This is a genomic window from Microbacterium sp. A8/3-1, from assembly GCF_040267695.1.
Lineage (GTDB): Bacteria > Actinomycetota > Actinomycetes > Actinomycetales > Microbacteriaceae > Microbacterium > Microbacterium luteolum.
Genome location: NZ_CP158357.1, coordinates 566,122 through 621,087, shown reverse-complemented (window position 1 = coordinate 621,087; position 54,966 = coordinate 566,122). Strand labels below are relative to the sequence as shown.

The 54,966-nt window shown below is 68.6% G+C and carries 60 protein-coding genes and 1 tRNA gene (2 of these 61 cut by a window edge); 27 read left to right on the top strand and 34 right to left on the bottom strand.

Features of this window, described 5'->3' with window-relative positions; all coding sequences use genetic code 11:
* Both ABS642_RS03100 and ABS642_RS03095 read right to left on the bottom strand, forming a co-directional pair.
* A protein-coding gene (locus ABS642_RS03100; RefSeq protein ID WP_350352213.1) for a C4-type zinc ribbon domain-containing protein crosses the window boundary here: on the bottom strand, positions 1–428 show its 5' portion. Its footprint begins 307 nt before the window's first position; 428 of the gene's 735 nt are visible here — the first part of the coding sequence; it begins with the start codon at positions 426–428; the stop codon falls past the left edge of the window.
* A gap of 36 nt (positions 429–464) precedes the next feature.
* A complete protein-coding gene (locus ABS642_RS03095; protein ID WP_350352212.1) occupies positions 465–848 on the bottom strand; it encodes a YchJ family metal-binding protein in 384 nt (127 codons plus the stop codon).
* 61 nt (positions 849–909) lie between these two features.
* On the opposite strand from ABS642_RS03095, the gene ABS642_RS03090 reads away from it, so the two are divergent.
* Positions 910–1,749: an aldo/keto reductase gene (locus ABS642_RS03090; protein WP_282217004.1), complete on the top strand. Its 840-nt coding sequence runs from the start codon at positions 910–912 to the stop codon at positions 1,747–1,749.
* A 7-nt stretch (positions 1,750–1,756) separates the two neighbouring features.
* On the opposite strand, the gene ABS642_RS03085 is transcribed toward ABS642_RS03090, so the two are convergent.
* On the bottom strand, positions 1,757–2,593 hold the full coding sequence (locus ABS642_RS03085; RefSeq protein WP_350352211.1) for a helix-turn-helix domain-containing protein: 837 nt from the start codon (positions 2,591–2,593) through the stop codon (positions 1,757–1,759).
* Positions 2,594–2,693: 100 nt separating this feature from the next.
* On the opposite strand from ABS642_RS03085, the gene ABS642_RS03080 reads away from it, so the two are divergent.
* Entirely contained in the window at positions 2,694–3,458 is a 765-nt protein-coding gene (locus tag ABS642_RS03080) for an SDR family NAD(P)-dependent oxidoreductase (protein ID WP_350352210.1), read from the top strand.
* Between the two features lie 13 nt (positions 3,459–3,471).
* Here ABS642_RS03080 and ABS642_RS03075 read toward each other — a convergent pair whose 3' ends face one another.
* From ABS642_RS03075 to ABS642_RS03035, 9 genes are all read right to left on the bottom strand, one after another.
* Positions 3,472–4,425, bottom strand: a complete 954-nt coding sequence (locus ABS642_RS03075; RefSeq protein WP_350352209.1) for an L-lactate dehydrogenase — start codon at positions 4,423–4,425, stop codon at positions 3,472–3,474.
* Between the two features lie 29 nt (positions 4,426–4,454).
* A complete protein-coding gene (locus tag ABS642_RS03070) occupies positions 4,455–5,345 on the bottom strand; it encodes a TIGR01777 family oxidoreductase (protein ID WP_350352208.1) in 891 nt (296 codons plus the stop codon).
* Positions 5,346–5,435: 90 nt separating this feature from the next.
* Positions 5,436–5,786 (bottom strand): nuclear transport factor 2 family protein, encoded by a 351-nt coding sequence (locus tag ABS642_RS03065; protein ID WP_350352207.1) that lies wholly within the window; start codon positions 5,784–5,786, stop codon positions 5,436–5,438.
* Positions 5,787–5,820: 34 nt separating this feature from the next.
* Entirely contained in the window at positions 5,821–6,255 is a 435-nt protein-coding gene (locus ABS642_RS03060; protein ID WP_350352206.1) for an SRPBCC domain-containing protein, read from the bottom strand.
* Entirely contained in the window at positions 6,248–6,583 is a 336-nt protein-coding gene (locus ABS642_RS03055; RefSeq protein WP_282216997.1) for a metalloregulator ArsR/SmtB family transcription factor, read from the bottom strand. Before ABS642_RS03055 ends, ABS642_RS03060 begins: the two co-directional genes overlap by 8 nt.
* Positions 6,584–6,679: 96 nt before the next feature.
* Entirely contained in the window at positions 6,680–8,710 is a 2,031-nt protein-coding gene (locus ABS642_RS03050; protein ID WP_350352205.1) for an MMPL family transporter, read from the bottom strand.
* A 198-nt stretch (positions 8,711–8,908) separates the two neighbouring features.
* Positions 8,909–8,981 (bottom strand) — tRNA-Val (locus ABS642_RS03045).
* Positions 8,982–9,022: 41 nt separating this feature from the next.
* Positions 9,023–9,916 (bottom strand): RNA polymerase sigma-70 factor, encoded by an 894-nt coding sequence (locus ABS642_RS03040; protein ID WP_350352204.1) that lies wholly within the window; start codon positions 9,914–9,916, stop codon positions 9,023–9,025.
* A gap of 10 nt (positions 9,917–9,926) precedes the next feature.
* The gene (locus ABS642_RS03035; protein WP_350352203.1) at positions 9,927–10,532 is read right to left on the bottom strand and encodes a carboxymuconolactone decarboxylase family protein; all 606 of its coding nucleotides are present in this window, start codon (positions 10,530–10,532) and stop codon (positions 9,927–9,929) included.
* Positions 10,533–10,787: 255 nt separating this feature from the next.
* Here ABS642_RS03035 and aceE point away from each other — a divergent pair, with 255 nt between their 5' ends.
* From aceE to ABS642_RS03005, 6 genes are all read left to right on the top strand, one after another.
* Positions 10,788–13,514, top strand: a complete 2,727-nt coding sequence (aceE, locus tag ABS642_RS03030; protein ID WP_350352202.1) for a pyruvate dehydrogenase (acetyl-transferring), homodimeric type — start codon at positions 10,788–10,790, stop codon at positions 13,512–13,514.
* 31 nt (positions 13,515–13,545) lie between these two features.
* A complete protein-coding gene (locus tag ABS642_RS03025) occupies positions 13,546–14,748 on the top strand; it encodes a helix-turn-helix domain-containing protein (protein ID WP_282216992.1) in 1,203 nt (400 codons plus the stop codon).
* Between the two features lie 100 nt (positions 14,749–14,848).
* Positions 14,849–15,769 (top strand): ACP S-malonyltransferase, encoded by a 921-nt coding sequence (locus tag ABS642_RS03020; RefSeq protein WP_350352201.1) that lies wholly within the window; start codon positions 14,849–14,851, stop codon positions 15,767–15,769.
* Positions 15,766–16,767: a beta-ketoacyl-ACP synthase III gene (locus ABS642_RS03015; RefSeq protein ID WP_282216990.1), complete on the top strand. Its 1,002-nt coding sequence runs from the start codon at positions 15,766–15,768 to the stop codon at positions 16,765–16,767. The genes ABS642_RS03020 and ABS642_RS03015 overlap by 4 nt, the downstream gene beginning before the upstream one ends.
* 67 nt (positions 16,768–16,834) lie before the next feature.
* Positions 16,835–17,083, top strand: a complete 249-nt coding sequence (locus ABS642_RS03010) for an acyl carrier protein (RefSeq protein WP_017830435.1) — start codon at positions 16,835–16,837, stop codon at positions 17,081–17,083.
* 92 nt (positions 17,084–17,175) lie between these two features.
* On the top strand, positions 17,176–18,417 hold the full coding sequence (locus ABS642_RS03005) for a beta-ketoacyl-[acyl-carrier-protein] synthase family protein (RefSeq protein ID WP_350352200.1): 1,242 nt from the start codon (positions 17,176–17,178) through the stop codon (positions 18,415–18,417).
* Between the two features lie 69 nt (positions 18,418–18,486).
* On the opposite strand, the gene ABS642_RS03000 is transcribed toward ABS642_RS03005, so the two are convergent.
* Complete coding sequence (locus ABS642_RS03000; protein WP_282216988.1) at positions 18,487–19,152, bottom strand: hypothetical protein; 666 nt, start codon at positions 19,150–19,152, stop codon at positions 18,487–18,489.
* Positions 19,153–19,247: 95 nt separating this feature from the next.
* Here ABS642_RS03000 and ABS642_RS02995 point away from each other — a divergent pair, with 95 nt between their 5' ends.
* Positions 19,248–20,651, top strand: a complete 1,404-nt coding sequence (locus ABS642_RS02995) for a PLP-dependent aminotransferase family protein (protein ID WP_282216987.1) — start codon at positions 19,248–19,250, stop codon at positions 20,649–20,651.
* A gap of 146 nt (positions 20,652–20,797) precedes the next feature.
* Here the strand turns inward: ABS642_RS02995 and ABS642_RS02990 are convergent, their stop codons facing one another.
* Both ABS642_RS02990 and ABS642_RS02985 read right to left on the bottom strand, forming a co-directional pair.
* Positions 20,798–21,301 (bottom strand): DUF3145 domain-containing protein, encoded by a 504-nt coding sequence (locus ABS642_RS02990; RefSeq protein ID WP_116634819.1) that lies wholly within the window; start codon positions 21,299–21,301, stop codon positions 20,798–20,800.
* A 242-nt stretch (positions 21,302–21,543) separates the two neighbouring features.
* Positions 21,544–22,317, bottom strand: a complete 774-nt coding sequence (locus ABS642_RS02985) for a hypothetical protein (RefSeq protein WP_282216986.1) — start codon at positions 22,315–22,317, stop codon at positions 21,544–21,546.
* Positions 22,318–22,493: 176 nt separating this feature from the next.
* On the opposite strand from ABS642_RS02985, the gene ABS642_RS02980 reads away from it, so the two are divergent.
* From ABS642_RS02980 to ABS642_RS02970, 3 genes are read left to right on the top strand one after another with little or no spacing between them, the layout of a single operon-like run.
* On the top strand, positions 22,494–24,497 hold the full coding sequence (locus ABS642_RS02980; RefSeq protein WP_350352199.1) for a DUF262 domain-containing protein: 2,004 nt from the start codon (positions 22,494–22,496) through the stop codon (positions 24,495–24,497).
* 46 nt (positions 24,498–24,543) lie between these two features.
* Complete coding sequence (locus tag ABS642_RS02975; protein WP_350352198.1) at positions 24,544–25,791, top strand: alpha/beta fold hydrolase; 1,248 nt, start codon at positions 24,544–24,546, stop codon at positions 25,789–25,791.
* 56 nt (positions 25,792–25,847) lie between these two features.
* Positions 25,848–26,132, top strand: a complete 285-nt coding sequence (locus ABS642_RS02970; RefSeq protein WP_282216983.1) for a hypothetical protein — start codon at positions 25,848–25,850, stop codon at positions 26,130–26,132.
* Positions 26,133–26,201: 69 nt separating this feature from the next.
* Here ABS642_RS02970 and ABS642_RS02965 read toward each other — a convergent pair whose 3' ends face one another.
* The 3 genes from ABS642_RS02965 to glgA all read right to left on the bottom strand — a co-directional run bounded on the left by ABS642_RS02965 (position 26,202) and on the right by glgA (position 28,558).
* Positions 26,202–26,459: a type B 50S ribosomal protein L31 gene (locus ABS642_RS02965; protein WP_282216982.1), complete on the bottom strand. Its 258-nt coding sequence runs from the start codon at positions 26,457–26,459 to the stop codon at positions 26,202–26,204.
* Between the two features lie 111 nt (positions 26,460–26,570).
* Entirely contained in the window at positions 26,571–27,356 is a 786-nt protein-coding gene (locus ABS642_RS02960; RefSeq protein ID WP_350352197.1) for an ABC transporter ATP-binding protein, read from the bottom strand.
* 17 nt (positions 27,357–27,373) lie between these two features.
* Positions 27,374–28,558, bottom strand: coding sequence for a glycogen synthase (glgA, locus tag ABS642_RS02955; RefSeq protein WP_350352196.1), 1,185 nt, complete (start codon positions 28,556–28,558; stop codon positions 27,374–27,376).
* Positions 28,559–28,628: 70 nt separating this feature from the next.
* Here glgA and ABS642_RS02950 point away from each other — a divergent pair, with 70 nt between their 5' ends.
* The 3 genes from ABS642_RS02950 to ABS642_RS02940 are packed head-to-tail and all read left to right on the top strand — an operon-like array spanning position 28,629 to position 31,295.
* Positions 28,629–29,870, top strand: a complete 1,242-nt coding sequence (locus ABS642_RS02950; protein ID WP_350352195.1) for a glucose-1-phosphate adenylyltransferase — start codon at positions 28,629–28,631, stop codon at positions 29,868–29,870.
* A gap of 50 nt (positions 29,871–29,920) precedes the next feature.
* On the top strand, positions 29,921–30,556 hold the full coding sequence (gene serB, locus ABS642_RS02945) for a phosphoserine phosphatase SerB (RefSeq protein WP_350352194.1): 636 nt from the start codon (positions 29,921–29,923) through the stop codon (positions 30,554–30,556).
* A gap of 43 nt (positions 30,557–30,599) precedes the next feature.
* Positions 30,600–31,295: an alpha/beta hydrolase gene (locus ABS642_RS02940; RefSeq protein ID WP_350352193.1), complete on the top strand. Its 696-nt coding sequence runs from the start codon at positions 30,600–30,602 to the stop codon at positions 31,293–31,295.
* Positions 31,296–31,319: 24 nt separating this feature from the next.
* Here the strand turns inward: ABS642_RS02940 and ABS642_RS02935 are convergent, their stop codons facing one another.
* On the bottom strand, positions 31,320–32,030 hold the full coding sequence (locus tag ABS642_RS02935; RefSeq protein WP_045280106.1) for a beta-ketoacyl-ACP reductase: 711 nt from the start codon (positions 32,028–32,030) through the stop codon (positions 31,320–31,322).
* A gap of 124 nt (positions 32,031–32,154) precedes the next feature.
* On the opposite strand from ABS642_RS02935, the gene ABS642_RS02930 reads away from it, so the two are divergent.
* The 4 genes from ABS642_RS02930 to ABS642_RS02915 are packed head-to-tail and all read left to right on the top strand — an operon-like array spanning position 32,155 to position 34,189.
* Positions 32,155–32,787, top strand: a complete 633-nt coding sequence (locus ABS642_RS02930) for a DUF4190 domain-containing protein (RefSeq protein WP_350352192.1) — start codon at positions 32,155–32,157, stop codon at positions 32,785–32,787.
* Between the two features lie 51 nt (positions 32,788–32,838).
* Positions 32,839–33,189, top strand: a complete 351-nt coding sequence (locus ABS642_RS02925; RefSeq protein ID WP_350352191.1) for a DUF3099 domain-containing protein — start codon at positions 32,839–32,841, stop codon at positions 33,187–33,189.
* A complete protein-coding gene (locus ABS642_RS02920; protein ID WP_282216974.1) occupies positions 33,186–33,380 on the top strand; it encodes a hypothetical protein in 195 nt (64 codons plus the stop codon). The genes ABS642_RS02925 and ABS642_RS02920 overlap by 4 nt, the downstream gene beginning before the upstream one ends.
* Complete coding sequence (locus tag ABS642_RS02915) at positions 33,377–34,189, top strand: SURF1 family protein (RefSeq protein WP_350352190.1); 813 nt, start codon at positions 33,377–33,379, stop codon at positions 34,187–34,189. The genes ABS642_RS02920 and ABS642_RS02915 overlap by 4 nt, the downstream gene beginning before the upstream one ends.
* Positions 34,190–34,195: 6 nt before the next feature.
* Here the strand turns inward: ABS642_RS02915 and ABS642_RS02910 are convergent, their stop codons facing one another.
* From ABS642_RS02910 to ABS642_RS02890, 5 genes are read right to left on the bottom strand one after another with little or no spacing between them, the layout of a single operon-like run.
* Positions 34,196–34,963 (bottom strand): hypothetical protein, encoded by a 768-nt coding sequence (locus tag ABS642_RS02910; protein WP_350352189.1) that lies wholly within the window; start codon positions 34,961–34,963, stop codon positions 34,196–34,198.
* A 3-nt stretch (positions 34,964–34,966) separates the two neighbouring features.
* A complete protein-coding gene (locus ABS642_RS02905) occupies positions 34,967–35,401 on the bottom strand; it encodes a cupin domain-containing protein (RefSeq protein ID WP_350352188.1) in 435 nt (144 codons plus the stop codon).
* Between the two features lie 36 nt (positions 35,402–35,437).
* The gene (locus ABS642_RS02900) at positions 35,438–36,124 is read right to left on the bottom strand and encodes an HAD hydrolase-like protein (RefSeq protein ID WP_350352187.1); all 687 of its coding nucleotides are present in this window, start codon (positions 36,122–36,124) and stop codon (positions 35,438–35,440) included.
* 49 nt (positions 36,125–36,173) lie between these two features.
* Positions 36,174–36,731 (bottom strand): pyridoxamine 5'-phosphate oxidase family protein, encoded by a 558-nt coding sequence (locus tag ABS642_RS02895; protein WP_350352186.1) that lies wholly within the window; start codon positions 36,729–36,731, stop codon positions 36,174–36,176.
* Between the two features lie 57 nt (positions 36,732–36,788).
* Positions 36,789–38,387: an ABC-F family ATP-binding cassette domain-containing protein gene (locus ABS642_RS02890; protein ID WP_350353387.1), complete on the bottom strand. Its 1,599-nt coding sequence runs from the start codon at positions 38,385–38,387 to the stop codon at positions 36,789–36,791.
* Between the two features lie 164 nt (positions 38,388–38,551).
* Here ABS642_RS02890 and ABS642_RS02885 point away from each other — a divergent pair, with 164 nt between their 5' ends.
* From ABS642_RS02885 to ABS642_RS02870, 4 genes are all read left to right on the top strand, one after another.
* Positions 38,552–39,169 (top strand): VTT domain-containing protein, encoded by a 618-nt coding sequence (locus ABS642_RS02885; RefSeq protein ID WP_282216968.1) that lies wholly within the window; start codon positions 38,552–38,554, stop codon positions 39,167–39,169.
* Positions 39,170–39,174: 5 nt separating this feature from the next.
* A complete protein-coding gene (locus tag ABS642_RS02880) occupies positions 39,175–40,419 on the top strand; it encodes a sensor histidine kinase (RefSeq protein WP_350352185.1) in 1,245 nt (414 codons plus the stop codon).
* Entirely contained in the window at positions 40,416–41,087 is a 672-nt protein-coding gene (locus ABS642_RS02875; RefSeq protein ID WP_350352184.1) for a response regulator transcription factor, read from the top strand. Before ABS642_RS02880 ends, ABS642_RS02875 begins: the two co-directional genes overlap by 4 nt.
* 97 nt (positions 41,088–41,184) lie before the next feature.
* The gene (locus ABS642_RS02870; RefSeq protein WP_350352183.1) at positions 41,185–42,495 is read left to right on the top strand and encodes an acyltransferase; all 1,311 of its coding nucleotides are present in this window, start codon (positions 41,185–41,187) and stop codon (positions 42,493–42,495) included.
* A gap of 3 nt (positions 42,496–42,498) precedes the next feature.
* On the opposite strand, the gene ABS642_RS02865 is transcribed toward ABS642_RS02870, so the two are convergent.
* Both ABS642_RS02865 and ABS642_RS02860 read right to left on the bottom strand, forming a co-directional pair.
* Positions 42,499–43,092 carry an energy-coupling factor transporter transmembrane protein EcfT gene (locus ABS642_RS02865; protein ID WP_350352182.1) on the bottom strand — a complete coding sequence of 198 codons (594 nt, stop codon included), beginning with the start codon at positions 43,090–43,092 and terminating at the stop codon, positions 42,499–42,501.
* Positions 43,089–43,787, bottom strand: a complete 699-nt coding sequence (locus tag ABS642_RS02860) for an ABC transporter ATP-binding protein (protein ID WP_350352181.1) — start codon at positions 43,785–43,787, stop codon at positions 43,089–43,091. The genes ABS642_RS02865 and ABS642_RS02860 overlap by 4 nt, the downstream gene beginning before the upstream one ends.
* A gap of 90 nt (positions 43,788–43,877) precedes the next feature.
* Here ABS642_RS02860 and ABS642_RS02855 point away from each other — a divergent pair, with 90 nt between their 5' ends.
* The gene (locus tag ABS642_RS02855) at positions 43,878–44,462 is read left to right on the top strand and encodes a TetR family transcriptional regulator (protein WP_350352180.1); all 585 of its coding nucleotides are present in this window, start codon (positions 43,878–43,880) and stop codon (positions 44,460–44,462) included.
* On the opposite strand, the gene ABS642_RS02850 is transcribed toward ABS642_RS02855, so the two are convergent.
* Genes ABS642_RS02850 through sufB form a run of 7 tightly spaced genes read right to left on the bottom strand, consistent with a single transcriptional unit; the run spans position 44,425 to position 51,006 of the window.
* Positions 44,425–45,795, bottom strand: coding sequence for an MFS transporter (locus tag ABS642_RS02850; RefSeq protein WP_350352179.1), 1,371 nt, complete (start codon positions 45,793–45,795; stop codon positions 44,425–44,427). The genes ABS642_RS02855 and ABS642_RS02850 overlap by 38 nt on opposite strands.
* Positions 45,792–46,946: an aminotransferase class I/II-fold pyridoxal phosphate-dependent enzyme gene (locus tag ABS642_RS02845; RefSeq protein WP_350352178.1), complete on the bottom strand. Its 1,155-nt coding sequence runs from the start codon at positions 46,944–46,946 to the stop codon at positions 45,792–45,794. The genes ABS642_RS02850 and ABS642_RS02845 overlap by 4 nt, the downstream gene beginning before the upstream one ends.
* A gap of 2 nt (positions 46,947–46,948) precedes the next feature.
* Complete coding sequence (locus ABS642_RS02840; RefSeq protein WP_046011974.1) at positions 46,949–47,278, bottom strand: metal-sulfur cluster assembly factor; 330 nt, start codon at positions 47,276–47,278, stop codon at positions 46,949–46,951.
* 9 nt (positions 47,279–47,287) lie between these two features.
* A complete protein-coding gene (gene sufC / locus ABS642_RS02835) occupies positions 47,288–48,058 on the bottom strand; it encodes a Fe-S cluster assembly ATPase SufC (protein ID WP_282216959.1) in 771 nt (256 codons plus the stop codon).
* Positions 48,059–48,385 carry a non-heme iron oxygenase ferredoxin subunit gene (locus ABS642_RS02830; protein WP_350352177.1) on the bottom strand — a complete coding sequence of 109 codons (327 nt, stop codon included), beginning with the start codon at positions 48,383–48,385 and terminating at the stop codon, positions 48,059–48,061.
* The gene (gene sufD / locus ABS642_RS02825; protein ID WP_350352176.1) at positions 48,382–49,587 is read right to left on the bottom strand and encodes a Fe-S cluster assembly protein SufD; all 1,206 of its coding nucleotides are present in this window, start codon (positions 49,585–49,587) and stop codon (positions 48,382–48,384) included. The genes ABS642_RS02830 and sufD overlap by 4 nt, the downstream gene beginning before the upstream one ends.
* Positions 49,588–51,006, bottom strand: coding sequence for a Fe-S cluster assembly protein SufB (gene sufB / locus ABS642_RS02820; RefSeq protein WP_282216957.1), 1,419 nt, complete (start codon positions 51,004–51,006; stop codon positions 49,588–49,590).
* Between the two features lie 234 nt (positions 51,007–51,240).
* Between sufB and ABS642_RS02815 the strand changes: the two genes are divergently transcribed.
* Both ABS642_RS02815 and ABS642_RS02810 read left to right on the top strand, forming a co-directional pair.
* Complete coding sequence (locus ABS642_RS02815; protein WP_350352175.1) at positions 51,241–52,362, top strand: COX15/CtaA family protein; 1,122 nt, start codon at positions 51,241–51,243, stop codon at positions 52,360–52,362.
* 66 nt (positions 52,363–52,428) lie between these two features.
* Complete coding sequence (locus ABS642_RS02810; RefSeq protein ID WP_350352174.1) at positions 52,429–52,899, top strand: hypothetical protein; 471 nt, start codon at positions 52,429–52,431, stop codon at positions 52,897–52,899.
* 102 nt (positions 52,900–53,001) lie between these two features.
* On the opposite strand, the gene ABS642_RS02805 is transcribed toward ABS642_RS02810, so the two are convergent.
* Positions 53,002–53,907, bottom strand: a complete 906-nt coding sequence (locus ABS642_RS02805; protein ID WP_350353386.1) for a heme o synthase — start codon at positions 53,905–53,907, stop codon at positions 53,002–53,004.
* A 263-nt stretch (positions 53,908–54,170) separates the two neighbouring features.
* Between ABS642_RS02805 and tkt the strand changes: the two genes are divergently transcribed.
* Positions 54,171–54,966: the beginning of a transketolase gene (gene tkt, locus ABS642_RS02800; RefSeq protein WP_350352173.1), read on the top strand. 1,316 nt of this gene lie beyond the right edge of the window; only the first 796 of its 2,112 coding nucleotides appear in the window; its start codon is at positions 54,171–54,173; the stop codon falls past the right edge of the window.

The following is a 54,966-nucleotide window of genomic DNA, read 5'->3' as shown; positions in this document are numbered from 1 at the left end:
TCGGCGGTGGTGGTCGCGAGGAGAGCCTGCTGCGCGGCGACCGCGGCCTCGGCCTCCTCGAGCCGACCCATGACGTCGAGCTCGGCATCCTCGAGATCGCTCTGGCGACGGGCGAGGCTCGCGAGCTCGTGCTCCAGCGCCTGCGCGTCCTTGGAGCTCGTGGAGGCCGCGAGGCGCTCGGCGTCGCGGTTGCGCCGCTGCTCAACGACCGCGACATCGGACTCCAGCCGCGTCAGCTCGGTGCGCACGTCGTCGCGGGTCCCGGTGAGCGTGGTGAGCTCGCGGAGCTGATCCTGTCGGATGGCGACGAGCTCCGTGATCCGCGCTCCCTGGGCCGGCTGCGTGCGGGCACGCTCTGCCTGCGCGATGCGCCGGTCGAGGTCGGCGATGTCGAGCAGGGTGCGCTGGTTCTCGGGGGTGGCGTTCACGCTCTCAAATCTAGCCGCTGCGGCGACATCCGCCCATCACTCCACGTCGCCGTCGAGGTAGTACCACTGACGCTCCTCGCGGACGAAGCGGCTGCGCTCGTGCAGGGAACCGCGCTCCGCGCCCTGCCGCCAGTACGCCTCGAACTCGACGACGCCCTCCCGATCGAACGGGCCGCCCGCTACGTGATCGATGATGACGAGCCGCCGCCAGCTCAGCTCCGGGTCGAACTCGCACGTCTCGGGTCGAGTCGTCGGATGCCACGTGCGCAGCAGGTATCCGGCGTCCTCGAGCGAGAACGCGGTGTACCGCGATCGCATCAGGCGTTCCGCCGTCGGCGCGGCGGCGCCCTGGAGCAGCGGTCCACAGCACGCGTCGAACGTGTTCCCGGACAGGCACGGGCAGCGTGCGGGGTCGGTCATGAGAGCCAGCATCGCAGGTCACGCCCTACGCTGAAGACACACCTGCACCGAAGGAGCCACGATGCCCACTGTCCCCACCTTCACCGCTCACAACGGCTTCGCCCTGCCGGCCATCGGCCTCGGCACCTACGCACTCAACGGCGACGAGGGCGCCGCCGCCGTCGCCGGAGCACTCGACGCGGGCTACCGCTTGGTCGACTCGGCGTTCAACTACGAGAACGAGGGCTCGGTCGGGCTGGGCGTCGCGGCATCCGAGGCGCCGCGTGAGGAGATCATCGTCACGACGAAGCTCCCCGGGCGCCACCACCCGACCGCGAAGGCGCGCACCAGCATCGAGGAGAGCCGCTCGCGGCTCGGCCTCGACATCACGGACCTGCACCTCATCCACTGGCCCAACCCGACCCAGGACGAGTACGTCCAGGCATGGGCCGCGCTCGTGGACGCCCAGGAGCGGGGCATCGTGCGACAGATCGGCGTGTCGAACTTCCTGCCGGAGCACCTCGAGCGCATCGAGCGCGAGACCGGTGTCCGACCCGTCGTGAACCAGATCGAGCTGCACCCGTACTTCCCGCAGGAGGAGCAGCTGGCCTATCACCGCGAGCACGGCATCCTCACCGAGGCATGGAGCCCGCTCGGTCGTGCCCGCGAGCTCGTCGACGAGGGCGTGGTGGCGGAGGTCGCCGCGGCGCACGGCATCACCCCGGTGCAGGCCGTTCTCGCCTGGCACGTCGCGCGGGAGACCGTGTCGATCCCGAAGGCCTCGTCGCTCGAGCACCAGGTCTCGAATCTGGCCGCCGCGGAGATCGTGCTCGATGACGCCGAGGTCGCCGCGATCACGGCGCTGGGCCGTGCGGACGGACGGCTCTTCGACGCCGACCCGCGGACCCACGAGGAGTCCTGACACCAGATCAGACGACCTGCGTGCCGAGCACTCGGACCAGTTCGAGCTTGCTGGCCGCCTCGCTTCCGGGCGCGGCGGTCAGCACGATCAGCGCCTGGGACTCGTCCTCGGTGAAGAGCGCCTGACAGTCCACCTCGATCTCGCCGAGCTCGGGATGCACGAGCACCTTGTGCTCCTCGAACCGACGACGCACCTCCTGCGCGTCCCAGAGCTCGACGAACTCGGGGCTCCGTGCCGTCAGCTCCCGGACGATCTCGCCGGCGCGGGAACGGCTGCCGAGCAGACCCTGCGCGGCACGGAGCGATGCGACGAGCGAGCGGCTCTGCCGCGCGTGATCGCTCTCGAGGTATCGCCCTCGCTCGGACTCGGGTTGGGCGAACCACCGGTAGATGCCGCTGCGCTCCAGGCCGACCAGATGGCTCGCGTCCCCGAGGAGAGCGCGGGCCGCGTCGTTCTGCACCAGGACCTCATCGAGCACGGAGACCACGAAGGCCGGTGCGTCGTGCAGCCGGTCGAGGATGCGGAGCATCCCCGGACGCACGTAATCGGTCACGGCTCCACGATCCGGGGCGCTGTAACCGGCCACGCGATGCAGGTAGTCGCGCTCGTCGGAGGTGAGACGGAGCGCTCGGGCCAGAGCGGCGAGGATCTGAGGACTGGGCTGCGGGCCGCGCTGCTGCTCCAGACGCGTGTAGTAGTCGGTCGACATGGTCGCGAGCTGCGCGACCTCTTCCCGCCGCAAACCCGGTGTGCGTCTGCGCACTCCGGGACTCAATCCGACATCCGAGGGCTGCAGCATCTCCCGTCGTCGCAGGAGGAACTCGGCCAGCGCTTCACGATCCACCTCTGAAGTATCCCTCTCGACGAGGGCGGCATCCAGGGACCGCCGATCCCTGGATGAGCGCTCTCTGGTGGGCGTCGCGCACCTGATCGACGCTGAAGTCATGAACATCAGCGGAAACACCATCTTCATCCCCGGCGCCACGAGCGGGATCGGTCTGGCTCTCGCCCGCGCGCTCCGCGCCAAGGGCAACACCGTCATCGTCGGCGGGCGCCGCACCGCGCTCCTGCACGAGATCGCCGCGGCGGATCCCGACATCCACACGGTGCAGATCGACACGACGGATGCCGAGAGCATCCGCGCCGCGGCATCCGAGGTCATCGCGGCGCACCCCGACCTGAACGTCGTCATCACGATGGCGGGCGTGATGCGCGTCGAGGACTGGTCGCAGCCGTCCGGATTCCTCGCGACGGCCGAGGAGACCATCGTGACCAACGTGCTCGGACCGATCCGCCTCATCGGCGCATTCATCGAGCAGCTGCGCAGCATGCCCGATGCGACCATCGTGACCGTTTCGTCCGGGCTGGCCTTCGCTCCCCTGCGCGTCACGCCGAGCTACAACGCGAGCAAGGCGGCGATCCACATGCTCAGCGAGTCGCTGCGGCTCCAGCTGGAGGGATCGACCGTGAAGGTCGTGGAGCTCGAGCCGCCGTCCGTGCAGACCGACCTGATGCCGGGTCAGAGGGAGAGCGACTTCGCGATGCCGCTCGAGGACTTCATCACCGAGGTGATGCATCTGTTCGAGACGCAGCCCGACGCCACGGAGATCCAGGTCGAGAACGTCAAGTTCCTCCGCTACGGCGAGGCGCGCGGCGACTACGACCAGGTGGTCGCGACGCTGAACAGTCGCGACCCGCACGGCCGCTGAACCGGCCGGCGGTTCAGGCGCCTAGGGTCGCCCTGACGCCCTCGAGCGCGGTCGCCGAGCGATGGAGCAGGTCGAGTTCCTCTGCGGAGAAGGACGTGTTCCTGATCGGCACCGCGCCCGTGGCGCTCACGATCGACGGCACCGAGAGCGCCACCCCGTCCACGCCGTGGAAGTCGTGCAGCACCGTGCTGACCGGCATGACCGCGTGCTCGTCGCGCAGGATCGCCTCGACGATGCGGGCGCTCGACAGCCCGATCGCGTAGTTCGTCGCACCTTTGCCCCGGATCACCTTGTACGCGGCGTCGCGGACGTCGATCGCGATGGCATCCAGTTCCTCCCGCGTGAGACGTGGATGCCCCGGCACCTCCCAGTCGAGGATCGGCACCGTGCCGATCGTGGCGCGCGACCACAGCGGGAACTCGGTGTCGCCGTGCTCGCCGACGATGTGAGCGTGCACGCTGCCGGTCGAGACGCCGGCGCGCTCGGCCAGTTTCCAGCGCAGGCGAGAGGTGTCGAGGACCGTGCCCGAGGCGAAGACGCGCTCCGGCGGAAGCCCGCTGACCTCCTGCGCGATGACCGTGAGCACGTCGCACGGATTCGTGACGATGACGTAGACCGCATGCGGGGCGACCTCGAGCAGCTGCGGCATCATGCTGCGGATGATGCCGGCGTTCACCTCGGCCAGCTCGGTGCGGGTCTGGCCGGGCTTCTGCTTCGCACCGGCGGTGATCACGACCACATGGGATCCGGCTGCGACCGAGATATCGCTGCCGCCCACGATGTCGCTCGACCCGGTGAACTGCGTGCCGTGGGCGAGGTCGAGGACCTCGGCTTCGACCTTCTCGGTCGCGACGTCATAGAGGGCGATGTGGCGGGCGGATCCGCGGATCAGCGCGGCGTAGGCGACGCTCGAGCCCACGCTTCCCGCACCGACGACCGTGAGCTTCGAGTTCTCGATGATCTCCATGGGCTCAGTCTCGCAGTCGCGGGACGCGATCACACCGCCGAGGCGACCGCCTCCTGCGCTGTCGGATGCGTGAACCGGAAACCGGACTTCTCCAGCACCGTGGGCCGCACATCGGCATCGGAGAGGAGGAGGGAATCGGCCGCGGCCGCGCTCAGCGCGAGACGCAGCGCCCAGGCGGGGGCAGGCAGCCAGAAGGGGCGGTGCATCGCACGGGCGAGGCCGCGGCCGATGTCGTTCGCCGTCGCGGGTGTCGGTCCGGTGAAGTTCACGGGTCCGGTGATCTTCTGATCGATGACGTGCCGGATGCCGCGGACCTCGTCCTCGAGCGACATCCAGGGCCAGATCTGCGTTCCGCGGCCGAGGGGGCCCGCGAGGCCGAAGCGCGTGAGCTGGATCATCGGCTTGAGAACCCCCTGCCGGTGGATCACCGGAGCCGTGCGCAGCAGGGCCACCCTGGTCTGGTCCTCGGCGCGGCGCGCCTCCGCCTCCCATTGCACGCAGAGCTCGGCGAGGAAGGTGTCGCCCGCGGGCGAGTCCTCGGTGAGCTGCTCCCCCGGTGCCGAGCCGTAATAGCCGACTGCGGATGCCGAGACGAGGGCCGGAGCATCGTCGCGCAGCGCGCGCAGCGCGGTCGTGATCGTGCGGGTGCGCTTCAAGCGGGAGTCGACCAGCTCCTCGCGATACCGGGGCGTCCACGGCAGTCGCCCGACGCTGGCGCCGCCGAGTGCCACGATGGCCTCCGCGCCGGCGAGCACCTCGGGGTCGAGGTCGCGCTCCCCCGGCGCCCACTGCCGCTCGGACGAATCCCTCGGAGGGCGTCGCACGAGCGTGGTGACGTCGATGCCGTCCGCGCGGAGCGATGTTGTCAGCGCGCCGCCGATCAGTCCGGATGCCCCGCTGATGACGATGCGTCGCGCCATGGTCGCTCCTGGAGTTCAGTCCCTCTGCCGTGGCCGATGCTCACGGTGTGAGTGCTGTCCAGACTAACCGCAGGCTCGATCGGATCCTCCTCACGGACGCGGCGGACCGTAGGAGAGACGATCGAAGACGAGGATGGTCTCGCTGATCCGCCCGTCGCGCACCGTGAAGTACTCGGCGGCCGGCGCGGTCGACGTCGCAGCGGTCTGGGGATAGTAGAACAGCGCGACACGGTCCCCGTCGGAGAACTCGGCGATGTCGCCGATGCCCGTGAGCGTGGGCGCGAAGCCGCCGATGTACCGGGCGTACGCCTCTTTGCCCTGCAGGTCGACCCCGGGTGCTCGACAGGTGATGTCGTCCGCGACGTAGGTCATCGCCTGCTCCACGTCGCCGCTGGTCCAGGCCCGGTGATAGCCCTGGACGATGTCATATGCCGTATCCATGTTCTTCCCCTTGCTGTGCGCGGTCAGTGGGTGTTCAGTCGTCGAGCGGACGCCAGTCGTCGGCTCCGAGGTCGTCGCCTGCCCCCACGGCCGCGAGACGCGGCAGGAAGTGCGCCCAGCCGTGCGCGTGACCGCGCACCTCGGTGTCGGGAAGGTCCGAGTGGGTCAGGTCGACGCGCGTGCCGGTGCCGGTCGCAGTGAGGGTGAACTCGACGCGCGATGATCCGGCGGGAAGCGTCTCGCTCCCGGCCACGCCCCAGGAGACGACGACACGGCGCGGATGCTCGACGTGCAGATACTCTCCCCGGATGGCGTGCCCGGCGATGTCGACCGCGAACCGGCCGCCGGGTGTCGGATCGAGCTCGGCGTACTGCCCCATCCAGGCGGTCATGCCCTCCGCCGTGACGAGATAGTCGAACACCGTCTCCGGAGCGGCGGCGATGTCGATCGAGTCCCGGAACTCAGCCACGATCGTCGCCCTCGCGCGCCTCGATCACGGACTTCAACGTGGCCAGCTTGCTCGGCCAGAAGTCGTCCAGGTAGGAACGCACGGCCGACAGGCCGTCGGTGTCGACCGAGAACAGATGCCGCGTTCCCTCACGGGTGCTGACGGCGAGCCCTGCTCGCCGCAGGACGCCGAGGTGGTGGGAGGTCGTCTGCTGGGAGAGTCCGGCAGCATCCGCGATCGCGCCCACCGGCAGCGGAGCGGAGCGGATCACCCGGAGGATCGCGCGGCGGTTCCCGTCTGCCAGGGCGCGCAGCGCGAGGTCGAGATCAGCAACGGCTTCGGCACCCATCGGCCACCTCCTCCTTCGGATGAGCCGACGCTAGCACAAATGCTCCTTTGTACTCAAGAACGTTGGTGGAAGGGTTCCCGCTGCCACGGCCCGCCATCAGTGAACGCGAGCGGCGACGCGACGCCGCGGCCACATGCGGTCTCCGACGACCGCGAACAGAGCGGGAACGACGAGCGTGCGAACGACGAGCGTGTCGACGAGCACACCCACGCCGACGATGAGACCGATCTGCCCGAGGGTCACCAGCGGGAGCAGGCCGAGGGCTGCGAACACGGCGGCGAGGACGATCCCCGCGCTGGTGATGACACCTCCCGTCGTCGCGAGCGCGGTGACCATTCCCGCCCGCGTCCCCACAGATTCCGCTTCGGTGCGCGCACGGTGCACGAGGAAGATCGTGTAGTCCACTCCCAGGGCGACCAGGAACAGGAATGCCAGCAGCGGAACCTGAAGGTCCAAGGCGTCCCAGCCGAACAGGGTGCGGCTGAGCCAAGCGCCCGCCCCGATCGCGGCGACGGCGCTGAGCGCGTTGACGGCGAGCAGGATGACTGGAGCGAGCACCGCGCGCAGCAGCACGATGAGCACCAGCAGGGTCAGGATCAGGATGAGAGGAGCGACGAGCAGGAAGTCGCGCAAGTTGCCCTCTCGCGCGTCCACATCCGACGCGCCTTGACCTCCGACGATGGCGTCCGCTCCCGGGACAGCGTGCACTGCCGTCCGCAGATCCATCACGAGCTCCCGACTTTCGGGGCTTCCTAGCGCCGGCTCCCCGATCACAGACAGTCGGACCAGCTCGCCGTCGTCGCTGGTCGCCGACTCTGTGACCTGCACCACGCCATCGACGGATGCCGCAGCATCCTGGACGTCCTGAGACTCGGCGGCCGATGCGACGATGACGAACGGCTGCGCCTGCCCTGCATCGAAATGCGAGCTGAGTACTTCGAGCCCGATCGCCGACTCCGACGGCACACGGAACTTCTCCACCTGGCTGAGACCGACAGACACCCCGAACAGTCCGGCGGACATGACGCCGAGCAGCGCGAGCCCGGCAACGAGCGGCACCCACGGCTTGTTCACGACACGCGTCGCGACCTTTCGCCACACCTTCCCCTGCTCTGCGGCGGTTTTAGCGCCGGGGCGCGGGACGAACGGCCAGAACACGCCCCGCCCACACACCGCCAGTGCCGGCGGCAACACGAGAAGCACAGCTGCGAGAGCGATCACCAGTCCCAGGGCGCATGCGACCCCGAGACCACGCGTGCCCGGCACAACGGCCGGCACCAGGGTCAGCAGCGACAGCACGACTGTCACGTTGGACGCCAGGATCGCGGGAACGGTCGCCCGCCACGCGGCTGCCAATGCGCTCCGATGATCAGGATCCGACGACAACTGCTCGCGATACCGCGAGATCAACAACAGTGCGTAGTTCGTTCCCGCACCGAACACCAGCACGCTCACGATGCCGGTGTCGAACTGCAGGCCCATCGCGCTGCCGAGTGCGGCCGTGGCCTTGTTGGCGGCCTGATCAGCGACGCCGACCACCACAAGCGGGATCAGCCACAACACGGGGGAACGATAGGTGAAGATCAGCAAGAGGGCGACGATCCCGATCGTCACGAGGAGCAAGGTGAAGTCAGCGCCGTCGAAGGCCGCCGCGATATCGGCGCCGAAAGCCGGACCACCCGTCACCTGGGCATCGACCCCCTCCACGCGGTGATCCGCGACGATGCCGCGCACTTCCTCCACGAGAAGGCGATCAGCTTCGGTATGGTCATCGCTCACGGACGCCGTCACCTGGATCACCTGGGCGATCCCGTCATCGCTCGGAAAGGGACCCAGCATCTTTGCCCCGGCAACCGCTTTCAGCTCGTCCGCAAGCGATGCGATCCCGGCCCCCTGAGCATCTGTCAACGCTGACTCGTCCGCGCTCGAGGCCACGACGATCAACGTCCGGTCGTCCGCGTCGGGGAACTCCTCGGTCACGGCGGCGACCCGAGCGGACTCGGATCCTGGGGGTTCGGTCTGGTCGGCCGTCGTCATCGCGGCGCGACCGAAGATGCCGAGCAGAGCGACCAGCGCGATGACACCGATCGCCAGAGAAAGCCACGCTCCGCGGCGGGAGGTGAGCATACGAGACAGAGAATCAGAGAAAGCGTGCACGACTCAAGCAAAGTCGGCCGTCGGATCCCGGGCATCGCCCGGACCATTGACACCCATCTCCATCAAATGATGGACGCGCGACAGCCTCGACAGCGGACATCGACGAACCGGGGGTCGCGCTCGGTTGCCTGAGAGCGAAGAGATCCGCTTTGCCCAGTACTTTCTCGGTGGGCCCTGCCGGGATCGAACCGACGACATCCACGGTGTAAACGTGGCGCTCTACCAGCTGAGCTAAAGGCCCTTCCCGATCATCTTATCGACGAGAACGCGCAGAGGTTGTCCTCACCGCACCAGCGGCACCTCGAGGTCCATGCGTCCGAGCTTGTCCGGGTTCGCGACCGAGTAGATGCGGGCGATCAGTCCGTCCTCGACCACGACCGCGACGACTCCGGCGAGCTCCCCGTCGACCTCCAGCCGGATGCCCGGCTGACCGTTGATGGTGGTCGCCGCCGCGTGGAAAGCGCCGGCGAGCTTGGCGAGGCTGCCGACGAGGTAGCGGGCGATCGTGTCCGCGCCGACCAGCGGCCGACGTGCGGCGCCGCGCACCTTGCCGCCGCCGTCCGCGACGGAGACCACGTCCGGGGCGAGCACGTCCATCAGCCCCTGGAGGTCACCGGTGTTCAGCGCGGCGACGAGCTGGTCGACGGCGCGTTCGTGCTCGGAGGGCACCACGCGGATGCGTGGACGACGGGCCGCGACATGATCCTTCGCGCGGTGCGCGATCTGCCGTACGGCGGCGGGGGTCTTCGCCACGGCATCCGCGATCTCGTCGTACGGCACATCGAACACCTCGCGCAGCACGAAGACCGCGCGCTCGGCCGGACTCAGTGTCTCCAGAACCGTGAGCATCGCGATCGACAGGCTCTCGGCGAGCTCGACGTCCTCGGCGACGTCGGGGGCGGTGAGCAGCGGCTCGGGCAGCCACTCCCCGACGTAGTCCTCGCGACGCCGTGAGACGGAGCGGATGTGGTTGAGCGCCTGCCGCGTCACGATCCGCACGAGGTAGGCCTTGGGTGCCATGACCGTCGACGGATCGACCGCCGCCCAGCGCAGCCAGGACTCCTGCAGCACGTCCTCGGCATCCGCCGCCGAACCGAGCATCTCGTAGGCGACGGTGAAGAGGAGGTTCCGGTGCACGACGAACGGGTCATCGGCGGCGCTCTCGACGCGATCCATGTCCGCGAGCCTACGCAGTGTCCCCGACGGCCTCACGGGCGGTGGGCCGTTCAGCGAGCGGAGGCAGCCCGCACGCGTCGGCGAACTCTTCGGAGTGGATGCCGAGGGCCACGTTCATCCTGGCGCTCATGTTCATGAACGCGACGCGCGCGGCCAGCTCGACGAGTGCGGCAGGTCCGAGGTCGGCGAGCAGCGCGTCGGAGAGCTCGTCCGTCACGGCCGGCGGCGTCTGGCTGGCAGCCTCCGCGTAATCCATCACTCTGCGTTCGACGGGCGAGAAGACAGTCGCCTCCCGCCAGCGCGGCACCTCCCGGATCTTCGTCGCGTCGAGACCGTGGTTGTGCCCCATGAAGTAGTTGAAGTCGAGGCAGAAGCTGCAGCCGATCGTCGCCGCGGCCGCCATCGCCGCGTACGACGCGAGATCTCGGTCGAGCTCCGACCAGCTCTCGGTCTTCCGGCCGATGCCCATCGCGTCCTTCATGACCGCAGGGTTGTTCCAGAGGACTCCGACGGATTCCGGCACCCGGCCCATCATCTTCTTCGCGAACACCTTCACCATCGCGCCGTAGATCCCGGTGACCTCTGCGGGCGGGATGCGGGTCATGTTGCTGCTCATGTTCGTGTCTCCTTCTATGTCGATGCCGGGCTTTCGGACCTTCGACATGGAGACACCGGCCGCGCCCCCGATGTGACAGGGGACTCGCGAACTCTTGCCGGCATCCGCCCATGTGCGTCGGGGACCCGATGCACGCCCGTGTCGTGGAAGAGGGATAGGCTGAACCCGGCGCGCGTTGTGCACAGCCGACAAGGCTGCCCGCGTCGCTTCCCGTTTCCTTGGCATGACCTGCCAGCTTGACGAAAGGTTCGCCCCGTGACTGTGCACGACCAGGATCCTTATTCCCAAGGCCCCCAGGACAGCGATCCGGAAGAAACCGGAGAGTGGCAGCAGTCGCTCGATGAGCTGGTGGATGCCAAGGGGCACGGCCGCGGCCGCGAGATCATGCTCAGCCTGCTCAAGCGCTCCAAGGAGCTGCACCTGGGCGTCCCGATGGTTCCGACCACCGACTACATCAACACCATCGCTCCGGAGAACGAGCCCGAGTTCCCCGGTGACGAAGAGGTCGAGCGTCGCTACCGCGCGTGGATCCGCTGGAACGCGGCCATCACGGTGCACCGCGCACAGCGCCCCGGCATCGGCGTCGGCGGCCACATCTCGACCTACGCGTCGTCGGCCGCCCTCTACGAGGTGGGCTTCAACCACTTCTTCAAGGGTGCGGACAACCCCGGCGGCGCCGACCAGATCTTCGTGCAGGGCCACGCCTCCCCCGGCACCTACGCGCGCTCCTTCCTCGAAGGCCGCCTGACCGAGGATCAGCTCGACGGATTCCGCCAGGAGAAGTCGCACGCCCCGAACGGCATCCCCTCGTACCCGCACCCCCGCCTCATGCCGGAGTACTGGCAGTTCCCCACCGTCTCCATGGGGCTCGGTCCGATCAACGCCATCTACCAGGCGATGTCGAACAAGTACCTCGAGAACCGCGGCATCAAGGACACCTCCGCCTCGCATGTCTGGGCCTTCCTCGGCGACGGCGAGATGGACGAGGTCGAGAGCCGCGGTCAGCTGCAGGTCGCAGCGAACGAGGGTCTCGACAACCTGACCTTCGTCGTCAACTGCAACCTCCAGCGACTCGACGGCCCGGTGCGCGGCAACGGCAAGATCGTCCAGGAGCTCGAGTCGTTCTTCCGCGGCGCCGGCTGGAACGTCATCAAGGTCGTCTGGGGTCGCGAATGGGACGACCTGCTCGCCCGCGACACCGAGGGCGCGCTGCTCAACATCATGAACGTCACCCCCGACGGCGACTACCAGACCTACAAGGCCGAGTCGGGCGCGTACATCCGCGAGCACTTCTTCGGTCGCGACGAGCGCGCAGCCGCCCTCGTCAAGGACTACTCCGACGACGACATCTGGAACCTCAAGCGCGGTGGCCACGACTACCGCAAGGTCTACGCCGCGTTCAAGGCCGCGACCGAGCACAAGGGCAAGCCGACCGTCATCCTCGCGAAGACCGTCAAGGGCTACGGCCTCGGTCCGCACTTCGAGGGCCGCAACGCGACCCACCAGATGAAGAAGATGACGCTGGACAACCTCAAGACGTTCCGCGACGCCATGCACATCCCGATCACGGACGCGCAGCTCGAGGAGAACCCGTACCTGCCCCCGTACTACAACCCGGGACCCCAGGACGAGACGATCCAGTACATGCTCGAGCGCCGTCAGGCACTCGGCGGCTTCCTTCCCGAGCGCCGTTCGACGCACGTCGGACTCTCGCTGCCGGATGACACGGCCTACGCCCTGCCCAAGAAGGGCTCGGGCACGCAGGAGATCGCCACGACCATGGCGTTCGTCCGTCTGCTCAAAGACCTCCTGCGGTCGAAGGACTTCGGCCACCGCATCGTGCCGATCATCCCCGACGAGGCGCGCACCTTCGGCATGGACGCGTACTTCCCGACGGCGAAGATCTACAACCCGAACGGCCAGCACTACACCTCGGTCGACCGTGAGCTGCTCCTCGCCTACAAGGAGAGCCCGCAGGGCCAGATCATGCACGTCGGTATCAACGAGGCGGGCGCTCTCGCGGCGTTCACGGCCACGGGCACCTCGTACGCCACGCACGGCGAACCGCTGATCCCGATCTACCTCTTCTACTCGATGTTCGGCTTCCAGCGCACGGGTGACGCGCAGTGGGCCGCCGGCGACCAGATGGCCCGCGGGTTCATCATGGGCGCCACCGCCGGCCGCACGACGCTGACGGGTGAGGGCCTGCAGCACGCCGACGGTCACTCGCACCTGCTCGCGTCGACGAACCCGGCGACGATCTCGTACGACCCGGCCTACGGCTACGAGATCGCGCACATCATGCGTTCGGGTCTCGAGCGGATGTACGGCGGCAACCACGAGGACCCCAACGTGATGTACTACATCACGCTCTACAACGAGCCCATGGTGATGCCCGCGGAGCCCGAGAACGTGGACGTCGACGGCATCGTCCGCGGCATCCACCGCGTCTCGGTCGGCGAGGGCGAAGGTCCCCGCGCTCAGCTGTTCGCATCGGGTGTCGGTCTGCCCTGGGCCCTCGAGGCGCAGGAGCTCCTGAAGAACGACTGGGGTGTGATCGCCGATGTCTGGTCGGTCACCTCGTGGACCGAGCTGCGCCGCGACGGCCTCGCAGCCGACGAGCACAACTTCCTCTACCCGGAGGAGGAGCCCCACACGGCGTACCTCACCCAGAAGCTGCAGGGTGCAGAGGGTCCGGTCGTCGCGGTCAGCGACTTCATGCACGCGGTGCAGGACCAGATCCGCCCGTGGGTGCCGAACCGCTTCGCGACGCTCGGTGCGGACGGCTTCGGCTTCTCCGACACGCGTGCCGCCGCTCGTCGCTTCTTCAAGATCGACGGACCGTCGGTCGTGGTCCGCACGCTGCAGTCGCTCGCCGAAGACGGCGTCGTCGACCGGTCTCTGGCCGCGCAGGCGATCCAGAAGTACAGCCTGCACGACGTGAACGCCGGCACCAGCGGCAACGCGGGCGGGGAGAGCTGAGCCCTCGGTGACAGGTTCGTCTTCCCGCAGTATGGACAAGACCGCGACGCTCACCTGGCTGCGCCGTATCTCCGGTGATATCGCCTCGGTGACCATCAAGCGGCTGGAAGACACGCTCCCCTGGTACGCCGACATGCCACCGGCCCGCCGCTCTGCGGTCGGGCTGGTGGCGCAGGCGGGCATCACCTCGTTCATCCAGTGGTACGAGGATCCGACCTCGACGCCGTGGATCGCGGCCGACATCTTCGCCGCGGCTCCCCGAGAGCTGCTGCGCAGCGTCAGCCTCCAGCAGACCCTGCAGCTGATCCGTGTGACGGTCGAGGTCACCGAGGAGCGTGTCGCAGGTCGCGGAAACGACCTCCGCGAGGCGATCCTGCTCTACTCGCGCGACGTGGCGTTCGCTGCGGCCGACGTCTACGCACGCGCGGCCGAGGCACGCGGTCTCTGGGACGCCCGCCTCGAGGCGCTGGTCGTCGACTCGATCCTCACGGGCGAGGCCGACGAGGAGCTGCCCAGCCGTATCGCGGCACTCGGCTGGCACGGCCATGGCGAGGTCGCAGTCCTGGTCGGCACGACTCCCCCGCAGTTCGATGTCGACCTCGTGCGTCGCACGGCCCGCAAGCTCGCCGTCGACGTGCTCATCGGCGTGCAGGGCTCACGGCTGGTCCTCGTGCTCGGACGCGCCAGGGTCGCCGGCCAGGACAACGAAGAGGTCGAGGACGAGCTCGGCTTCCAGGAGATCGCCACACGGCTCGAGCCCTCGTTCGGCCCGGGATACGTCGTTCTCGGCCCCGCGGTCGCCGCGCTCGTGGACGCGAGCCAGAGCGCACGCGCCGCGCTGGCCGGCTTCGCCGTCGCCCGCGCCTGGCGCAGCGCTCCCCGCCCCGTCGAGGCCGACGATCTGCTGCCGGAACGCGCTCTCGCCGGAGATCCGCTCGCGAAGCACACCCTCATCGAGCGCATCTTCCGCCCTCTCCAGGCACACTCGACCGACCTCGTGACGACGCTGTGGAGCTACCTCGACAACGGCCGCTCCCTCGAGGCGACCGCCCGCGAGCTGTTCGTCCACCCGAACACGGTGCGCTATCGCCTCAAGCGGGTGAGCGAGGTCATCGGCTGGGATGCCACCGGGCCCCGCGAGGCGCTGATCCTGCAGACGGCGTTGATCCTCGGATCCATCGGCGTGACGGATCAGACACGCCGTCGTCCGGCCGTCCGCCGCCCGCAGCGCTGAGCCCCGGAATCCCGCGGGCTGTACGCCACACACAAGGGTTCGTCGGAATCTTGTGATGGATCATCCACCGCTCGGCGCGAAACGTTGGCAGACTGAGGATGTGATTGTCGTCGTCTGCCCTGGACAGGGCTCGCAGACCCCCGGATTCCTCGCACCCTGGCTCGAGCTCGACGGGGTGGCCGAGCGCCTCGCCGCCTACTCGGAGGCCGCGGAGGTCGATCTCCGCGAACACGGCACCGTCTCGGATGCCGACACGATCCGCGACACGCGCATCGCGCAGCCGCTGATCGTCGCCGCCTCCCTCATCGCCGGTGACGCACTCGCCGAACGGGCCGGTCGTCGCCCCGACGGCACAGCAGGACACTCGGTGGGCGAGATCGCCGCCCTCGTCGGCAGCGGCGTCATCGACGCCGAGACGGGCATGCGCCTGGTCGGCATCCGCGGACGAGCGATGGCGGAAGCCGCAGCGCAGACGCCGACCGGCATGAGCGCTGTTCTCGGCGGAGACGAAGCCGCGATCCTCGAGCGCCTCACCGAACTCGGCCTCTCCCCCGCGAACTACAACGGCGGCGGCCAGCTCGTCGTCGCCGGCGAGCTCCCCGGACTCGAGGCCCTCGCCATGCAGCCCGTCAAGGGAACGCGGGTCATCCCCCTGCAGGTCGCCGGCGCCTTCCACACGGAGTACATGGCATCCGCGGTGACGGCTCTGCGCGACGCTGTCGACACGGTAACGCCCGCCGACCCCTCGATCACGCTCTGGACCAACCGCGACGGCTCGGTCGTCGACAGCGGCGCCCAGGCGCTCTCCTACCTCGTCGACCAGGTTTCCTCCCCCGTGCGCTGGGACCTGTGCATGAGCTCCTTCGCCGACCGCGGCATCACGGGCCTGATCGAACTCGCTCCCGCGGGTGCACTGGTCGGGCTCGCCAAGCGCGGTCTCCGCGGTGTGCCCACGGTCGCCGTCAAGACCCCCGAAGACCTCGACGCGGCGGTCGCGCTGCTGAACGGAGAAGCCGCATGAGCATCACCCTCGCCCAGGTCGCCGGCCCCGCCTACACGCGCATCTACTCGTTCGGTGCAGCCCGCGGCGAGAACGCCGTGCCGAACGAGGACCTCATCGGCCCGATCGACTCCAGCGACGAGTGGATCCGCCAACGCACGGGCATCATCACGCGTGCCAGGGCGAACAAGGACACCGATGCCATCGACCTCGCCACCGAGGCGGCCGCCGAGGCCATCGAGAAGTCCGGCGTCCCCGCCGACCAGGTCGACCTCGTGATCGTCGCCACGATCAGCAACCCGAAGCAGACGCCGTCAGTCTCCGCGATCGTCGCTGATCGCGTCGGGGCGAACCCGGCCGCCGCTTACGACATCAACGCCGCGTGCGCGGGGTACGCGTATGCGATCGCCCAGGCCGACGCCCTGATCAAGGCGGGAGCGGCCCGCTACGCCCTCGTGATCGGCACGGAGAAGCTGTCCGACGTCGTGGACCCGACGGACCGGAGCATCTCCTTCCTGCTCGGCGACGGTGCGGGCGCCGCTCTCATCGGCCCGAGCGACACGCCCGGCATCGCCCCGGCCGTGTGGGGCTCCGACGGCTCCAAGGCGGATGCCGTCGGCATGAACGGCACTCTCACCCAGTTCCGCGACGGCGAGGTGCCATGGCCGACGCTCCGCCAGGAGGGCCAGACGGTCTTCCGCTGGGCCGTGTGGGAGATGGCGAAGGTCGCCCGCGAGGCGCTCGACAAGGCCGGCGTCGAGCCGACCGACATCGCCGCCTTCATCCCGCACCAGGCGAACATGCGCATCATCGACGAGTTCGCCAAGCAGCTGAAGCTGCCGGAGAGCACGGTGATCGCCCGCGACATCGAGACGACCGGCAACACGTCCGCCGCGTCCATCCCGCTCGCGAGCCACCGGCTGATGGCCGAGCACCCCGAGCTGTCGGGGGGTCTGGCGCTGCAGATCGGCTTCGGCGCGGGGCTCGTGTTCGCCGCACAGGTCGTCGTCCTCCCCTGAGTTCGCGCGACCTTCTCTAGACTGTTCCACGGTTCCGAATACAACCCGTAAGAAAGAGGAAGACCACATGGCTTTCACCAACGATGAGGTCCTCGCAGGCCTCGCTGAGCTGATCACCGACGAGACCGGCATCAACGCCTCCGAGGTCGCACTCGAGAAGTCGTTCACCGACGACCTCGACATCGACTCGATCTCGATGATGACGATCGTCGTCAACGCCGAGGAGAAGTTCGGCGTCACCATCCCCGACGACGAGGTCAAGAACCTCAAGACCGTCGGCGACGCCGTCAGCTTCATCGTCGCAGGCCAGGAGTAATCCCCGCAGGATGCCACCCCCGCGACCGCGGGGCGTGGCATCCTCTGCCTTGCCCGAACTCCGCTCCACCCCGCCCGACAAGGAACCACACCATGACCAAGCGCATCGTCGTCACCGGCATCGGCGCCACGTCCGCCATCGGCGGGACCGCCCCGGAGAACTGGGCGAACCTGCTCGCAGGCATGTCCGGCACCCGGACCCTCGAGCACGACTGGGTGCAGCAGTACGAACTCCCCGTCACCTTCGCCGCCGAGGCCATCGTCCGCCCGGAAGAAGTTCTGCCGCGCCACGAGGCGAAGCGGCTGGACCCGTCCTCGCAGTTCGCTCTGATCGCCGCGCGTGAGGCCTGGGCCGACGCCGGCTCGCCCGAGGTCGTCCCCGAGCGCCTCGGCATCGACTTCGCCACCGGCATCGGCGGCCTCTGGACTCTGCTCGACGCCTGGGACACTCTTCGCGAGAAGGGCCCGCGGCGTGTCATGCCCCTGACCGTGCCGATGCTCATGCCGAACGCCGCGGCGGGCAACCTGTCGCTGCAGTTCCACGCCCGCGCCTACGCCCAGACCGTGGTGAGCGCGTGCGCGTCGAGCACCGAGTCGATCATCCACGCCTTCCACCACCTGCAGGACGGCGATGCCGACATCGTGATCGCCGGCGGCACGGAGTCCGCGATCCACCCGATCACCATGGCGTCGTTCGCGTCGGCGCAGGCGCTGTCGCGTCGGAACGACGACCCCGCCACGGCGTCGCGTCCCGGCGCGATCGACCGTGACGGCTTCGTCATGGGCGAGGGCGCGGCGGCGCTCATCCTCGAGACCGAGGAGCACGCGAAGGCGCGCGGCGCCAAGATCTACGGATACGTGCTCGGCGGCGGCGTCACGGCCGACGCGTACCACATCACCGGGAACGACCCGGAGGGCAACGGCGCCGCGCGCGCTGTCACCCAGGCCCTGGAAGAGGCTGGCATCACAGCCGACCAGGTCACGCACATCAACGCGCACGCCACGTCGACCCCGGTCGGTGACCCGAACGAGTACGTCGCACTCCGGAAGGTCTTCGGAGAGCGGATCGATGAGATCCCGGTCTCCGCGACGAAGGCCTCCACCGGCCACCTGCTGGGAGGCACCGGCGCCCTGGAGGCGATCTTCTCCCTCCTCGCGCTGCGCGATCGTGTCGCCCCGCCGACGATCAACATGACCGAGCCCGACCCCGCCGTGCCGTTCCGCCTCTCCGGAGACGCGACGCCGCTCGGCGACGGTCCGCAGTTCGCGATCAGCAACTCGTTCGGCTTCGGCGGCCACAACGCCGTCGCGGTGTTCGCCGGCCTCGACTACTGACCCGCGGAGCAACGCACGAAGAAGGCCCTGGGACCACTCCCGGGGCCTTCTTCGTGTCTCTGTGCGGTGTCACCGCATCGGCAGGGGTGCGAGCCGGAGAGAGCGCTCCTCACGCAGACGGGTGATCGCCGGCAGGAACCATCCGATCAGCGGCCCGACTCCCAGCGCGAAGAGCACGGTGCCGACGCCGACGGGCCCGCCGAGCAGGAAGCCCACGAGCAGCACGCTGCCCTCGATGAGCGTGCGGACGATCCAGACCTTCCAGCCGGTGACGCGGACAAGTCCCGTCATGAGACCGTCGCGCGGTCCGGGTCCGAAGCTCGCAGCGATGTACAGGCCGGTGGCGAAGGCGAGCAGCACCAGCCCGAGGACGAACATCGGGGCGCCGACCCAGATCGACGGCGGCGCCGGCACGACGGCGAGAGTGACGTCGGCGCTCGGCCCGACCAGAAGCGCATTGAGCAGCGTCCCGATGCCCACTCGCTGGCGCAACGGAATCCACAGCAGCAGCACGACGACCGAGACGAGCACCGTGACCGTGCCGTAGCCGATCCCCGACTGCCCCGATACACCGAGGGCGAGCACATCCCATGGGGCGACGCCGATGCCACCGCGCACCATCAGACCGAGGGCGACGCCGTAGAGGAAGAGTCCGGCGATCAATTGCACGAAGCGCTCGACGAAGTCGCGTCGGCTCGTGGCGGTGACGGGGATGAAGAGGGAGCGCAGCTGCATCTCTCCATCGTGGACGGCCCGAACGCGACCGAAGCGAGACCAGTCATCGAAAAGTGGCCTGCAGATACGAGGCCACTTTGCGGCATGCTGGAACCATGACATCACGACTCGTGGAGCAGTTGGGCGCGCAGAACGCCGCGGGATCCACAGCCGCCGAGCTCGCGGGTCAGATCCGCGCGCTGATTCTCGACGGACGACTCACCAACGGCGAACGGCTTCCCAGCGAGCGCGCACTGGCGCTCGAACTGCGGCGCTCGCGTTCGACGATGACACGTGCGTACGGCCTGCTCGAGAGCGACGGCTACGTCACCCGCCTGCACGGTGGTAGCACGCGGGTCGCTCTTCCGCACATCGAGCACAGGGCGTTCGACTCCGACGACGCCTCCGCGATCGATCTCTCGATCGCCTCGATGGACTCGACGCCCGGACTCTACGACGCCACCGTGCGATCGCTTCCGCGGCTGGCAGCACTGCGCAGCACGAGCGGATATTCGCTGCAAGGCCTGCCCGAGCTCCGGGACGCCGTCGCGAGTCGGTTCACCCAGCGCGGGGTCCCGACATCGCCCGAGGAGATCATCATCACGTCCGGCGCGCTCAATGCCGTCAACCTGGTTCTCGCCGCGATCGGGCGGCGCGGTGAACGCGCCGTGGTCGAGCAGCCGTCGTTCCCCCACGCGCTCGACGCATTGGACCGGAACGGCTATCGGCTGACTCCCACACCGGTCGGCATCGACGGCTGGGATGTCCGCCATCTCACCGAGCTGCTGCTGCGGAGCCGCCCGCGGGTGGCCTATCTGATCCCGGACTTCCACAACCCGACGGGCGCGACCATGACGGATGCCGATCGGGATCGCGTCGCTGCCACCGCGCGGAACGTCGGCACGAGCGTGATCGCCGACGAGACCACCACCGAGCTCGATATCGATCGGGGGTGGACGCCGCTTCCGATGGCCGCGTTCAGCCCGCAGGTGATCACGGTCGGCTCGATGTCGAAGATCGCCTGGGGCGGTCTGCGCCTCGGATGGATCAGGGCGGAGAAGCCGGTCATCGCGCGCGTGCTCGCGGTCCGCCCGTCGTTCGAGCTGGGCACGGCGCTGCTCGACCAGTGCATCGCGGTCGAGCTGCTGGACGAGATGCCCGCGCTCGCCGAGCACGTCCGCTCCCGTCTGCACGCGGGGCGGTCGGCCGTGAGCGCCGGACTGGAAGCCATCGGAGACCTGCGGATGCCGCGCACTCCCGGCGGGCTGTCCGCCTGGATCGACCTGGGTGCTCCGATCTCGACGCGGCTCTCACTCGCGGCACGTGACCGCCGACTGATCGCACCGCCCGGTCCGCGGTTCTCCACCGGCGGAGTGCTGGAGCGATTCCTTCGCATCCCGATCACCTATCCGCCCGAACGCACGATCGAGGCGCTGGAGCGGCTGCGCCTCGCCTGGGACGACGTCCGCGAGGGCACGGCCTTCCGTCCGGTCGCGGACACCCACGCGGCGGTGATCTGAACGCGTCGGCTCGACGGACGAGAACCCCGCCTCGATGAACAGAGGCGGGGTTCTCGTCGGTGGAGCGAGGATACGTTTCTCAGCGTCCGGGAGAGACCACCGGCATCCGATACTCGGCCTCCTGCGCTCCAGGTCTGTCGTCGGCCTCAGCCGACCTTGTGGAGCCAGACGACGCGCGCGTCGTCGCTGGCGTGGCGGAACGGCTCCAGCTCCTCGTCCCAGGCCGAGCCGAGCGCGATGTCCAGTTCGCGCTGCAGCTCGACCGCGTTTCCGGCGGAGATCTCCATCGCGTAGCGGATGCGATCCTCGCCGATGACGATGTTGCCCGCGGCATCCGTCTGGGCGTAGTGGATGCCGAGGTCGGGCGTGTGCAGCCACCGGCCGCCGTCGCTGCGCGGCGTGGGATCCTCGGTGACCTCGAAGCGGAGGTGCTCCCAGCCGCGGATGGCGGTCGCGAGAGCGGCCCCGGTGCCCACAGGTCCGTCCCAGTAGAACTCGGCGCGGCGGGCGCCGTCAAGGACGGGCTGTTCGGTCCAGTCGAAGTTGACCGCACGCCCGATGGCGCGTCCTACCGCCCATTCCAGGTGCGGGCAGAGCGCGCGAGGCGCAGAGTGGACGAAAACCACTCCGCGTGCGTAAGCCGTCGCCATGATCTCTCCGTTTCATCAGGTGCGTCTTCCCCAACGACCTGAAACCCACGAGAGTGGCGAGAATATGCGGTTATGGGCCCATTCTCGCCCAGTCGGCACGAAATCACAAGCATGTAGTTCCGGCGCAGAAAGGCCCCGGTCATTCCGACCGGGGCCTTTCACGCTTCGACAGGCTCAGCGACCCATGACGGGCAGCTCAGCGAGCCACCTGATGGGGGCTCAGCGAGACTCGACGAAGGGGCTTACGCCTCACTCATCGCCTGCTTGACCTGCTGGCCCTTGGCGGCGTAGTACGCGGCGCGAGCGGCATCCTTGCGGGCCTGCTCGGCGTAACCGAACTCGAGCGTCTCCTGATCGACCTCGTAGTTGGGGACGTCGTCCGTGCCATTGTACTTCTCGATGTAGGCGTCGAGCTCCGGACCCGAGGTCCACGACGTGATCAGGCAGTAGCGGGGCTCGTCGCCGTTGTGCGTGGCGGCATGCCACAGGCGCTGGGTGTCGACGATGAGCTGGGCCCCGGCCGGCAGAGCGATGCGGTACTCGATGCTCGGGTCGGTGCGGTTCTCGCGGAGGACGAAGTAGCTGTCCTTGTCGTCGGTGAGGTTGAAGAACCCGCGGACGACCCAGCCGGTCCCGTCCGGGTTCAGACGGTTGTTGTCGTCCTGGTGCAGGTTGTAGAGGCACTCACCGTAGGGCGTGGGCTGCAGCTCGATGACGCGGCAGCGACCGACGTTGGCGCCCGGCTCCTGCGCGCGACGCGTCAGATTCGGCGCCTTGGCCGTCTGCGAGTCGATCCAGACGCCGTCCTTGTCGGTACGCGGCGGCTTGTGGTTCCAGAAGCCGTTGCACTCGATGTCACCGAAGGCGCTGGCGAGCGGCGCGAACCGGGTGTCGCCGGACGACTTCCAGTCGTTGTACTCGATGTCGAGCCATTCCTTGGGGTCGAGCTCCTGGTTGTAGCTGTCGAGGACGACGAATCCCTTTTCCTCGAGGGCAGCGGACTTGATGTATCCCATGATCTGAGTCAGATCCTTTCATCGGGGGCCAGCACGTTTTAACAGGCCCTGATAAGGCAAGCCTAACAGCGTCCGCGCGGCGTTCCCCGGAGGTCCGCCGTGCATAACCGAATAGACTGAGCGGGGCGCCCGGCGAGTCCTCGGTGCCCTGTGCAACGGGAGGACGAGACACCAGCATGAGCACCGCGACCAACGTCGAGGCGACAGCAGTCAACACGATCGAGTGGCTCGCGACGGGGACGACGACCATCGTGGTGCCGGTGTATCAGCGGCAGTACCGGTGGGACATCGGGGGCTGCGAGCGGCTGCTCTCCGACATCCGTGCGGTGGCCGGCGAGGACGATGCGCACCGGCACTTCATCGGGTCGATCCTCTCTGCCCAGGACGGCCAGGAGCCGGGCTCCGACCTCATCCTCATCGACGGGCAGCAGCGCATCACGACGCTGATGCTGCTGGTCGCCGCCCTGCACCACGCCGTCCGCGACGACGATCCGACCATGGCGGCGGCGCTCGAGCGCGTACTGGTGCGCCCGGACTCCCCCGGCCGCACCAAGCTGAGGCCGCACGACGCCTGGGCCGACCTGTACGAGTCCGTGGTGCTGGACCGCCGCGACGACGTCGATCGAGAATCCCGGTTCGACGACAACTACGCCTTCTTCCGCAGCCAGATCCACGCCGACGAAGCCCCGCGCATCTGGAGCGGATTGCAGAAGCTCGAGCACGTCTCGATCACGCTCGGAGCGCAGGCGAACGCGCAGCAGATCTTCGAGAGCCTGAATTCCACCGGCGAGCCGCTGCGCGATCACGAGCTCATCCACAACTACATCCTCATGGGGCTGACGCACGCTGAGCAGCTCGACGTGGAGAACCGGTTCTGGCTGCCGATCGAGCAGCACACGGGTGAGGCCATCGGCGCGTTCTGGCGTCACTACCTCGTGATGACCACCGGCCGCGAGCTGGCGGCGAACGGCGAGCACGGCGTGTACAGCGCGTTCCGCCGATCGTTCCCCCGCGTCGACGTCGCCCATCTGCAGGAGGATGCCGAGAACTGGCGGCACTTCGCCGAGATCTACGGCGTCCTGCTCGATCCCTCACGCGAGCAGGACCCTGAGATCGCGCGACAGCTCCGGTACGTGAACACGTTCGGCCGGTCGACGTACCCGCTCGTGATGAGCGCCTACAGCGACCACACCCGCGGCGTCATCGGTCGCGAGGAGTTCATCGAGACGCTGGAGTGGATCCAGACGATGCACCTGCGCCGGACGCTCGTGAATCTGCCGGGCGAGCGTCTCATCGCCCGCCTGTGCCGGGCGCGCACGGCCGGCCACGACGCCCTCGCCCGCGCCTTCGCGCGCATCACGCCGTCGGACGAGCGCGTGAGCGCCGTGCTGAAGTACAGCGAGCTCCCGCACGCGGCCTACGTGCTCGGCCGCCTCGAGGGCGTCGACGACATCGAGGGATTCGACGTGGAGCACATCGTCCCCTCCGTCCCCGGCGACACCTGGTCGGGCGACGGGGCGCGCCCGTGGAGCGAGTACTCGGAGGACGAGCAGAACAGCCACCGTGCTCTCGCGCCCACCCTGGGGAACCTCACCCTGCTCGAGCAGCCGCTGGCCGAGCGCGTCTTCGGAGCGTCGTATCCGTTCAAGCGCGTCGAGGCCTACGCCCGGAGCACGGTGCCGGGCACCCGGACCCTCGGCGAGACGGCCTCCTGGGGCACGGCGGCGATCACGCAGCGCACCGTCGCGCTCACCGCCGACCTCCTGCGGATCTGGGCCCGCCCGGCTCTGCCCGAGATCGATGACGACGGCCTGACCCCGATCCTGGATGCTGTCCGCCGTCGTGGATGGCCGGCCGGCTGGGAGCACGAGTTCGACTACGTCGAGTACCGCGGAGAGCGCTGGGAGGTTCCCGACGTCAAGTACCTCTTCAACCGCGTTTTCCGCCGCGCGTGGACCGACACCCCGGCGGCAGCACTCGCCTACTGTGCGAGCCACGGCGGTCCGATCTACGACGAGATGGCATGGAAGGGGCAGTGGGACGCCCTCGACGACACGCACTTCCTCTACATGGGCTGGGACTCGAACTACATGATGACCGCCGTGCAGGGCGTGCTGGAGGAGTCCGGCATCGCCTCGGAGGTCTTCGTCAAGTACTCCTACATCGGGAACGTGATGTAGTGCGATCTCACGAGCCTCGGTGCGGCCCGGACGATAGGCTCGACCGGTGAGCACTGTTGTCCGTCGCATCCTGGATCTGACCATCGAAGAGCACACGCTCACCGTCCCCCTCGCCTGGGGTGATCCCTCCGATACCCGCACGATCGACATCCATGCGGCCGTGGTCTCTCGTGAAGGCGGCGAGAGCCTGCCCTTCCTCGTCTACCTGCAGGGTGGGCCCGGTCACGAGGCGCCGCGCCCCTTCCATTCGCCTGCTTCTCCTCCCTGGCTCGACGAGGCCCTGGCCCACTACCGCGTCGTGCTGCTGGATCAGCGCGGCACGGGTCGATCCACTCCCGTCGGCGACGACGATCTCGCTCAGGGCTCGTCCGCGGTCGCCGAGCACCTCACCCACCTGCGCGCCGACGCGATCGTCCGCGACTGCGAGGCCCTCCGCGAGCACCTCGGAGCGGCGACCTGGAGCGTGCTCGGCCAGTCCTTCGGCGGCTTCACGACGCTGGCGTACCTGACGACCGACGCCGCCTCTTTGGACCAGGTCTTCATCACCGGCGGGCTGAGCGCCGTGGGCCGCCACCCGGACGACGTCTACGCGCTGTGCTACGACAAGATGCGCTCCGCATCCGAACGCTACTACCGTCGTTTCCCCGAGCATCGCGACGCGATGCGACGGCTCGTCGACCGCGCGGATGCCGGTGACATCGTTCTGCCAGACGGCGAAGTGGTCTCCCGCTCGCGCCTCCGCTCGCTGGGGTCAGCGCTCGGCACGAACGACGGCTGGCAGACCGTGTGGTCCCTCCTGGAGCGCGATCCGCGGTCCAACGCCTTCCGCCACGATCTGATGCATGCGATGCCGTACAGCGGGCGCAACCCGATGTACTTCGCGTTCCACGAGTCGAGCTATGCCGACGGCGACGCGACCCGCTGGTCGGCCGAGCGCACGGAGCCCGCGGACTTCCGCGAGGACCCGACGCTATTCACGGGCGAGCACATCCGCCGGGAATGGACCGAGACCGTCCCCGCGTTCCAGCCGTGGCGCGAGGTCGCGCTCGAACTCGCCGAGTTCGCCTGGCCGAGCATCTACGACGCGGACGCGATCTCCGCCTCCGGGGCGACCGGTGCCGCCGCCGTCTACGTGAACGACGTCTACGTACCGATGGAGTTCTCGCTGGAGACGGCTCGCCTGCTCCCCGGCGTGGAGCTCTGGGTCACGAGCGAGCACGAGCACAACGGACTCCGCGCGGGACCCGTGCTGACGCACCTGATCGACCTCGCGCACGGGCGACACATCCGCTGAGAAAGTCCACCCGCAGACGGATGCCGCCGTGACACCGCCCTGCCTATCCTGGTCGTGTGACCGATGTGATGGCGTGGGCGACACTGGCGCTGGTCCTCGCCATGGGGCCGCTGCTGCTCATCATCGGCATGATGCACACGTTCTCGCGCAAGCCCGTCGAGGAGAAGTACGAGAACGCCACGGCCGGCGGGCTGGGCGGTGCGTTCGACGCCGTCTGGTCTCCTTCGGCCCACGAAGCAGGACAGGAGCGGGACCGGCAGACGCAGCGGACCGCACCGGCGCCGTCTCCCGGCGATCCGCCGAGCAGGATCGACGGCGGCCGCATCGTGATCGACATCTGACGGTCACGTCCGACGCATGACGAAGGCCCCGCACTCCGAGGAGCACGGGGCCTTTCGCGGCAGAGGTCCTTACTTGGACGAGCCGCCGAAGCCCTTGAAGCGCTGGTTGAACTTCTCGACGCGACCGGCCGAGTCCATGATGCGCTGCTTACCCGTGTAGAACGGGTGCGATGCCGAGGAGATCTCGACGTCGATGACGGGGTACTCCACGCCGTCCAGCTCGATGGTCTTGTCGCTCGACACCGTGGAGCGGGTGAGGAAGGTCTCGCCCGAACCGAGGTCGCGGAACACGACAGCCTTGTAGTCGGGGTGAATGTCAGTCTTCATGGGATTCCTTAGTTGCTGCCCTGGATTGTGCCAGGGACGAGGGAAGTCTGCGGCGCGGTGAGCACCAAGGATCGATTCTATCAGTACTTCGACGAAGCTCAGTAATCAGGTTCAGGCGGCTGCGCGGGCCGCATACCGGCCCTCGTCGCTGGTCAGCACGATCGGCATCCCGAAGGTCTCGCCGAGGTTCTCGGCGGTGAGCGTGTCAGCGATCGGGCCCGCTGCGACGACAGCGCCGTCGCGGATCAGCATCACATGGGTGAATCCGACCGGGATCTCCTCCACGTGGTGCGTGACCATCAGCATCGCGGGGGTCGTCGGCGACGATGCGTAGCCGCTGAGAAGCGTCAACAGCTCCTCGCGCGAGCCGAGGTCGAGAGAGGCGGTCGGCTCGTCGAGCAGCAGCAGCTCCGGGTCGGTCATCACCGCTCGGGCGATCTGCACGCGCTTCTGCTCGCCGTCGCTCAGGGTGCCGAAGGTGCGCTCCGCGAGGTGCGCGAGGCGCCAGTCGCCGAGGACGCGCAGAGCGCGGCGCTCATCGATCTCCTCGTAGTTCTCGTTCCAGCGTCCGAGCACCGAGTACGCGGCGGTCAGGACGGTGTTCAGGACCGTCTCGTCGCGCGGGACGCGCTTGGCCATGGCCGACGACGCGAATCCGATGCGCGGGCGTACCTCGAACACGTCGGTGCGGCCCAGGGCCTCTCCGAGAACCGTGACCGTGCCAGAGGTCGGATGCATCAGCGTGTCGGCCAGCTGGAGCAGCGTGGTCTTGCCTGCGCCGTTCGGACCGAGGATCACCCATCGCTGGTCGTCTGAGACGTCCCAGGTCACGTGATCGATGATGTTGCGTCCCTCACGGCGCACGACGACGTCGGTGAATTCCAGAGCGCTCGGCATGCACCAAGCCTATCGGCTCAGGGGGTGAGCTCCGCGTAGAGCGCGCGGGTGGTGTCGGCGATCGCGCCCCAGCTGAAATCGCTCCGCGCGCGCTCGCGTCCGGCCGCACCGTACTCGCGGGCCCGCTCCGGATCCATCGCCACCTCGGTGAGCACGGCAGCCAGATCGGCGACGTAGCGCTCGGGATCGACGGGCGTGCCCGTGCCGTCCTGCAGCTGCTCGATGGGCACGAGGCGACCCGTCACACCGTCCGCCACGACCTCGGGGATGCCGCCGGTCGCGGTGCCGACGACCGCCGCACCGCAGGCCATCGCCTCGAGGTTCACGATCCCCAGCGGCTCGTAGACCGACGGGCAGACGAACGTCGTCGCGGCGGTCAGGATCGCGGACAGCTCGTCACGCGGCAGCATCCGCTCGATCCAGATGACGCCGTCGCGGCTCTGCTGCAGCAGACGGACGCCTTCCTGCACCTCCGCCATGATCTCGGGGGTGTCGGGGGCGCCGGCGCACAGCACGAGCTGCACCTCCGGCGGCAGCAGCCGCGCTGCCTGGAGCAGGTACGGGAGACCCTTCTGCCGCGTGATCCGACCGACGAAGACGACGGACGGCCGCGTCGGATCCATCCCGATCGACTCCAGGAACGCCGCATCCTGCACCGGACGCCAGCGCTCGACATCGATCCCGTTGTGGATCACCCGCACCTTGGCGGGGTCGACATGGGGGTAGCTGCGCAGGATGTCGGCGCGCATTCCGGCACTGACCGCGATCACCGCCGCGGCGTTCTCGTACGCGAGCTTCTCGATCCCGCTGGACACCGCGTAGCCGCCGCCGAGCTGCTCGGCCTTCCACGGACGCAGCGGCTCGAGGCTGTGCGCGGTGAGCACGTGCGGTATCCCGTGCAGCTGCGACGCCAGGTGTCCGGCGAAGTTCGCGTACCAGGTGTGGCTGTGCACCACGTCAGCGTCGGCGATCGCCGAGACGATCTCGAGGTCGGTGCCCAGAGTCTGGAGCGCCGCGTTCGCGCCGGCGAGTTCCGCGGGGGCCTGATAGGCGAAAGTCCCCTCCTCGTCGCGCGGTGCGCCGAACGCGCGGACGCGCACATCGATGCTCTTCCGCAGCGCGGTGACGAGCTCGGCGACGTGCACACCGGCCCCGCCATAGATCTCCGGCGGGTATTCCTTGGTGATCATCTCGACTCGCATGCAATAGACGCTAGCGACTCACTTGTAAAGACGCTAGGAACCGGAAAGGAGTGGCATCTATGGTGGAGCCATGTCCGCTCCAAAGAAGGTCTTCGGGATCATCCTCGCCGGTGGCGAGGGCAAGCGCCTCATGCCCCTGACGGCCGATCGTGCCAAACCCGCCGTGCCCTTCGGCGGACAGTATCGACTGATCGACTTCGCGATCTCGAATCTCATCAACTCCGGCCTCCGCCAGGTCGTCGTGCTCACCCAGTACAAGTCGCACAGCCTCGACCGGCACATCTCGCAGACGTGGCGGATGTCCGCGCTCCTGGATTCGTACGTGGCGTCCGTGCCGGCGCAGCAGCGGCTCGGGAAGCGCTGGTTCTCCGGCTCCGCCGACGCGATCCTGCAGAGCATGAACCTCATCAACGACGAGAAGCCCGACATCGTCGTGGTCATCGGCGCCGACCACGTCTACCGGATGGACTTCCGTCAGATGCTCGAGGCGCACATCGCCTCCGGGGCGAAGGCCACGGTCGCCGGCATCCGTCAGCCGCTCGCCCTCGCATCGCAGTTCGGCGTGATCGATGCGGACGCCGAGACCGGCCTGATCAAGCAGTTCCTGGAGAAGCCGACCGACATCGCCGGCCTCGAGGACTCCCCCCACGAGGTGCTCGCCTCGATGGGCAACTACATCTTCGATGCCGACGCGCTGATCGCCGCCGTCGAGGCCGACGGCGAATCCCCCACCTCGGGACACGACATGGGCGGCGACATCGTGCCCTACTTCGTCGATCGCGGCGAAGCGGGCTACTACGACATGAAGCAGAACGAGGTCCCCGGCTCCTCGCCGCGCGACCGCTCGTACTGGCGGGACGTGGGGACGATCGACTCGTTCTTCGATGCCCACCGCGACCTGATCTCGACGCTTCCGATCTTCAACCTCTACAACATGGAGTGGCCGATCCACTCGCAGGCGGTCAACTCGCCGCCGGCGAAGTTCGTCCGGGACTCGGTCGGACGCATCGGCAACGCCATCGACTCGATCGTCTCACTCGGCTCCGTGCTCTCGGGCACGCACCTCGAGCGCAGCGTGGTCGGGCCGTGGACGCTCGCAGGCGGCGGCTCGACCATCACGGACTCGGTGGTGTTCGACCATGTGCAGCTGGGCCAGGGGTCGCGGGTGCATCGCGCGATCCTCGACAAGAATGTCGTGCTGGCCGACGGCGCGACCGTCGGAGTCGACCGCGAGCGCGACCTGGCGCGCGGCTTCACGGTCACCGAGTCGGGGATCACCGTCGTCGGCAAGGGTGTCTTCATCGAACGCTGAGTCGGTCACGCGGCGGGAAGACGGTGCGCGCGGTCGCTAGGCTCGAAGCCGTGACCTCCGCGCGATTCCTCGTCGTCCTCGATGCCGATTCCACCCTCATCCGCAATGAGGTGATCGAGCTGCTCGCCGACGAGGCGGGCCGCCGCGACGAGGTGCAGGCGGCGACCGAGGCGGCGATGCGCGGCGAGGTCGACTTCGCCGCGAGCCTGCGGTCGCGCGTGGCCGCGCTCGAGGGCGTGCCCGTGTCGGCGTTCGCCCGCGTCCGCGCACGGATCGAGCCGACGCCGGGGGTGCGAGAGCTCACGGCCGCCGTGCACGCACGCGGCGGTGTCGTCGGCGTGGTCTCCGGCGGGTTCCACGAGATCCTCGACAGCGTCGCCCCCGACCTCGGGGTCGACCGCTGGCGCGCCAACCGACTCTCGGTCATCGACGGAGCCCTCTCCGGCCACGTCGACGGCGACATCGTGGACGCCGCGGCGAAGGCCTCCTCCCTGCGCGAGTGGGCGGCCGAGATCGGCGTCGCGCCCCACGCGACAATCGCGATCGGAGACGGCGCGAACGACCTCCAGATGATGGCGGCGGCAGGTCTCGGCCTCGCCTTCAACGCGAAGCCCGCGGTGCGCGAGGCGGCGAGCCTGGTCATCGGCCCGCAGGACCTCGCCGAGGTCATCGCGCTGCTGCCCTGAGGATGCCGTGGCGGATGTCGGTGAGCCCCACTACCGTCGGGTCATGGACATCATCCTCATACCGGGACTCTGGCTCGACGCCTCCAGCTGGCACGACGTGATCCCCACGCTCGAGAGAGCAGGGCACCGCGTGCATCCGCTCACTCTGCCAGGCCTCGGTGCGCCGGCTTCCGAGTCGGCCGAGATCGGGATCGCCGACTGGGTCGACGATGCGACGCGCGTCCTCGACTCGCTTCCCGGCGAGGCCGTCGTGGTCGGGCACAGCGGCGGCGGCAACGTCGCGTGGGGCGTGGCCGACGCTCGTCCCGAGCGCGTGAGCCGCGTGATCTTCGTCGACACCGTGCCTCCGCCCTCCGGTAACGGCATCAGCGAGTTCGAACTGGTCGACGGCGTCGTGCCGTTCCCCGGGTGGGACTTCTTCCCCGACGAGGACGTCAGCGATCTCGACGAGGAGACGCGGTCGCGCACCGCTCCCCTGACGCACAGCGTGCCGGCACGGGTGCCGACCGACGAGATCGTCCTCACCGACAGTGCCCGCTACCGCATACCTGTGACGCTCCTCATGGGCGGGCTCGATCAGGAGACGTTCGAGGGGATGATCGATCAGTGGGGACCGTACGCCGACGAGTACCACGCGATCGATGACGCGGAGGTCGTCAAGGTCGGCTCCGGACACTGGCCGCAGTTCTCGGTGCCGGAGAAGATCGGCGAGCTGATCAACGCGGCGATCGCCCGCTGAGAGCTCGCGTCGCTCCTGCTGGGGTCAGTGCCCCATGCCCAATCCGCCGTCCACCGGGATGACCGCGCCGGAGATGTAGCCCGCGTCGTCGCCGGCGAGCCAGGTGACGACTCCGGCGACCTCGTCGGGCGTCGCGAAACGTCCGGCGGGGATGTTCGCCTTGTACTGCTTCTGGGTCTCCTCAGGAAGCTCGGCGGTCATGTCGGTCTCGATGAATCCGGGCGCGACGACGTTCGCGGTGATCCCGCGACCGCCGAGTTCCCGGGTGAGCGAGCGGGCGAACCCGACCAGAGCGCTCTTCGAGGCGGAGTAGTTCACCTGTCCGGCGGAACCGTAGAGTCCCACGACGCTGGAGATGAGGATGACGCGTCCGAAGCGGGCGCGGAGCATGCCCTTCGATGCGCGCTTCACGACCCGGAAGGTGCCGCCGAGGTTGGTCGCGACGACGCTGTCGAAGTCGTCTTCGCTCATGCGCAGGAGCAGCGTGTCCTTGGTGATCCCGGCGTTCGCGACGACGATCTCGACCGGACCGAGCTGCTGCTCCACCTCGGTGAACGCGGCGTCGAGGGCCGCGGCATCCGTCACATCAGCGCGGACCGTGAGCGTGCCCTCCGGGCCCTCCCCGGAACGTGCGGTGACGGCGACGCGATACCCGTCACGGACGAAGCGCTCGGCGATCGCGCGGCCGATGCCGCGGTTGCCTCCGGTGACGAGGACGACGCGCTGAGCACTCATGGATATCACTCCTGATCTGAACCGGGGTCTCGGAGCCTCCGAGCCCTGATCGATCCTATCGAGGATGCCCCGCAGACCTGAGGCGTGGCGTTTGACAGGAGCAGGCCACCCTGGAACTCTGAACGTGACGAAAGGGCTTCCGCGTGAGCGACAACAGCTTCCCTCCCCCGCCGGCGAGCAGGTTCCACCGCCGCCTCCCGCGCCCACGCCTCCGGCTCTGCCGCCTGCCCAGCCCGTGCAGGCGTATCCGGGAGCCGCGCCCGCGTACGGTCAGGCACCCCCGCCTCCCGCCGGATACCCGGCGCCTCCCGCCGCCCCGCCCCAGCCGGGGTACGCGATCGCCCCGAGCCAGCCCGTCTACAGCGCAGCGCCCGTCCCGCAGGGGTACGGCGCCGCACCTGGTCAGCTTCCGCCGCAGCAGCCCGGCTACGCGCCGTACGTCACACCCGGCTACCCCATGCCCGCTGCACGACCGACCAGCGGTCTTGCCATCACCTCGCTGGTCTGCGGCATCGCCGGGATCGTGCTGTTCTGGGCCGTCGTCCCGATGCTGGCCTCGATCGTCGCGGTGATCACCGGTCACATGGCGCTCGGCCAGACCAAGCGCAACCCCGCGCTCGGCGGTCGCGGCATGGCGTTCGCCGGTCTGATCACCGGATACGTCGTCGTGGCGCTCCTGGTGTTCACGATCGTGTCGACCGTCATCAGCCTGCTCTTCTTCGGCGCGTTCACCCTCCCGTTCCTGTTCTCCAGCTGAGCGCGAATCCCGCACGCCGCGCGCCCTGCACCGGCGTAGGCTGGACTCATCGTGAAGAACACGCGTCAGGTCCCGGCTGTCACCTCCCTCCCGCAGTCCCCGCGGGATGAGGCTGACCATCGTGTGCGCCGGTACGCCCTCACGATGACGATCCGCATCGCGTGCTTCGCCCTGATGGTGCTCGTCCAGCCGTACGGCTGGTACACCTGGGTCTTCGGGTTCGCCGCTGCCGTGCTGCCGTACATCGCCGTGGTGTTCGCGAATGCGGGGAGCGACAGCACCGAGACCATCGCGGAGTCCCCCGTGCAGGAGCTGGAAGCACCACGACCCGAGCCGACCGTCATCGAGCCCACGGATCCCACGGTGTACACGATCCGCGAAAGCCGGCAGGACGGATCGTGACCGAGTTCGAATGCTCGCGCGCCGGATGCCGGAGCGCGGCGACCAGGAGTGTGATCTGGCGGAATCCCCGCATCCACGCCGCTGACCGCGAGAAGGTCTGGCTCGCCTGCGAGGAGCACGTCGAGTTCTTGCGCGACTACCTGGCCGCGCGGGACTTCCCGGTGACCGTGCGGGACGGTGTCCCTGCATGAGCAAGAGGATGACCCGGTGGGGCGTGTATGTGCTCGTCGCGATCGGATTCGCGATCGCCTGCGCCTTCCTGTCGAACTGGCAGTTCGAGCGCAACGAGTCCCGGTCCGAGCAGATCGCGCTCATCGAGCAGAACTACGACGCCGACCCCGTGCCCCTGGCCGACCTCATCGGCGACGACGGTGCGCTCGAACCGGGCGACCAGTGGCATCCGGTGATGCTGCAGGGCGAGTATCTCGCCGATCAGCAGCTGCTGGTGCGCAACCGTCCGCACGGCGGCACGAGCGCCTTCGAGGTGCTGGTGCCCTTCCGTGACGCCGACGGTCGTGTGTTCATCGTGGACCGCGGGTGGGTGCCGCCGGGCGACGGCGATGCCCCCGACGCGGTGTCCGCACCGCCGAAGGGCGAGGTCACCGTGATCGCGCGACTGCGCCAGAGCGAGCAGGTCCCGGCTTCCGGCCGCGGCGCGCCCGAGGGCCAGGTTCCGACGATCAACCTTCCGACGATCGCCGACCTCGTCGAGGGCGACGTGATCACCGGCGCCTACGGTCAGCTCATCAGTGAGGACCCCGCGGCCGACGCCGCGCTCGGCGGGTTCGACTCCCCCACCGACGACCCCGGCCCGCACCTCTCCTATGCGATCCAGTGGATCCTGTTCGCGCTGATGGGCTTCGTGTTCATCGGCTACATCATCCGGACCGAGATCGTGAAGCATCGCGAGGACCAGGAAGACGCGCCCGCGCCGGCCAGGAAGACGCGTCGCCGCGACAAGGACGCCGACGTCGAGGACGAGCTGCTCGACGCGCGCTGAGACCGATCAGCTCCAGGCCCTGACCTCCGAGATGACGGCGGTCTTGGGATAGGCGCCCGAGGGGGCGCCGACCTCGAAGAGATCGATCAACAGCATCAGCGGATAGTCCGGTGCCTGCGGTATGCGCCGGAGCACGCGCCCTTCACAGCCGATCGTCGTCTCGCCATCGCCCCAGATCACGGTCCAGGTGTGGGGCGCGCTCGCATCGAACGGGAGCACCACCTCGGCCATGTCGGTGATGAGCCGCGGATCATGGTGCGCCTTGATGCCCGTCCGCGCTCGCGTCACCGTGGATACGGCGTCGGCGTCGATCTCGAAGATGCAGATCTCGCCAGAATCGGTCTCGGAGAGATGCTCCGTTCCGACGAGCCAGGCCGCGAGCATGCACCCTTGGTCGGTGCTTGCAGCGACGGTCAGATCGATGCGTCCCCGCGACGGGGCGAACAGCAGGCGTGTCGGCATCGCGGTCCGCACCTCGAGACCGTCGGGACGATGGCGGTGGGTCCCTCGCGTCGAACCGACGGCACCGGAGAAGACCGCGGTCTGCAGGTTCGACACGCGCATCGGAGCGTCCTCCTCACGCCAGTCGAGCTGGTCGGAGTCGATCCGGAGCTCGAGACCAGACTCGACGACCCGGTACCGTGCTTCCGACCGCTCGGGGACGGTCCACTGCGGAAGGTAGTGCGCGATCCACTTCTCCGCATCGAGTCCGTCCTGGAAGTCGTCGGTGAAATCCGGCGACCGTGATGGCGTCGGCGTCAGGGTCTCATCCATGGGTCAGTCGATCCAGGGCATCGGCTTCTCGGGCAGTCGCGAGCTGTCGTCGGGAAGGTGGGGCAGTTCTTCGCCACCCGCGCGGAGGCAGAGCCAGCGCAGCTCGCCCCCGCTGTTCGGGCGGGCTCGCCAGGTTCGGGCGACACCCTGCCCCACACGGATCACCGTTCCCGGGCCCACCTCGACGACGTCGTCGTCGAGTCCCATCTGGCCGCGGCCGGCGAGGAAGACGTAGACCTCTTCGATCTTCCGATGCACGTGCCAGTAGCCGGCCTCCTCACCGGGTTCGAGCGCATTCGCCGTCATCCCGATGTACTGCATGGTCAGCTCGTGGTCGACGACCCGGCGCCCATCTCGCGATCGCGTCTCGTCGAAGCCGCCGTGGTGCCCGCGCCACTCGTCGAGAGCCCCGATCTCCACCACCTGATATCCGCTCACGCTTCTCTCCTCTTCTGTCGTCGAGTGCTCACCTGATCATCCTGCCTGCGCGTCGAACTCTCCTGTGATGTTCGATGCGGATGGCGATTGGCCTCCCAGCAGCATCGGCAGATCCTCGAGGGTGGAGATCCGCCGAGCTGATCCGGCGTGCGACCCGTGCCCCGCCTCGAAATGCAGGAACTCCGTTCCGAGGTCTTCGGCGATCTCGTGGTCGTGATTGGTGTCACCGATGATCAGGACATCACCCGGCTCGAGTCCTGACGTCGTCAGCCAGCTTCGGATGACATCGTGCTTGGAGGCGCGGTACGGGTCATCGATCGTGAGGACCGCCTCGAACGCGCCGTCCAGATCATGCGGTTCCATCTGGCGCTCGAGCGCCTGTGCGACGGTGGCCGATGCGAGAACCTGTCGAATCCCGAGGCCACGGATGGCGGCGACGGTGGTGTGCGCGCCCGCATGGAGTCGAGCCTCGCCTACCCGCAGTGCCAGTCGCTCCAGGTAGGCGGTCGCGGCGACGACGAAGCGATCGTCGTCGACGCCCACGGAGCGGTAGAAGTCCCGGATCGGGAACCGGAAGACGGATCGATAGGCCTCCAGATCGGCCAGCGGCTCACGCCCGTGCTCGACGATCACAGTGTTCATGACCTGTCGGCAGATCTCCGCGTCATCGAGCAGGGTGCCGTTCCAGTCCCAGCAGACCGCGCGGATGTGGGCGAGACTCATCCGTTCACGCTACTGCCGGTCACCGACACCGCCCACGCTCTCGGCGAGATCAGTCCCGGATGATCGAGTGCGTCCATCCGTCGCCGACGGGCTCGTACACGACGCGCGTGTGGCGGCGGTCGCGGGATCCCTGCCAGAACTCGATCCGCGCAGGGACCACGCGCCAGCGAACCCAATCTCCGGGGGCGACACCCGCCTGCGCCGCGGCCGATCGCGCCGCGAGATCGGCCGCGCTCTCCTCGGCCGCCGCCTCTTCCACGCGACCGCGCACCCGAACCGCGCGCACCTGCGGCTGCCACCAGAAGTTTAGCGCCGCGGCCGGCGAGGCAGCGAGGTGCTCGCCCTTGCGTGAGGAGCGCGTGCTGGCGAAAGCCCATCCACCCGCGTCGATCCCCTTGAGGATCAGCGTCCGCGCATCGGGCACACCCGCTGTGTCGACGGTCGCGAGGGTCGCAGTGTGCGGTTCGGGGACGCCGTCGGCATCCGCGCGCAGGATCCATTCACGGAAGAGGATCGTCGGCTCCGCAGGCAGTGCGTCGAGATCCCACTCCGGCGCGACTCCGGTCAGCGCGTGACGACCGCGAAGCCAGTCGTTCAGAGGGGGCATCTCACGGTCCTGAGCGTCGAACATCACGCTCTCGACTATGCCATGCCCGCGTGCCGGCTACGCCAGCTCGATCAGGTCCTGGTAGTCCTGGCTCCAGATGTCCTCGACACCGTCCGGCAGGATCAGCACCCGCTCCGGGTTCAGGGACTGCACGGCGCCGGGGTCGTGCGACACGAGCACGACCGCGCCCTCGTAGTGCGCGAGGGCTCCGAGGATCTCCTCGCGCGACGCGGGATCGAGGTTGTTCGTGGGCTCGTCGAGCAGCAGCAGGTTCGCGGACGACACGACGAGCGTCGCGAGCGACAGACGCGTCTTCTCCCCACCGGAGAGCACACCGGCCGGCTTCAGGACGTCGTCGCCGGTGAACAGGAACGAGCCGAGGACCTTGCGCGCTTCGGTCTCGGTGATGTGCGGAGCCGCGGAGACCATGTTCTCCAGCACCGAGCGCTTGACGTCGAGGTTCTCGTGCTCCTGCGCGTAGTAGCCGACCTTGAGGCCGTGGCCCGGCTCGAGCTGACCGGTGTCGGGCTGGTCGACACCGGCGAGCATCCGCAGGAGCGTCGTCTTTCCCGCACCGTTGAGTCCGAGGATGACGACCTTGGAGCCGCGATCGATCGCGAGGTCGACGTCGGTGAAGATCTCCAGCGAGCCGTACGACTTCGACAGACCGGATGCCATGAGCGGCGTCTTGCCGCAGGGCGCGGGCTTCGGGAACCGCAGCTTCGCGACGCGGTCTTCCTGGCGCACGTCGTCGAGTCCGGCGAGCATCTTCTCGGCGCGCGCCACCATCTGGTGAGCGGCCGCGGCCTTGGACGCCTTCGCACCGAAGCGCGCCGCCTGCAGCTGCAGCGTGGTCGCCTTCTTCTCGACGTTGGCGCGCTCCTTCTTGCGGCGCTCCTCGTCCGCCACCCGCTGACGCAGGTAGTTCTTCCAGTTCATGTTGTAGGTGTCGATGACCTGACGGTTGGCGTCGAGGTAGAACACGCGGTTCACGGTCTCGCCGACGAGCTCCACGTCGTGACTGATCACGATCAGCCCGCCCTTGTACCCCTTGAGGAACTCGCGCAGCCAGACGACGCTGTCCGCGTCGAGGTGGTTGGTCGGCTCGTCGAGGATCATCGTCTGCGCGTCCGAGAACAGGATGCGCGCGAGTTCGATTCGACGACGCTGACCGCCGGAGAGCGTCGACAGCGGCTGGTCGAGGATGCGGTCGGGCAGCGAGAGGTTGTGCGCGATGGAGGCGGCCTGCGCCTCGGCCGCATAACCACCCTGGGCCTCGAACTTCTCGGTGAGGGCGGCGTAGCGCTTCATCGCCTTCTCGGCGACAGCAGGATCATCCGACGCCATGGCGAGCGACGCCTCGGTCATCCCGAGGTTCAGCTGGCCGAGGCCGCGGGCGTCGAGGATGCGAGTCCGCGCGAGATCCTCCGGATTGCCGGAACGCGGGTCCTGCGGGAGGTAGCCGAGCTCGCCCGAACGCGTCACGGTGCCGTCGGACGGCAGCACGTCGCCGGCGAGCACCTTGGTCAGCGTGGTCTTCCCGGCGCCGTTGCGACCGACGAGTCCGATCTTGTCGCCGTCGGCGACGCGGAACGAGACGTTCTCCATGAGCAGGCGCGCGCCAACGCGGATCTCGAGGTCGTGCACGGCAAGCACAGCGGATGTCCGTTCGTTCAAGGGGAGAGAGTCGGCCGATGGGCCAGCCTCCCAGTATAAGCGGCACCGCAGGGAGTGACGGTCAGGAAGATCAGTCCGGAGAGTGAGAGGGACGATACCCGAGAGGGATGCCGCCCCTGGCACGCGCTCCGTACCGTGCAGGAGTGGACATCCTCAACGAGCTCATCATGCAGGCGATCGCCTCACCCTGGCTCTACCTCGTGCTGTTCGTCGTGACGATCATCGATGGCTTCTTCCCGCCGGTTCCGAGCGAGACCGTGCTGGTCGCGGCAGCGGCCGTGGCCGTGTCGTCCGGAGACGGGAACCTGCTGCTCCTCGGCGCGGTCGGCGCCCTCGGAGCCGCGATCGGCGACAACATCGCCTTCGCGATCGGCCGGAAGCTCGGGACGACCCGCTTCGCGTGGATGCGACGTCCACGGGTCGCCGCCGCGTTCGCGCACGCTCAGACAGCGTTGGATCGCCGCAGCGCCGTACTGATCCTCGGCGCCCGCTACATTCCCGTGGGACGGGTCGCAGTCAACATGTCCGCCGGCGCACTCGGCTTCCCCTGGCGGCGCTTCCTCCCCCTGAGCCTCATCGCCGGACTGAGCTGGAGCATCTTCAGCCTCGCCATCGGCCTGCTCGCGGGTGCCTGGATCAAGGACCAGCCGCTGCTCAGCGCCGGGCTCGGCATCGGCATCGCCCTCGTGGTCGGCTTCGTGATCGACCGGGTCGCAGCCGCCCGTCGACGACGCGAGACCGTTCCCCGACTGGCAGGATGACAGACATGGCACGTCGCAGAGAGCGCAACCCGCGCCGTCCGCGGATCAATCCGCGGACGGCGGCGTTCGCGGCGCTGTGCGCGGCGATGATCGTGCTGTACGCGAACCTCGTCCCGATCCAGACCGTTCTCCTCGGCACGCCTCTCCCGCTGGCGTTCATCCTCGGCGCCGCCCTCTGCGCGTCGCCGCTCCTCGCGATCCCCCATCCCCGCTGGGCCATCGCGCTGTTCAGCGCCGCGGCCTTCATCCTGCCGCTGCTCGTCGTCCCCGAGCTCGCGACCCAGTCACCCTGGCCGTGGTCGGTACCCGCGCTCCTGACCTTCGTCCTGTTCGTCGGAGTGGTGACGTTCGTCCACGGCGCACGGGTCGGCGTCTTCCCCCTCGTCATCGGCGTGGTCGTGTCGCTCGCCGCGCCCGTCCTGCGTCCGGACATCATCGCGACGCCCGGATCAGCCGGAAGCGCCACCGCCGACCTGATCGTGACCTCGTCGATCGCCGCGGCGATGCTCCTGATCGCCGCCCTCGTGGCCGGCCGGCTGCGGGTGTCGGCGGAACTGACGCGCGAGAAGGAGCACAGCGCCCTCGAGGGTTCACGCCGGGCCCTCGTCGAGGAGCGCACGCGCATCGCGCGCGAGCTCCACGACGTCGTGGCTCACAGCATGTCGGTGATCCAGGTGCAGGCGTCGACCGCGCGCTACCGTCTTCCCGAGATCGGCGAGTCCGCGTCGGCCGAGTTCGACGACATCGCGGCGACGGCCCGCGCCTCTCTCACCGAGATGCGGCGCATGCTCGGCGTGCTCCGCACCGAGGACCAGAGCGCCGAACTCGCTCCGCAGCAGGGCATCGACGACGTGCCGGCGCTCGTGGACAGCATCCGTCGCGCCGGCGTCGAGGTCGGGCTGGTGATCGAAGGCGGAGACGCCGCCGCCGCTGCGAACCCCGCCGTGCAGATCGCCACGTTCCGCATCATCCAGGAGGCCCTGAGCAACGCGGTGCGTCATGCCCCGGGCGCCCGCATCGCCGTGCGACTGCACGCGGACGCCGCGTCGATCCGCATCCGCGTGCACAACGCCGCGCCCCCGCGCAGCCCGGAAGACCACGGCACCGGCTACGGCCTCCGCGGCATGCGGGAGCGGTCCGAACTACTGGGCGGCAGTCTCTCCGCCGGCCCGGACGGCGTCGGAGGGTGGACCGTCGAGGCGTCGCTCCCCGTCGGCGACGGCCCCACCATCGAGAAGGAGACCACGTGACCATCAGCGTGCTCATCGCCGACGACCAGGCCATGGTCCGCGCGGGATTCGCCGCCCTGCTCGATGCCCACGAGGGCATCCGCGTCACCGGGCAGGCTGCGACCGGCGCCGAGGCGGTCACGCTTGCGGCCCGCGTCGACCCCGACGTGATCCTGATGGACGTGCGGATGCCGGAACTCGACGGCATCGAGGCCACCCGGCGCATCCTCGGTCCGAACTACCCCGCCGCGCACGTGCCGCGGATCCTGATGCTCACCACGTTCGACATCGACGACTACGTGTACGACGCGCTGGAGGCCGGGGCCAGCGGGTTCCTGCTCAAGGACGCCCTGCCGGAGGAGCTCGTGCATGCGGTGCGGGTCGTGGCCGGCGGTGATGCCCTACTGGCGCCGAGCGTCACGCGACGCATGATCGAACAGTTCGCCGGACGACGTCCGCGAAGTCCCAGAGCGACGACGGCGCTGGCCGAGCTCACCGAGCGCGAGCGGGAGGTGCTCGTGCTCATCGGAAAGGGACGTTCGAACACCGAGATCGCCGCCGATCTGTTCATCGCCGAGCAGACGGTGAAGACGCACGTCGGAAAGGTGCTGGCGAAGCTGAACCTGCGCGACCGCGTCCACGCGGTGATCCTCGCCTACGACACCGGGCTCGTCGAACCGTCCTCCTGACTCATCCTCCGGTAGGGGGAGAGAACGGGACCGGAGAGTGATGCCTCCGCGTGCACCGCGTCCATAGTCTTCGGGAACACCGTTCCGAGGAGGACTCATGACCATCGCCCAGGCGCCGCGCACGGCGACTCCCACTCCCCCGCCGCGCGCCTCGCGCGACACCGGGATCGACCTCGTCAGGGCCCTGTGCGTCCTGGGGGTCGTGCTGCTCCACTCGATCATGGTCGGCGTCACCGTCACCGACGCGGGGCCGCTCTTCGAGAACGCCAGTGACAGCACTTGGTGGATCGCGCCGCTCAGCTGGGTGCTCCAGGTGATGCCCCTCTTCTTCGTGATCGGCGGATTCTCGGGCCTCCTCGCGTATCGGCGTCTGCAGCAGCGAGGCGGGACGGCGACCGACTTCGTCGCGGGGCGGATCCACCGCCTCCTGCGACCCGCGATCTTCACGGTCGTCGTCGTCGGATTCGCCCTCGCCGTCCTCACCGTGATCGGCGTCCCCGCCGACCTCATCGCCACCGCCGGCTTCCGCTACGGTCAGCCGCTGTGGTTCCTCGGCGTGTTCGTCCTCTGCCAGGCGCTCCTGCCGGTGCTCGCGGCGGCGCACGAGCGCGCTCCGTTCGTGACGATCGCGGCGCTGGCGACGGCATCCGTCCTGGTCGACGCGCTGCGCGCCATCAGCGGCATCGACGGCCTGGGCTTCCTGAATCTCGCCTTCGTCTGGATGACGCTCCAGCAGCTGGGCTTCTTCCTCGCCGACGGCCACATCGACGCCCTCAGCCGCCGCACGCGCACGCTCGCCATCGGCGGAGCGGTCGGGCTCCTGGCGGCTACCTTCCTCACCGGTGTCTACTCCCCCGACCTCATCGCGAACATCAACCCGCCCACGGCGGCGCTTCTGCTCGTCGGCGTGGCGCACACCGGGGCGCTCTCGCTGCACCGCGACAGGATCGAGCGCCTCAGCCGGCGCCCCCTCCCGGCCGCGTTCACCGGATTCGTGACGCGACGCGCCATGACGATCTACCTGTGGCACATGCCGATCCTGCTGGCCATGGCCGGCATCACCGCAGTCTTCGCGCTGCTCACCGGTGCCGCCCTTCCCGCTCTCGACAGCGCGGACTGGTGGGCAGGACGCCCTCTGTGGCTCGCCACGGCTCTCGCCCTCACGGCCGCCGCCGCCCTGACTTTCACCCGATTCGAGACGCAGGCCGCCCCCGAGCCGACGCGCTCGACGCGCGGGCTCGCACTGGGCACGCTGCTGGGACTGATCGGCATCGTGATGCTCCTGGTGCTCGGCACGTCCGTGGCGACCGCGATGATCGCCGTCGCTCTCCTCGCCGCATCTCTCCGCCTCGCTCGGCGCGCGCCCACCGAGACGATGCCCGGCCGCGCGACGTTCGCCCTCGCGTGACCGTCAGCCGATGCCGCGAGCGGCCAGCGCGTCGCCCACGTCGTCGGCGTGACGCAGAGCGAGCACGAGCATCGGGACGACCGCTCGCGGGCCGAGCCGCACACCGCGTGCTCGGCCCGCCTCACGCACCCGTTCCGCGAACCCCGCGACCACCGGGATCATCGTGAGGGTGAGCGAGATCGTCATCGCCACCGCCTCCGCATCGACGCCGATGCGGCGGAGCGGATGCAGCAGCCGGCGCAGGACGTCCAGAAGCGCGGACATCGGGGTGGTGAGCGTCAGCAGGCTCGCCAGCAGGAGCAGCACGACGACGCGCCCGGTGCTGATCCACGCCGCGACCGGGGAGACGAACACCGTCAGCGCGGTGGCGAGCACCAGGACGATCCACCGGAGGCGCCAGAGTTCAGCGCCGAGCACGCGTGACCCCAGTCGCCCCACCCCGTAGAGCGCGCACACCGCGAGGAGGGCGATGCCGATGCTCAGCGGATCATGCGGGTACAGCGAGAGCACCAGCGCGGCGACCGCGAGGAGGCCGAGCTTGACGCCCGCCGGCGCGCGGTGGAGCAGGCTCGACCCCGGCCGGTGGAGCGGGATCATCCGCAGCTCCGCCGATACGCCTCGATGACGTCGTCCGGCGCACCTGAAGCCGTCACGCGGCCCTCGTCGAAGAGCACGGCCGTGTGGCAGCGCGCGGCGAGTTCGAGGTCATGGGTCACGAGCACGACCTGCGCCGACTGCGCGAGCAGCAGATCGGCGATCCGACGCGCATTCCGCAGGTCGAGGAGTGTGGTCGGCTCATCCGCCACGATCACCCGCGGCTCCGTGATGAGGACCGATGCCAGGGCGAGCATCTGCTTCTGGCCCCCGGACAGCGTCGACGCCGGGACGTCGGCGTGGCCGGCGAGCCCCTGGGCGGCGAGGGTCTCCCGCACTCGCACCTGGGCCCGGGCGCGCGACAGGCCGCGGAGCGAGAGCGCGAGGTCCTCCGCGGGCGTGGGCATGAGGATCTGCGCCTCCGGGTTGGCGAACACGAAGCCGACGCGACGGCGCACGAGTGCACGGTCGCGCACCGTGTCCAGGCCGTCCACGGTCACCTGCCCTGTGGTGGGGGCGACGAGCCCGTTGAGCAGACGTGCGAACGTCGACTTGCCCGAACCGTTCGCGCCGATGACGGCGATGGTCGGCGCGGTCAGGTCAACCGTCACATCGTGGAGCACGGCGCGACCGTCGAAGTCGACCGAGACACCCTCGACCGCGATCGACGCACGGGCTGTCGTGACGACCTTCTCCATCCGCGGTCCTCTCGTCGGCGGAGCGCTGCCACCTCGCGGGCAGCCCTCCTGAACACCGTTCACCTGAACGCTGTTCACTATAGTGAGAGCATGAGCCCCGAACACAATCCGGCACGGCACGACCGCGAGAGCGTCGCACGCACGGCCCTCGCGCTGCTCGACGAGGTGGGCCTCGCCGATCTCTCCATGCGGCGCATCGCCGGACGGCTCGACGTGCAGCCCAGCGCGCTCTACTGGCACTTCTCCAGCAAGCAGGAGCTCCTCGCCGATCTCGCGGACCGGATCACAGCGATCATCCACGGAACCGGGGCGGGAGTGCTCACGACGGCACGGAGCATCCGCGACGCGCTCTTCGCCCACCGCGACGGCGCGGAGCTCGTGCTCAGCACCTACGCCCTCCGACTCGGCGCCTCGCCCGCGCAGGCCGCCCTGGCGAGAGCCCTCGAGAACGAGGGTGCCACGGACGTCGAGCAGCGCGCGGTCGCGATCCTGCACTTCATCCTCGGGCACGCGACTCTCGTGCAGCAGCGCATGCACGCCGACAGTCACGGGGCCCTGCTCGGCGGGGACGAGAACGACGTCACCGCCGGACTGGACCGCGTCTTCGATCTCGGCGTCACCGCTCTCACGGGTGCGATCAGCGCGGCAGCGACTCCGCCGCGTGACCGAGCCTGAGCCCGGGCACGACCGCCAGCAGCACCAGCGCGATCCCGAACGCGAACACGGCCCCGAAGGCCCCCGCTCCACCGCCGAGCGTGGCGACGCCGAGACCCGCGAGGGCGATCGCCACGGCTGATCCTGTGGCATCCGAGATCGACAGCGCGGAGGAGTTGAACCCCTGGTTGGTCTCGTCGGAGTAGGCCAGCGTGAGCACGGTCAGACGGGGATACAGCAGCCCCATCCCTCCCCCGGCAAACGCCCAGCCGACGATGACGACGACCGGCGTGACACCCGTCAGCGCGGCCACGAGCACGCAGATCATCGCGAAGAGGATCAATCCGAGACTGATCAGGGTGATGCGATGGTTGCCCAGTCTCTCCCCGTACTTTCCCTGCACCGCGGACGCACCCGCCCAAGCGAATGCCGCCAGCATCAGGGCCACGCCGGCCCAGGTGGCCGTGAACGCGTACCGCTCCATCAGCAGGTAGGGGATGTAGGCCTCGGCTGCGAAGAACGCCCCCGCGGCGATACCGCGCATGAGCACGACGCTGGGCAGTCCCGGTCCGGCGCGGAGCGTGCGTCGCGGCACCAGCGGGAGCACGGCGAACGCGATCACCGCCACCGCGACGAGTGCGACAGGCCATCCGACCGCGGGTGCCATGTCGGCGGAGAATCCGATCACCACGGCGAGAACCGCGACCACCACGGCGAGCAGCAGCCTCGTGACGAGCGCACGCCCGTCTTGAGGCTCGCCGTGACCGAGGTCGACCCCACGGAGTCGCACCGCGATCATGAGGAAGGCCGCTGCGGTCAGGACCGCGACGCCGAGGAACGCCCAGCGCCAGTCCAGGTACTCCGCGACAGCCCCGGCGAGGAACGGTCCGACCATGGAGGGCACCACCCACGCCGCGGCGAACGCGGCGAAGATGCGGCCGTGCAGGTGCGCGGGGTAGAGCCGCGCCACCACGACGTACAGCGCGACGGTCTGACCGCCCGTGCCGAGGCCCTGCACCAGCCGTCCGACGAGAAACTGATGCATCGTCGTGGCGAGGCCGGAGATCAGGAGACCGGCGACGAAGAGCGTCACCGCGACATAGAGCGCGCCGCGCGGCCCGCGGGCGTCGGACCATGCCCCTGCGGCGACCATGCCGATCACACTCGTCGCCAGGGTTCCGGCGAACGCGACGGCGTAGAGCGACTGACCGTCGAGCGCCTCGCTCACCACCGGCATGACCGTCGTGACCGCCAGCGCCTCGATCGCCGCGAGGAAGATCAGGGCGACCGCGCCGAGCGTGACCCAGATACGGTGGCGATCCCAGATCGACGCGGCGGGTTCCGCCGGCGTCATCGGCCGACGAGCGCCGCGATGCGCTCGATGGCCTCGGTGATGATCTCGGGGCTCGTCCCGAAGTTCAGTCGCACGTGTCCAGCCCCCTCGGCGCCGAAGGCCGGGCCGAAGTGGAGCGCCACCCTGGCGACCTTCAGGATCCTTCGGGCGGGGTTGTCGCCCCACTCCAGAGCCGAAAGATCGATCCAGGCGAGGTAGCCGGCATCGGGGATGCGGTACCGCGCACCGGGCAGACGCGCGGCGAGCAGATCCTCCAGGAGCACCCGATTCTCATCGAGCGTGCGCAACAGTCCGTCAAGCCACTCGTCGCTCTCCTCAGAGAACGCGGCGACCGCGGCGAGCAGTCCGAACTGCCCCGTGCGCCACTCGACCTCGACGGGGAGTCCGCGCACGACGGCGCTGGTCTCGTCGTGCGCGGTGACCATCAGGGCGCACTTGAGTCCGGCGAGATTGAACGCCTTGCTCGCGCTCACGACCGCATAGCCGACGCGCTGTGCCGCGTCGCCCGCCGTCAGGAACGGCGTGAAGCCGGTGCCGGGCTGAGCGAGCGGTCCGTGGATCTCGTCGGAGACGACGGCGGCGCCGAACTCCTCGGCGATCTCGGCGAGAGTCGTCAGCGCGTCGCGATCGTGCACAGTCCCGGTCGGGTTGTGCGGATTGCAGAGCAGGATCGCCGTCGCCCCGTCTTCGAACGCGGAGCGGATGCCGTCGAGATCGAGTTCCCACGCCGTCCCGGTGTCGCGCAGCGGAACGCGTGTCACCTCCGCGCCGGCCTCGGCGACGAGCTCGTAGAACGGCGGATAGACCGGAGGCGTGACGATGACGCGGTCGCCGGGCTGCGTGACGCGTCGGAGGATCTCGACGATCCCCATGCTCACGTCGGCCGTGCTCCGCATGCGCGCGGGGTCAGGATCCCACCCGTAGCGACGGGAGGCGAACGCGGCGAAAGACTCCGCCAGCGGCGTCCGAGAGGCCACGTACCCGGTGTCGCCGATCTCGACGGCGCGCTGAAGTGCGGTCGTGATGGCCGGCGCCAGCGGAAAGTCGGTCTCCGCGACGAACAGCGGCAGGACGTCAGCGGGATACTCCCGCCACTTCTCGCTGCTGCGCTCGCGGAGTTCCGCCAACGGCAGGGCCGTGACGCGGAGCATCCCTAGATCGCGAAGCCGAGGGCGCGCATCATGTCGCGCCCATCGTCGGTGATCTTCTCGGGACCCCACGGCGGCATCCACACCCAGTTGATGCGGAAGCGATCCACGACCTTGTCCAGCGCCTCGGCGGTCTGCTCTTCGAGGACGTCGGTCAAGGGGCAGCCCGCGCTCGTCAGCGTCATGTGGATCACGAGAGCATCGTTCTCGTCATCCCAGGCGAGGTCGTAGATGAGACCGAGGTCGACGACGTTGATCCCGAGCTCGGGATCCATGACGTCCTTCAGAGCCTCGGTGACCTCGTCGTACTTCTGGTCGGTGAGCGTCGCGGTCATGCGGTCAGCCTACGCCTCGATGGGGGCAGCGGGGTCGAGGAAACGGTCGTATCCCTCGTCCTCGAGCCGGTCGGCGAGCTCGGGTCCGCCCTCTTCGACGATCTTGCCGGCGACGACCACGTGCACGTAGTCGGGACGGATGTAGCGGAGGATGCGCGTGTAGTGCGTGATGAGCAGCACACCGAGGCCGGTGGACTCCTTCGCACGGTTGACGCCCTCGGAGACGATCTTCAGCGCGTCGACGTCGAGGCCGGAGTCGGTCTCGTCGAGGATCGCGAACTTCGGCTTGAGCACCTCGAGCTGCAGGATCTCGTGACGCTTCTTCTCGCCGCCCGAGAAGCCCTCGTTGACGTTGCGCTGCGCGAACTTCGGGTCCATGCGCAGGTTGGACATGGCCGCCTTGACGTCCTTGGTCCAACCGCGGATCGCCGGCGCTTCGCCGTCGAGGGCCGTCTTGGCCGTGCGCAGGAAGTTCGTCACGGTGACGCCCGGGATCTCCACCGGGTACTGCATCGCGAGGAACAGGCCGGCACGAGCACGCTCGTCGACGCTCATGGCGAGGACGTCCTCGCCGTCGAACGTGATGGAGCCGGAGGTCACCGTGTACTTGGGGTGACCCGCGATCGTGTAGGCGAGCGTCGACTTGCCCGAGCCGTTGGGGCCCATGATCGCGTGGGTCTCACCCGTGTTCATGGTGAGGGTGATTCCGTTGAGGATCGGGGTAGTCCCCGACTCGGTCTCGACCGTCACAAACAGGTCGCGGATCTCGAGAACAGACATTCAGACTTCCTTCGTCACGGTCGGGTCGATGAGCACGTCGTCGCCGTCGATCTCGACGACGTAGACCGGGACGGGCTCATAAGCGGGGAGGTTCTGGGGCTTGCCGGTGAGCAGCGAGAAGGCGGAGCCGTGGGCCCAGCACTCCAACGTGTCACCTTCGACGAAGCCCTCGGAGAGCGAGATGTCGCCGTGCGTGCAGACGTCGCCGATGGCGTGGATCACGCCGTCGCCGTCCTTGATCACCGTGATCGGCACACCGGCGGGATCGACACGCAGCGGCGTGTCCTGCTCGAGGTCGGCGACGCCGCACACGCGTTCGGCGGTCATGCGTCGACCGCCGCGAGTTCGGTCTCGATGGCGTCGAGCAGCTCCGTCTCCAGAGCCGGGATATCGAGGCGTTGCACGATGTCGGTGAGGAAGCCGAGCACGACGAGCCGTCGTGCCTCTTCTTCACTGATGCCGCGCGCCTGCAGGTAGAACAGCTGCTCGTCGTCGAAACGACCGGTCGCACTCGCGTGGCCGGCGCCAAGGATGTCGCCCGTCTCGATCTCGAGGTTCGGGATCGAGTCGGCGCGCGCGCCCTCGGTGAGCACGAGGTTGCGGTTCGCCTCGTAGGAGTCGGTGCCGTTGGCGTTCGCGCCGATCAGCACGTCGCCGATCCAGACGCTGTGCGCACCCTTACCCTGCAGGGCGCCCTTGTACAGCACGTCGCCCTTGGTGTGCGATCCCTTGTGGTGCAGGTAGACCTGGCTCTCGAGGTGCTGACCGGCATCCGCGTAGGAGAGGCCGTAGAGGTAGCCCTCGGAGCCGGCGCCGGCGAGCTCGACGTTCGGGTTGACCCGGACCACGCCGCCGCCGAAGCTGACGACGAAGTGCTTGAGCGTCGCATCCGCTCCGACGCGGGCCTGGTGCGCGGAGGCGTGCACGGCGTCGTCCTGCCACTGCTGCAGGCTGATGACCGTGAGCTTCGCACCGTCGCGGACGATGATCTCGACGTTCTGCGCGTACTGCGCCGAACCCGTGTGCTGGAGGACGACGGTCGCGGAGCTGTGCTCGAGCGCCTCGATCACGATGTGCGCGTCGGCGCGGCGATCGGCGCCGAGGCCGGTGATCGACACGAAGACGGGCTCCGCCACCTCTTCCTCGCGCGGGATGCGCACGTGCAGGGCCTCGGTCGCGCCCTGCCAGGCGACCGCCGCCGTCACGTCCTCGGCGAGGAAGACCTCGCCACGCGGAGCATCGCCGGCTGCGAGCGGGGCGGAGACGTACTGCTCCCCCGCACTGAACTCGTAGCGGACGCCGTCGTTCGGCGACGCGACGGCGAACAGCGACGTCAGCTTCGCGACGGGCGTGTGCTTCCAGTTGACCTCGCGCCCCGTCGGCGCGCCGAAGTCGGCGGGCTCGAAGGAATGCGGCCGCTCGGAGCGGGTCTGCACGGGGACGAAGCCCGCGGCGGCGACCTGTGCTGCCGGGTCGATGTGCGCGTTCGTATCCTGCGTCCCTGCGGACGCCGTAGCCTGAGCCGTCATCTAGCCGACACTGCCTTCCATGCCCATCTCGATGAGCTTGTTCAACTCCATCGCGTACTCCATCGGCAGCTCGCGCGCGATCGGCTCGATGAAGCCGCGCACGATCATCGCCATCGCCTCGTCCTCGGGCATGCCGCGGGACTGCAGGTAGAACAGCTGCTCCTCGCTGACCTTCGAGACCGTGGCCTCGTGGCCGAGCTGCACGTCATCGACGCGGATGTCGATCGCCGGATAGGTGTCCGAGCGTGACTTCGTGTCGACCAGCAGCGCGTCGCAGCGCACGGTGTTCGCGGAGTGGTGCGCGTTGGCATCCACCCGGACCTCGCCGCGGTAGCCGGCTCGTCCGCCGCCGCGGGCGATCGACTTCGAGACGATCGACGACTGCGTGTACGGAGCCATGTGGATCATCTTCGCGCCGGCGTCCTGGTGCTGGCCGGGGCCGGCGAACGCGACGGAGAGCGTCTCACCCTTGGCGTGCTCGCCCATCAGGTAGATCGACGGGTACTTCATCGTCACCTTGGAGCCGATGTTGCCGTCGACCCACTCCATGGTCGCGCCCTCGTGGGCGACGGCACGCTTGGTGACGAGGTTGTAGACGTTGTTCGACCAGTTCTGGATCGTCGTGTAGCGCACGCGGGCGTTCTTCTTCACGATGATCTCGACCACGGCGGAGTGCAGCGAGTCCGACTTGTAGATCGGGGCCGTGCAGCCCTCGATGTAGTGGATGTAGCTGTCCTCGTCGGCGATGATCAGCGTCCGCTCGAACTGGCCCATGTTCTCGGTGTTGATGCGGAAGTAGGCCTGCAGGGGGATCTCGACGTGCACGCCCTTGGGGACGTAGACGAACGAGCCGCCCGACCAGACGGCGGTGTTGAGCGCGGCGAACTTGTTGTCGCCGGCCGGGATGACCGTGCCGAAGTACTCCTCGAAGAACTCGGGGTGCTCGCGCAGGGCCGTGTCGGTGTCCATGAAGATGACACCCTGCTGCTCCAGGTCCTCGCGGATCTGGTGGTAGACGACCTCGGATTCGTACTGCGCGGCGACGCCGGCGACGAGACGCTGGCGTTCAGCCTCGGGGATGCCGAGGCGCTCGTAGGTCTCGCGGATCTCGACAGGCAGGTCCTCCCAGGACTGCGCCTGCTTCTCCGTCGAACGCACGAAGTACTTGATGTTGTCGAAGTCGATCTCGCTGAGGTCTGCACCCCAGGTCGGCATCGGCTTCTTGCCGAAGAGCTGGTATCCCTTGAGACGGGTCTTCAGCATCCACTCGGGCTCATGCTTGAGGGCCGAGATGCCGCGGACCACCTCTTCCGAGATTCCGCGTTTCGCAATGGCTCCGGCGGCATCTTCATCGTGCCAGCCGAACTCGTACACCCCCAGGCTGTCCAGCTCTGGGCGGTCGATCAGCACATCCGACATCTCACACTCTCCTCACAGGTCCCGAAACGGTGTCATCCGCCCCGGCACACGTGATCCCCGTCGAGTCTGCGGGAGTGTGTGCCGTTGGTTGGGCCCTCATCACCGGCGCATTCATCGCGCCTAAACTGTTGTCGATGCTGCAGCGCTGTCAGCGCTCATCGCAACAATCCGATTCTACAGGTTTCGCCTGACAACCGGGCCGTGCCCGCCGAGTCAGCCCGGTCCGGAGGACCCATGCCCGACACGAAGATGCCCGCCGCCATCGCGAAGACCGGCGACGGTCCGGGGGCGACAGCGACGCGACCCGCCGTGTGGGGGCGTGCACTTCGGATCCTCGCCTGGCTGTCGTTCCTCACCGAGACCATCATCATCGGCACAGGTGGCGCCGTGCGCCTCACCGGTTCGGGACTCGGATGCTCGGAGTGGCCGCTGTGCACGCCGGAATCGCTCGTTCCGACGCCGGAGCAGGGGATCCACGGCGTCATCGAGTTCGGCAACCGGATGATGACCGGCGTGGTCGGGATCATCGCGATCGCGGTCGTCCTGCTCGTGCTTCACCGCATCGGCGGCCGGCGTGCGCTGGTCAGTTCGCTCTGGTTCGCCGGCGGCGGGATCGTGGCCGCGGTCGTCGCCTACGCGATCGCGCGCCCCATCAGCAAGGATCTGGCCTTCCCCGTCGCGGCGGCCGTGCTGCTGCTGGTCGTGATCGCCGCGGCGGTGTACTCAGTGCGTGCAGCCACCGAGCGCCGAGATCTCATCCTGCTCGCCTGGATCACGCTCGTCGGCGTGGTCGCGCAGGCGTTCGTCGGCGGCATCACCGTGCTCACCGGCCTGAACCCGTTCATCGTCGGCTTCCACTACACGTCGTCCCTCCTGCTCGTCTGCGTGACCGCAGCCTTCCTCGTGCGTCTTTACGCGGCGCCCGGCCCGCGCGAGCGCGCCGTGCCGAAGTGGTTCGCGATCCTCAGCCACGTCACGGGGCTCGCTCTGGCCGCCACGATCGTGTTCGGCGTACTGACGACCGGCTCCGGCCCCCACTCGGGCGATGCCGACGTGTTCCGCCACGGCTTCGACGCGACCGTGCTCGCGCACGTGCACTCCTGGCCCGGGTACATCCTCGCCGGGCTCGTGCTCGCCCTGACGATCTCGGCCTGGGTTCTGCGCCTGGAGCCGCGTCGCTGGCTGCTCGTGCTGGTCATCGCCATCGCCGTGCAGGTCGGCGTCGGCGTGCTGCAGGCTCGCGAGGGCCTCCCTCCCCTGCTGGTCGGCATCCACATGGTGCTCGCCTCGCTGTCGGCCGCCGCGTACACGGTCGTCGTGCTGCATCTCAAGCGACCGGTCGCTCAGGAGGACTGACCCCGCACAGGCGATCCATAGGGCCCGCATCGGCGTCTCATCAGCGCATCGGGAATCGTGGGCCGCATGAACACCTCACTCACACGAAGCATCGGATTCTGGCTCCTCCTGGTCGTGTCCCTCGCCACGACGGCAGTCGGCGGCTGGCTCATCTCCGGCCAGATCGGCACGATGACGACCACCCTGCTCGATGGCACCGCCACCGGCGTCGAGGTCTACGTCGGGCAGTCCCTCGTCGTCGTGGGCGCCGGTGTGCTCGCTGCCGGGATCGTCGGCATCCTGCTCACCCTCGGACTCGTCGCGGCGCGATCGCTCGTTCCGGCGCCCGCGCCCGCGGTCGTCGAGGCGATCGACTGGACGGCCGAGCCCGAGGAGAAGGCCCTGTCGGTCGAGACGGCATCGACGACGGTCGAGGGCTCGGTCGGCGCCACTCACGATGCGGAGCCTGCTGCCGCCGCCGATGAAGAACCCGCCGACGCAGAGCCTTCCGACACCGAGGCGGAGTCCGAAGAGACGACTCCGGCGGTCACGCGCTGATCGATCGCCTCACAAGGAGCGGCGTCGAGCGATCGGCGCCGCTTCGTCGTCTCCGCACCACCGCGGCGACGGGCTCGCGGTCGAGACTGGAAAGTCAGCCGGTCAGAACGGGAGCAGCGGATCGAGCGCGACGGCGACGAAGATCAGCGTCAGGTACGTGATCGACGCGTGGAACACCCGCATCGGCCGCGCCTCGGTGCCGTGCACGGCCCGGTTGTAGAGACGGTGCGACTCGTAGATGAACCATCCGCCGAACACGAGCGCCGAGACGGTGTAGACCAGTCCCATGTTCGCGATCGGGACGAGCAGCAGCGAGCACGCCACCGTCGCCCAGGCGTACAGGATGACCTGGAGCCCGACCTGCGAGGCGTTGCGCGTGACACCGAGCATCGGCACGTCGACGTCCTCGTAGTCGCCCTTGTACTTCATCGACAGCGGCCAGTAGTGCGGCGGCGTCCAGAGGAAGACGAGCAGGAAGAGGATGAACGCCGGCCAGTCGAGCGAGCCGGTGACGGCGGACCATCCGATGAGCACGGGGAAGCATCCGGCGATCCCGCCCCAGATGATGTTCTGCTCGGTGCGGCGCTTGAGGATCATCGTGTAGATCACGACGTAGAAGAAGATGGCGACGGCGGAGAGTGTGGCGGCGAGCCAGTTCGTGGTGAGCCACAGCCAGACCGTCGACGTCACGGCGAGCGTCCAGGAGAAGATCAGTGCACCGCGCGGGGTGACCTCGCCCGTCACCAGCGGGCGCTTCTCGGTGCGGTGCATGTGCGCATCGATGTCGCGATCGAGGTACATGTTGAACGCGGCGGCGGAGCCGGCGCTCAACGAGCCTCCGACAACGGTCGCGAGCACGAGCCACATGTTCGGGAGTCCGCCTTGAGCGAGGAACATCACCGGAACGGTGGACACCAGCAGCAGCTCGAGGACGCGCGGTTTGGTGAGGGCGACGTACGCCTTCACGGTGCGACCGATGGATTTCCTCACAACGGTCTGATCAGACATCGTCGAGATCTCGATCGCCTCCTCCGCACGCGTCACGACAGCCCTTCCAGTCTATGGCACACCGGCCGGGCGCCTTGTCCGCTGACGGCTTCACACCCGCTCTCCGAGCCATGTGAAGCGTCGTAAAAGGGGGTAACGGAGCGACCCACGGGGCTATGCTGAAAAGACTCGCGCGCCCGGCGCTCATCCACCTCTTCCGTAACGATGCGGACCGCGATTGTTGCTTCCCGGGTGCTCTCGAACTGTTGGAGAAGGGCTTCACCGTGTCGGAATTGCAGTGGGATGAGATCGATCGGCGTGCGGTGGACACCGCCCGGATCCTGGCGGCGGATGCTGTGGAGAAGGTCGGCAACGGCCACCCCGGTACCGCGATGAGCCTGGCTCCCGCCGCGTATCTCCTCTACCAGCGTGTGCTGCGCCACGACCCGACCGATGTCGACTGGCTCGGCCGCGACCGCTTCATCCTCTCCGCGGGTCACTCCTCTCTGACGCAGTACGTCGAGCTGTACCTCGGCGGATTCGGCCTCGAGCTGGACGACCTCAAGGCGCTGCGCACGTGGGGCTCCCTCACCCCGGGTCACCCGGAGTACGGTCACACCAAGGGCGTCGAGATCACCACCGGCCCGCTCGGCCAGGGGCTCTCCTCCGCCGTCGGCTTCGCCTACGCCGCCCGCTACGAGCGCGGCCTGTTCGATCCGGATGCCGCTGCCGGCACCAGCCCGTTCGACCACTTCGTCTACGTGATCGCCGGTGACGGCGACCTGCAGGAGGGTGTCACGAGCGAGGCCTCCTCGCTCGCGGGCCACCAGCAGCTCGGCAACCTCATCGCGATCTACGACTCCAACCAGATCTCGATCGAGGACGACACGAACGTCGCCTTCACGGAAGACGTCGCGAAGCGCTACGAGGCCTACGGCTGGCAGGTGCAGGTCGTCGACTGGAAGAAGACCGGCGAGTACGTCGAGGACGTCGCCGAGCTCTACGCCGCCATCGAGGCCGCCAAGGGCGAGACCGCGAAGCCCTCGCTCATCATCCTCAAGACGATCATCGGCTGGCCGT

Excerpts from the sequence above, each read along its gene's own strand:
- ABS642_RS03095 (WP_350352212.1), bottom strand. The coding sequence starts at position 848 with ATGACCGACCCCGCACGCTGCCCGTGCCTGTCCGGGAACACGTTCGAC.
- ABS642_RS03090 (WP_282217004.1), top strand. The coding sequence starts at position 910 with ATGCCCACTGTCCCCACCTTCACCGCTCACAACGGCTTCGCCCTGCCG.
- ABS642_RS03080 (WP_350352210.1), top strand. The coding sequence starts at position 2,694 with ATGAACATCAGCGGAAACACCATCTTCATCCCCGGCGCCACGAGCGGG.
- ABS642_RS03075 (WP_350352209.1), bottom strand. The coding sequence starts at position 4,425 with ATGGAGATCATCGAGAACTCGAAGCTCACGGTCGTCGGTGCGGGAAGC.
- ABS642_RS03070 (WP_350352208.1), bottom strand. The coding sequence starts at position 5,345 with ATGGCGCGACGCATCGTCATCAGCGGGGCATCCGGACTGATCGGCGGC.
- ABS642_RS03065 (WP_350352207.1), bottom strand. The coding sequence starts at position 5,786 with ATGGATACGGCATATGACATCGTCCAGGGCTATCACCGGGCCTGGACC.
- ABS642_RS03055 (WP_282216997.1), bottom strand. The coding sequence starts at position 6,583 with ATGGGTGCCGAAGCCGTTGCTGATCTCGACCTCGCGCTGCGCGCCCTG.
- ABS642_RS03050 (WP_350352205.1), bottom strand. The coding sequence starts at position 8,710 with ATGCTCACCTCCCGCCGCGGAGCGTGGCTTTCTCTGGCGATCGGTGTC.
- ABS642_RS03040 (WP_350352204.1), bottom strand. The coding sequence starts at position 9,916 with ATGGATCGCGTCGAGAGCGCCGCCGATGACCCGTTCGTCGTGCACCGG.
- ABS642_RS03035 (WP_350352203.1), bottom strand. The coding sequence starts at position 10,532 with ATGAGCAGCAACATGACCCGCATCCCGCCCGCAGAGGTCACCGGGATC.
- ABS642_RS03025 (WP_282216992.1), top strand. The coding sequence starts at position 13,546 with ATGGACAAGACCGCGACGCTCACCTGGCTGCGCCGTATCTCCGGTGAT.
- ABS642_RS03015 (WP_282216990.1), top strand. The coding sequence starts at position 15,766 with ATGAGCATCACCCTCGCCCAGGTCGCCGGCCCCGCCTACACGCGCATC.
- ABS642_RS03010 (WP_017830435.1), top strand. The coding sequence starts at position 16,835 with ATGGCTTTCACCAACGATGAGGTCCTCGCAGGCCTCGCTGAGCTGATC.
- ABS642_RS03005 (WP_350352200.1), top strand. The coding sequence starts at position 17,176 with ATGACCAAGCGCATCGTCGTCACCGGCATCGGCGCCACGTCCGCCATC.
- ABS642_RS03000 (WP_282216988.1), bottom strand. The coding sequence starts at position 19,152 with ATGCAGCTGCGCTCCCTCTTCATCCCCGTCACCGCCACGAGCCGACGC.
- ABS642_RS02995 (WP_282216987.1), top strand. The coding sequence starts at position 19,248 with ATGACATCACGACTCGTGGAGCAGTTGGGCGCGCAGAACGCCGCGGGA.
- ABS642_RS02990 (WP_116634819.1), bottom strand. The coding sequence starts at position 21,301 with ATGGCGACGGCTTACGCACGCGGAGTGGTTTTCGTCCACTCTGCGCCT.
- ABS642_RS02985 (WP_282216986.1), bottom strand. The coding sequence starts at position 22,317 with ATGGGATACATCAAGTCCGCTGCCCTCGAGGAAAAGGGATTCGTCGTC.
- ABS642_RS02980 (WP_350352199.1), top strand. The coding sequence starts at position 22,494 with ATGAGCACCGCGACCAACGTCGAGGCGACAGCAGTCAACACGATCGAG.
- ABS642_RS02965 (WP_282216982.1), bottom strand. The coding sequence starts at position 26,459 with ATGAAGACTGACATTCACCCCGACTACAAGGCTGTCGTGTTCCGCGAC.
- ABS642_RS02960 (WP_350352197.1), bottom strand. The coding sequence starts at position 27,356 with ATGCCGAGCGCTCTGGAATTCACCGACGTCGTCGTGCGCCGTGAGGGA.
- glgA (WP_350352196.1), bottom strand. The coding sequence starts at position 28,558 with ATGCGAGTCGAGATGATCACCAAGGAATACCCGCCGGAGATCTATGGC.
- ABS642_RS02950 (WP_350352195.1), top strand. The coding sequence starts at position 28,629 with ATGTCCGCTCCAAAGAAGGTCTTCGGGATCATCCTCGCCGGTGGCGAG.
- ABS642_RS02940 (WP_350352193.1), top strand. The coding sequence starts at position 30,600 with ATGGACATCATCCTCATACCGGGACTCTGGCTCGACGCCTCCAGCTGG.
- ABS642_RS02935 (WP_045280106.1), bottom strand. The coding sequence starts at position 32,030 with ATGAGTGCTCAGCGCGTCGTCCTCGTCACCGGAGGCAACCGCGGCATC.
- ABS642_RS02915 (WP_350352190.1), top strand. The coding sequence starts at position 33,377 with ATGAGCAAGAGGATGACCCGGTGGGGCGTGTATGTGCTCGTCGCGATC.
- ABS642_RS02910 (WP_350352189.1), bottom strand. The coding sequence starts at position 34,963 with ATGGATGAGACCCTGACGCCGACGCCATCACGGTCGCCGGATTTCACC.
- ABS642_RS02900 (WP_350352187.1), bottom strand. The coding sequence starts at position 36,124 with ATGAGTCTCGCCCACATCCGCGCGGTCTGCTGGGACTGGAACGGCACC.
- ABS642_RS02895 (WP_350352186.1), bottom strand. The coding sequence starts at position 36,731 with ATGCCCCCTCTGAACGACTGGCTTCGCGGTCGTCACGCGCTGACCGGA.
- ABS642_RS02880 (WP_350352185.1), top strand. The coding sequence starts at position 39,175 with ATGGCACGTCGCAGAGAGCGCAACCCGCGCCGTCCGCGGATCAATCCG.
- ABS642_RS02870 (WP_350352183.1), top strand. The coding sequence starts at position 41,185 with ATGACCATCGCCCAGGCGCCGCGCACGGCGACTCCCACTCCCCCGCCG.
- ABS642_RS02865 (WP_350352182.1), bottom strand. The coding sequence starts at position 43,092 with ATGATCCCGCTCCACCGGCCGGGGTCGAGCCTGCTCCACCGCGCGCCG.
- ABS642_RS02860 (WP_350352181.1), bottom strand. The coding sequence starts at position 43,787 with ATGGAGAAGGTCGTCACGACAGCCCGTGCGTCGATCGCGGTCGAGGGT.
- ABS642_RS02855 (WP_350352180.1), top strand. The coding sequence starts at position 43,878 with ATGAGCCCCGAACACAATCCGGCACGGCACGACCGCGAGAGCGTCGCA.
- ABS642_RS02850 (WP_350352179.1), bottom strand. The coding sequence starts at position 45,795 with ATGACGCCGGCGGAACCCGCCGCGTCGATCTGGGATCGCCACCGTATC.
- ABS642_RS02845 (WP_350352178.1), bottom strand. The coding sequence starts at position 46,946 with ATGCTCCGCGTCACGGCCCTGCCGTTGGCGGAACTCCGCGAGCGCAGC.
- ABS642_RS02840 (WP_046011974.1), bottom strand. The coding sequence starts at position 47,278 with ATGACCGCGACGCTCACCGACCAGAAGTACGACGAGGTCACCGAGGCT.
- sufC (WP_282216959.1), bottom strand. The coding sequence starts at position 48,058 with ATGTCTGTTCTCGAGATCCGCGACCTGTTTGTGACGGTCGAGACCGAG.
- ABS642_RS02830 (WP_350352177.1), bottom strand. The coding sequence starts at position 48,385 with ATGACCGCCGAACGCGTGTGCGGCGTCGCCGACCTCGAGCAGGACACG.
- sufD (WP_350352176.1), bottom strand. The coding sequence starts at position 49,587 with ATGACGGCTCAGGCTACGGCGTCCGCAGGGACGCAGGATACGAACGCG.
- sufB (WP_282216957.1), bottom strand. The coding sequence starts at position 51,006 with ATGTCGGATGTGCTGATCGACCGCCCAGAGCTGGACAGCCTGGGGGTG.
- ABS642_RS02815 (WP_350352175.1), top strand. The coding sequence starts at position 51,241 with ATGCCCGACACGAAGATGCCCGCCGCCATCGCGAAGACCGGCGACGGT.
- ABS642_RS02810 (WP_350352174.1), top strand. The coding sequence starts at position 52,429 with ATGAACACCTCACTCACACGAAGCATCGGATTCTGGCTCCTCCTGGTC.
- ABS642_RS02805 (WP_350353386.1), bottom strand. The coding sequence starts at position 53,907 with ATGTCTGATCAGACCGTTGTGAGGAAATCCATCGGTCGCACCGTGAAG.